This is a genomic window from Streptomyces zagrosensis (assembly GCF_014203645.1).
In the GTDB taxonomy this organism is placed as follows: domain Bacteria; phylum Actinomycetota; class Actinomycetes; order Streptomycetales; family Streptomycetaceae; genus Streptomyces; species Streptomyces zagrosensis.
This window is the reverse complement of the sequence record NZ_JACHJL010000022.1, coordinates 1-56521: the sequence shown is the minus strand read 5'-3', so window position 1 is coordinate 56521 and position 56521 is coordinate 1. Positions and strand designations below refer to the sequence as shown.

Genomic DNA, 56521 nt, shown 5'->3' with positions numbered 1-56521 from the left:
CGACTCTGTGGACAGAGGCCGCGCTCCCGGGAGTGGGCTATCGCCCGTGACGTCGGTCGCGGGTAGAGCGCTCAGCAGCCACATAGTCAAGGCGGAAGCGGACATCCATCGGCGCTGAGCGTCAGACCGCGGACAAGGGGCGGCTTCGCACGGTGGCCCTGGCCCGTGCGCCTCGCGTGTGCGGGCCGGACCTGTCACCGGTCCGGCCGCGACGGCTGGAAAAGCGCGAGGAAGGACGACCACCTCCCTCACCCCGCCGGCCCCGGCTGGCACCGCTGCGACAGCGAGCCCCACGGCGAGCCCCGCACCCAGTCCCACAGCTTCCAGCCGCCGACTGACGGTTGTTGCGGACCAGCTCCCCGATTCGGCTGCCGCGACCGGTTACAACTCCTCTTCTCCCCTGACGGATGTACCTGGGGAAGCGTCCCGGGGCCGGAAGACGGCGGCGAAGGCCGACACCGTCATCGCTGTCCACCAATCGCGGGCCGCCGACCACACTCCAGCCGGGGCTCTCGTGCCCGACGCGGTGGCGCTCCTGGCGACGGCTCCGGCGCGGTCGTGGAGATCGACCGCACCATGTCCTACGCCCGCCTCTCGCCACGCTGGAGCGATACGACGCGTACCGCAACACACCGCCGTCCGGCCGCGGGAACGCCCCCCGCGCCCCGCGCAACCACTGGCAGGAGATCTATGCCGGACCGCACCTGAACCAGCCTTCCCGCCGCTGCTGTTGGTCCTCGCTCCCGCCCCGCGCCGTGCTGCTCCGGATACGAGGGAGGTCGCCCTCCACGACCGCGCTAGCCGCCTCTCGCACGTGAACTACCGGAAGGCCGTGGCAGCGACGACTTCGCACCAACTCACCCATGACGGGGCCGACCGGTGTGGCGGGTCGTCGGACACGGCGAGGAGCGGCGGGCGCTGACTGTGCTGCCCAAGCCGCGGTGAGCACGGCGGGCCCGCCCTCCAGCAGGCCGGGCCCGCCGGTAACGACCAGCGCCTCATTGGCTGGCAGTCCACCTGCCGTTGGCAGAGTGAGGACGCGCTATCCGTCCTGGTGGCCGACTGCGGAGAACGGCAGGCGCGCCCGCCGGGGGAGCGGGCCGCCTACGGGCTGGGGTGCTAGGCCACCGATCCGCGTCGTGACGCGGACGAGCAGTTCGGGCATCCGCGGTTCAGCGCCGGCGAACTCGCTAACCGCATCGATGTCGTCGGCCTGGACGGCGCGGAGGTAGATGCAGGCGCTGATGGCCGCGTGCGGGGTCACCGGGGCGACCGGCGCGGTGTCGGGCATGACGACGGCTCCTCCCGGACGGGCCGCCCCGCTGCTCGCGGTGACCTTGGAACCAATGCTCGGGTCGCTGCTCTGTGCACAGAGGACGCACACTGATGGTGAACGACCTGGCCTGCGACCGCGCCGCGATTTCCCTCGACCGTGTACGCGAACTCGTTCGACCTCGTGTAACCAATCCGATGGGGCACCACGTCTAGCGGGGCTGCCGGAGCGTGGGGCACGCTCAGCGTGGAAAGCCTTCGGACGCGGGGGGAAGAGTCGGCCGCGCCAGTGTCGGATGGGCGAGCAAGTCCCATGCGTAGTGACCGCTGGACTCCGATGGATCGACAGAATCGCTTGGGGTGGGGAGAGCACGTTGCCACAGAACGGTGACCAGGTAGATCGGATCGAAGCGCCGGGTTTAGCGCGGGGCGCGGTCATCGCGCAGTCCTTGGACAACCAATGGGTCACTGCGGAGCTGACCAAGGAGATGATCGCGAAAGGGCGGTCGCTGCGTGACGTCGATGGTGCACGGAGCTTGGATGTCCGAGCCGAATACTTCCGCAGCCTCATCAATACCCGACAGGTCGTCGTGAATCGGGTCTACTTCTACAACAACTTGGCCGTAAGCTGCGACTTCCTCGAAGAGGGTACATCGCGTCGCGCCCATCAGGACCTTCTTTGCAAGGGCGCGCTCGTCCCTTTCCTGCTTCAAGAGAGGGAACCGACCGATCGCCCGCTCAACGTGGATATCGATGAGACAGCCTTTGAGTCCTGGCGCGAGACCATCGCGGGCCTTCCCGCCACGGCAAGACTGAAGTGTGTGCGGCTGTCGTGGGATGACGTACAGAACAGGCAGGGCACTCGGGCCGCGTTATTCAATCCCTTCGCCGCCCGCGTACAAGGCTTAACAGCGAAGGACATGCGATTACTTGCGACGCAAGTCGGAGTACCTCAAGACAGAGCACACGACTTCGCCAGGGCGGTGGGTCGGCTTGTGGAGTACAGCAACGAGCTAAGGGTCGATGATAAGCCGGTCACTCGCAACGTACTGTACCAGCGATTCATTTCGGTGCCCGGTTCTCCAGTCAGCGATGGTAGGTACGATAAGAACAAGCCGTTCTCCGGAGAGATCAAACAGCTCCTGGATCTGATTTACAACGTCAACCTCGCTGACGCCATGGGGATGTATCCGCTGACCCCGGCCGGAAGCCTACGACGCTTAGCGTTGCAGGAGTGGAGGGACGTCCGCGGACAGTCATCGGGCCAGACCATCACCGACCCGGAAGCGCTGGTGTCATACCTGAAACGGCAGGCATTTGACACCGTACAGGCCGGCCTTACTCCAGCCGCGATTGACTCTCTTGAACTGGCGGACATTGTGTCGCTACGCGACACAGATGAGTGGAACACCTATATAGATGCTTTCGATCTCATCATCTCCGACCCGACCGCATTCAACGACCACGTGAACTCGGTTTTTCGCCATTATGTTGACCTCAACCGTAAACTGTCCGACCTCGCGAGTAGACGTACTGGCGACGCGAAAGAGTGGGCGCCTGTCATCGAAATCGTCGTTAATGTCGGGGGTGCTGTCTTCACTGCGATAACCGGAGATGAGACATGGTCGTTGACCGGGGCCGTAGGAACTGCGGCAGCCAGTACCTACGGTGGTTCCGTGCAACTGGTCCTTCGCAATCGTATTGCCGGGCACCGTGAACAGAAGTTCGCTCGGGAACTGGCCAACGTCCGATTTGATACGAAAAATGAATGGGAACAGTTCCAGCGACTCGTCGAGCGACTTCCCGGGTACCGACAGATTGCCTCCCCTGTGACAGCTACCAGCGCTGCCACCATGCAGGACGATAACCTCCCTCCAGAGTACTGAACCCTAAAAAGAGAGGCGAAATGACCCCTTACGGCAAGCTGCGTGCAGCGCGCCCCGACTTGTTCGTCAATCTTCCCGACGGGATTGAGATCCTTTTTGGCGAGGACGAAACCGAGGCAGCGCAACGCAGTGTCGGGGCGGATGCGAGCGAACCGGTCGGGATTGTGTACGCGGACCAGTTCGTCACCATTATGCGCGACGCGGTGCGCTTCCCTGGGGGCGCCTTGGGAATGTACCTACGGCTAGTACACACCTCCGCAACGCCCGGTGTCGTAATCCTTCCCGTCGTCGAGCCCGGTCAGGTCGTACTCATCGAGCACTACCGGCACGCCACTCGTGCCTGGCACTGGGAAGTTCCACGAGGTATGGGTTCTCCAGACACCTCCGCGGCCACTGACGCCGCACGTGAGCTTAGAGAAGAGATCGGCGCGCAAGCCAAGGAACTGATTTCCCTGGGAGATCTGCATCCCGACAGTGGGCTCCTCAGCAGTCGGGTCGAGCTGTACGCGGCACGCATTGACCGCACAGGTGCCCTGGACACCGCGGAAGGGATTCGGCGGACACTAACGGTTCCCTGGACAACGGTGGAGGAGATGATCGCAACTGGGAGCATCACCGACGCATTCACCATCGCCGTCTTCACTCGCGCACGCTTGGCAGGCTTGTTCACCGAGAATGAGTGAGCATATTCAGCGCTGTTGCCCCAGGGCGAGGACGGCTTGGAGCCCCTGAAGAAATGATCTTCGAGGTGGTTGGATAACTCCTGGAACGTTGATCCGGAGATGTGAGGTGGCTCGGCCGAAGCCGTGGGATGTCGATGACGAGTTGTGGGCGGTGATCGAGCCGCTGCTGCCCAGGGTGGAACGCCGGGCCCGTCATCCGGGGCGCAAGGGGCATCCGGACCGGCTGGTGTTCCAGGGAATCCTCCACACGTCCCCGCCTTGCTCATATTTCCGGTTGCATGAGCGGCTCATCGGTCGCCTGGCGCACCTGCTTCAGACGGAATCCCATCTCTCGGCGACGAATTACGCGGTCCTGGTCAACCTGACGGACGTGCCAGATGGGTACAAGGGCATCTATTACGATGCCCTGCCCGCAGATGGCCCTGAGTACACGGAAGACACGGTGGCCGTCATCGGAGAAGGAGACACCGCCGGACGTGCGGTAGACACCTTCGCCTCATGCGGCGCCGCGAAGGTCCACCTGATTATCCGGAGCACCTTCGCGGACGCACCCATGCTCGAAGCCATCAAGAAACTGGTCATGGACCGCGAGGAAGCGCAGCGGTGCCGGATCTGGGAAGAAACCGAAGTCGAGCAGTACAAGGGGGACACGTACCTCGACCAGTTGGTGCTCGGAATTAACAAAAAGTCAGGCAAGCCAAAGACCGAAACCGTAGATGCGACGCCGCCTTCGTGCTGATCGGCGGCAAGTCAAACACCAAGTGGCTGAAAGACGAAGATCTCGGCTTGTATCTCGACAGCGATGGTTTCGTTCAAACGATGACCATGGCTTTCGATAAAACCCAGATGCCTTTGGCGACCAACCTATCCGGTGTCTTCGCCGCCGCTGACGTGCGCACGGGAGCCACCCGCCGGATCGCCGCCGCCGTCGGTGACGGCGGAGCAGCCGCCTTGTCGATCTACCAATACAGCAAACACCACCCCTGACACGCTGGCTGGAGATAGTCCGGCCATCGGCCGACATCACCCACGTCGCGCCATGCAGGTGCAGGTAGCGCGCAGGTCGCTGGTCAGCGGAGAGCATCCGCAGTATCTCTGGTGCCTGCGGCGGCTGAGTAGCTGCGGCGAAACGCCGGACTGTTCGTGGCCATCGACGGCCGGGGATTGGTCGGTGGCCACCGACCACCCCACACCCGGGGTCGTACGAGGAGGCCCGCGCCCGACAGGCCGCCGCCAAGACCCACAGCGCCGAAGCCGCGGGCCGCACAGCCGGCCGAGGACGTCCCGGCCACGACGGTGGCCCCGGCTGTGCTGCCCGAACTGCGCCCGGCCACCGCCGTCATCCCCCGCAGCGCGGACAGTAGTGCCGACCCAGGCGCCGACTGATCGGCGGTTGCCGGTCCGGGGCGGCGTGGCCGTGCGCGGGGGGTCAGCTGGTCTCGTCGTGCAGGAATTCGGTGAGCGCCTTGCCGGGGCGGAAGGCGGCGGTGCCGTTCTCGCCGTGGAAGCTTCCGAAGCTCCCGAGGGTGACCGTCTCACCCTCTTTGAGCGCGCCGGCGATGACCCCCGGGCGGTCCACGGTTCCGAACACGGTGTCGAGTACCCGCTCGACCTCTTCCACAGCGAGCCGCCGCCCGCCGTCGTCCCCGACCGTCTCGTCCGTGGTGGTCCTGACCAACTGGGACTTGTCCATCCGTGGCACCCGCTTCCGTTCCGTTGTGGCTGTATGCCTTGCGCTCCACGATCGTGGCCGACCGGCCGTCGCGCACCTTCGGCCGGGCGTGCGGTTGGGCGCCGGGGTCACGGACGACACCCGGGCCCGACGCGGACGGCCGCGGGCGTGCCGGGCACGGGCGGGGCCAATCAGCGGATGGCACGATGCAGGCTCTTCCCCGGTGTGCCCAAGGTGGTCGTGTGCCGCCGGGGGTCGGGCGGCCCGGTCGCGGAGCGTGGAGTGGGAGTCGCCGGTGACGAACGTGAGCCCCTTGCGGGGACGGCTGGCCGTGGTCACTGGCGCCGCGCGCGGCGTGGGGGCCGCCACCGCGCGCGCGTTGTCGCGGCGCGGCGCCCGGGTGGCGCTGCTGGGCCGCGAAGAGGCGACGCTGGCGGCGGTGGCCGAGCGGTTGCCGGGTGACGCGCGGTGCTGGGAGGTGGACGTCACCGACGACGACGCCATGGCGCGGGTCGCCCAGGACATCCGGGACCGGATGGGCTCGCCGTCGGTGGTGGTCGCCAACGCGGGGATCGCCGAGGGTGGACCGTTCGTGACCTCCGACCCGGTGACCTGGCGCCGCACGGTCGAGGTCAACCTCATCGGCAGCGCCGTCACCGCCCGCGTGTTCCTGCCCGCGCTGCTCGACACCCGCGGCTTCTTCCTCCAGATTGGCTCCCTGGCCTGCTTTGGCACCTCGCCCCTGATGAGCGCGTACTGCGCGTCCAAGGCCGGTGTGGAGGCCATGGCGCACGCGCTGCGCGCAGAACTCGCGCATCGCGGCGTCGACGTGGGCATCGCTTACCTGAACTGGACCGACACCGACATGATCCACGACGCGGACCGGCACGCCGTGCTGCGGGAACTCCGGGCGCACATGCCGCGCCCTGCCAGACGGGTCCATCCCGTTGAGGTGGTCGCCGCGCGGCTGGTGGTGCAGATCGAACGGCGGTCGGCCACCGTGTACATCCCCGCCTGGCTCCGGGCCGTGCAGATGGTGCGGGCCGGGCTGCCCCCCGTGGTCGCCTGGATCTCCCGGCGGGAGCTGCCCCGGCTGGAGCGAGAGTCAGACCTGGCGGCCACGGGCTTGCTGGGCCTCGGTGGACACGCGGCCCGCGAGCGTGGCAGTTCCCCGGCCCCGCGCGGGCCGGGCCCCTCACCCACTCCCTAGCCCACGCCGTGCAGTGCCTGGAATCCGGGACCCACCCGGATACGGCCCCATCACCTGGCCCGACCACACCCTCGCCGAACGCCTCCAGCAAGCCACCCCCGCCTTATTAGGCCGAGCGCGACGACGGGCTGGGCTAGGGCGTGCCTCTTTGGCGAGTTGTCCAGTTGAGTCCATATTCCTTCCGTTAGCACTGGCTTTTGCGACGGGGGTGTCCTGCGTACGGCCAAGCTCAGGATAGTTCGATAACCTTCGGGCGCAGTTCCTCCAGCCGCTGGAGTATCTCCTCAATGCCCGCCGTCCCCTTGCCGTTCACGAATGGGTAGCGCAGCGCCTCGTGCAATTGCGTTGCCAGTGATGAGTGCTCGGCCAAGACGGCGTCCTCTGCATAGGTGCGTGGTGAGGCCGCACTTTCGCCAGGGCGCTTTTTCCATCCCAGTTCATGTGATGCCATGCTACGACTGTTGGCCAGTTAGGCATACGGAAGGCTGTCTGTTTCGGCCTTGCGTCGTTATTTGCGGTGCCTCTTTCGTTTTTGGCGAAGATGCCCCATCCGAAATAGAGGCCGGCGCATGCGCGGGAATCCTGTCCGCCCAGTGATTCTTCTCGATCTTCACTTTTTTGTATCCGTCTTTAGTCTTGACGGCGATTTAATTCGTTGTGCTTTTCGTCCATTTCGCATGCCGCCTAGTTCGACCTTGGCGCCCTCACAGTCGAACAAAGCTTTCGCGTCCAGTCCCCATCGAAGGCTTCGTGTTTGGTCTTCTCGATGGTGGTCTCGTACGCGTACTCCCACTCCAGTTCGGCATACCCCTGCTGGTCATCAGTACAGCGGCAAAGCGGCGCAACCGCCATCAGCTTTCCAACAAAGACTGCCGCATCAGAAGATTTGTACTCTATTGCCGAAAGCGCACGGTCTTGCTGACTTTGGGGCCAGCCGGCGGAGACTGGGCCAACTTGGCCCAGTCGAAGTCACCGTGTCGCCGCGCTCTCGCCGAGGTGCGCCGATTCGGTGAGCCGGATACCACCGCCGAACTCGAAGCGCGCCTCGCGCGCCGCAAGGCCGCGCAGCGGTCGGCGACGTCCAGGAGGGTCAGGACCTCGATACGGGTGCGGTGCAGAGCGTTGAGCGCAAGGTCGTCCGGCATCACCCGGCGGTTCCGGTCCAGAACGCACACGGCCGTGCCGACCAGGGCGTCCCCGATCCGCAGCAGGTGCACGCTGCGCAGGAGACTGGCGCCGCTGCGGGCGGTGTCGTCCAGCAGAACGGTCCGTCGGCCCTCCAGGTCTGTGCCCTCGATCTGCTGCTACGTGCCGTGGTCCTTGGGCGTCGGGCGCAGGAACGCGGCGGGCAGACCAGTGTGCAGGGACACCGTCGTGACCAGCGGGGCACCGGCCATCGCCGGACCGGCCAGGGCCTCAGTGTCGGCGGGCAGTAGGTCCGCCAACGCGGCAGCGGTTTCCGTCAGCAGCCCCGGGCCACCGGCCAGCCGGTACGGGTCGAAGTACCTGCCGAGCGTGCCGCCGTCCGGCAGCCGGTAGGAGCCGGGCCGGTAGGCGACGATGGCGATCCTCTCCGCAAAAGCGGCGGTGGGCGCGGTCACCGCTCGGCGTCCAGGAGAGCCTTGAGATCGACGTCGAGCGCTTCGGCGTCGGGGAGTTCGCGCAAGAACCCCATGGGCCGGGTGGGGCTCTCGGTCAGCCACCCCTCGGTCCTCAGGAACGTGCGTAGGCGGCACGCGGTGGGCCCGAGCAGCCGTACGGGCACTGGGCGGATCGTGGTCGCGTAGTACAGGGCGGCGGTAAGTTCGTACAGCGTGCCGACCCCTCCGCCCATCGCCACGACCTGGTCGGCGTCGCCGAGATAGGCGTCCAGCCGGGCCCCCACCGTTGGGACGAACACGGTGGTGGTGACGTACGGGTTGACCGCTCCCCAGTCGTGACGGTCGGCCAGCGTGATCGCGGTGGCCGACCACCGCGGCGGGCGGCGCCGCGCGCGGCGGCCTCCATCAGCCCGTTGTAGCCGCCGTGCTTGAGGGCGTACCCGGCGCGGGCCAGCGCGGCCCCCGCCGCCTCCGCCAGTGGTTCCTCGCCCTCCGGCGGTACGAGTCCGGCGAACGGGGTCACCGTCAGGTCCGTGCGGTCGGTGCCGTTCATACGAGTCCCTCCTCGTGCTGCTGCTGGTAGGCGTGGTACGTGGCGATCTCGTCGGTCAGCGAGCCGACGGCGTACGGGGCGATCCACCGTGCGAGGCGCACGATGCGCTCCAGCGCCTCATCTGCCTGCGCCACGGTAGGCACCGGCGGGCTGGTCAGCGCATCCGTCAGCTCCGCCAGGCACCCCCGGCCGGTGGCGGTGCGGCCCACTTCGTCGGGCAGGTGATACCAGCCGTGACGCCGGGATTGTGACACCAGCGCGGTACGAGTGACGTCCCGGCAGGTGGCGTTCAGGTCGTGCAGGAGGCCGTAGGCGATGTACTGCTGCCCCCTGGCCGGGCACTTGCGGAGCATCGCGCGCAGCACCATCGCCTGAACCAACAGACTGCCGCAGTCCGCCGGCGCCTCCGCCGCGCGGGCCAGCTCCTGAGCCGTCTGCCGCCGGATGTCCTCGTCGGCCGCCTCCTCGGAGCCGGGACCCTGCCACAGCAGAGGGGGCCGATCCGGCGGCGCAGCGCCCCGACCACGCTGGTCGGGCACAGCTACAGATCCAATTGGAGCAGGTGGCCGTCGTGCGGCAGCAGGTAGACGCACCCGCCGCCGCCGAGGTTGCCGACGATGGTGTTCCGCCAGCCGGGCAGCAGGGTGCCGAAGGCGGTGGCCATCAGCGCGTCCAGGTTGCCCATCAGTGCGGGCAGCGTCTCGTCGCGGACGGCGACGACCAGGTCGCGTCGGAGAGCCGGTCCGCGGTGCCGGTGGCGAGCGAGCCCCGGACCAGCAGGTGCGTCACCGCCGTCGTGGCCGACAAGACTTGGGTCAGGTCGCCCAGGAAGGCGAGCCGTACCGGCCGGTGGGCGTGCGTCAACTCCTCGATCGCGGGCAGTTCGCTCGGCTCGGATACCGAGATGGACATGAGTGTCCTGCCTTTCGAGTGGCGGGGACCAGGGCCGGGGTCAATGGGCGAGCAGGTGCGCCTTCGCCTCGCGCCACCGCAGCACGTCGGCGTCCGCGCGGCGGCCCGCGTGCAGGTCGGCGATCAGGTCGTACGCGCCGCCCTCAGGCAGGGCATAGGTGTGGAAGGCGCGCAGCAGCCTCTGTTCGGCCGACTCGGTGAAGCCGAGATCCGCGAGCTGTCCGGCCTTCATGAGCAGTCCGGTCCGCCGCGGTCATCTCCGGCAGGTCCGCCGCGTCCCCTTCGCGCAGGTGCGGGCGTGCGGCCAGGGCCTCATAGGCGTCGTCCGTGTACACGTCGGTGATCAGGTGGAGCCGGTCCGGCCCGGTGGTGTTGCACACCCCGTGGGCCCGCGAGGGCGTCAGCCGTCACAGCGCCCCGGCCGCCATGTGGACCCGGGCGCCTGCGGTGACCAGGACGGCCGAGGGGTTGGTGACGAGCGGGATGTGCAGGGGGTGGCGACCGGTGACGCGCAGTTTGGCGTAGTCGCGGTGCGGTGATGGGCTCCCAGATGTCGCGGTGGCACAGCAAGCTGGCGGAGGCGACGCGGGCCGCCTTCTTGAGTAGGGCACTATGTCCCTCACACACCTGCACGGTCGAAGCCTCGGCGGTGGCTTCGAGCCGCCGCATCTGTGCCACAGCTCGATGTCGTAGAGGTGTACGGCCCCGTCGTCGGCCTTCTTGGCGACAGTCTGCACACACTGGCTGCCAGGCCGCCGACCGGAGCGCCCGCCGTAATTCAGCAGATGTCGCGTCACGCGACGAACGAGTACGACAAGCTCGGGATGACGTACGAGGCGCGGAGCTTGTCCACAGCGGAGGAGCGCGGCGCCGCGGCAACTTGGGCTCTGGGCGGGGGCTGCCGTGCGGTGGATTCGATCCGGGAGCCCCGATGCTCAGAGGATGGTCAGTGATGACAGCGAATGTGGTTAGCCGGCAGGTTGTTGAAATTCTGGTGGACTACAACGGATTCTGTCTGCAGGAGGAGGATGATGAGCAGGTACCCATCGCATATCCCGAAGGACGCGCTGAGTTAGGTACCGCTTTTCTGGTTTCGCATCAGTCGCGGGTTGATGTGGAGAGCGCCGGGCACACTCATTTTTCCCCGCTCACTGTGGAGGTCTGGGATGGAGAGCCACCTATCGACAGTTCGCAGGTGTGGGAGGAGAAAGGCGAGGTGACGCTCGCCTCGGCTACGGGACGACTTGCGGTGTGGGTGATCGCCGGGCCGGAGGAGGAGCGTATTGAGTTGGGCCGGGCTCAGGTGACATGGCATCTGAGGATGTACAGTGCGGGCCGCGAAGAGGTAGCACGCCTGGCTGAGTTTGAGGTCCCGGAGGGGGTGGAGAGGTATCTCGCTCATTTCTGGGAGGCTGAGTGAGATACGGGGCTGGGCAATGAAGCAGCCCAGCCCAGCCCCGCTCAATGTTCAGCGGGTGGTCTATATCACCGGCCTGGCGGTGCACCCGGCGTCGACTGCATACCGGGGTCAGGACAAAACGGATGAGAAGGATGCCTTCGTCATCGCCGACTAGGCCCGTATGCGCAAGGACCTTGGTCTCCTACGGCCCGGTGACGAGATAGCCGTCGATCTGCGCACCCTGACCGCACGTCGCACCGACCTGGTAAATGATCGCACCAGGCAGAGCAACCGGATCCGAGCTCAACTCCTTGAGATCTTCCCGGCGTTGGAACGGGCACTGAATTCGAGCAAGAAGGACCCGGTCGTCCTGTTGGCCGGCTATCGGACCTCGATGGTCTCGCTCCGCTCGGCGCAGCCAACAGTGCTGCCGCACTGCCCTGTCTGTAGAAGTGGAGCTTCGGCTTTACCTGCAGGGCGGTTTCAAAGTCCTGGTGCTCATGAATCTGTGCAGGTCGCGGCAGTACGACGCTGGCGTGCGTCCCGCCAGGTGGTGTAGGCCGTGAGAATCTACGCAGCGGCTCTGGCAAGGGCGAGGACCGCACGGCTCGATATAAGCGATCGCTACCCGGACCCTGATCGCGTTAGCTGTGGCGCATGCCTGAACTGCGCACCGATCGTCTCCTGCTCCGCCGGTGTCGGGAGTCCGACCTTGAGCCGTGGGCGGCGATGAACGCCGATCCCGAAGTCCGAGAACACCTGGGGGAACTGCTGACGCGGGAGCAAAGCGATGCCACGGTGGCAGTCATGCAGGCCGAGTTCGGCGACCGAGGATGTGGATGGTGGGCGCTGGAAGCAAGGGAGACCGGTGCGTTCATCGGCCGCGTCGGTCTGGACGAGGACATGCCCTTCGCGGGGGTGGATATCGGATGGCGGTTGATGCGTTCGGCGTGGGGCCACGGTCACGCCACCGAGGCCGCCCTGGCATGCCTTGCCTTCGGCTTCGAGACCCTCGGTCTGCCGGAGGTGGTTGCGTCGATGACCGTCAACAACCTTCGTTCCCAGGCGGTGATGCGACGGATCGGCATGACCCGGGACGCGGCGGACGACTTCGAGGATCCGAGCGTGCCCGAAGGGCCGCTACGCCAGTGTGTGCTGTACCGGACACCCGCAGAGATGCTCACGGCCTAGACCCCGCGGCGGGACACCTTCAGTACGACGGTGTATCGGTGACCGCCACGCACGCAACGAAGCTCCAGTTGAAGGGGTGACCTTACCGAGTCGCCCTGCCCAACCGGAGCTTTGATGCGCCGTCAGTCTGCCAGTGTCTGTCTGATCACGTCGCCTTAGCGTCAGCACCGCGGACTCGTCGGCTTGCCGACTCGGCTAGGGGCGCTGGTGGAGCCGCGATGCCGGCGGGGGAAGTTCACCCGTTCGTGAGTGTGCTGCTGGTGGCCTGCTCGGCCGTGGTGGCTGGTGCTCGGTCCTTCGCGGCGATCGGGCAGTGGGCGCGAAGTGCCCCACAGGCCGCCCTCGCCCGACTCGGCGCCCGCACCGTCTCGGTATTCGGCGTCCGTCTCGCGCCGAGTATGGCGACGATCGGCCGGTTCATCGACCAGGTCTGCCCCGGCGACCTGGCCGACCTGCTGGAATGTGCCCCGGTCGGGGCGGACACCCTCGCGGTGGACGGTCAAGAGCGTCCGCGGTCCGCGCCATGGCGACACTCCGGCCGCGCATCTGCTCGCGGCGATCACCGGCACCGGGATGACCGTCACCAGCTGCGAGTACCGGCCAAGACGAACGAGATCACCTGCTTTACCGCCCTGTTGGCCCCCTACGACCTGACCGGCGTGGTCGTCACCGCCGACGCCCTGCACACCCAGCGCGACCTCGCCCGTTTCCTCGTCGAGGACAAAAAGGCGCACTACGCCTTCACCGTCAAGGGCAACCAGAAGGGCCTGCACCACCAGCTCCGCGCCCTGCCCTGGACAAAGGCGAGTGCGAAGTTCCCCGACCGAACCAAAGGCCACGGACGGCTGGAAACCCAGGTAGTGCAAGCCCTGACCGTCAGCGGCCTCGGCATGGACTTCCCGCACGCCGCCCAGGTCGCGAAGATTACCCGGCATCGCACCAACAGCAAGCGCACCCGCGAGACCGTTTACGGCATCACCGACCTGACCAGCCGACAGGCATCCCCCGAACGCCTCGCGACGATCGCCCGCTCGCAGTGGACTATCGAGAACCGGCTGCACTTCGTCCGCGACACCACCTTCGCCGAGGACGCCTCCGAAATCCGAACCGAGCACGGCCCGAAGAACATGGCCACCCTGCGCAGCTTCGCCATCAACCTACTGCGAGCAGCCGGCCACACGAACGTCGCCGCCGCCCTCCGCGAGATGTCCTACGAGCCGTTCCGCCGCCCGCTGGACCTCCTCGGTATCAACTGACCAACGCCGATCCAAGAACAAAACACTTCGAAACCGCCCTGGCTTCACCTGCCAGTGAAGTAGGGCACCGAACGACAGGTGGGTACATGGTCGGTGCCGGCGGACTCCACCATCGTCCGGGCCCACCAGTACATGCCCCGGTTCGGCAGGGAAGTGTGGAGTTCAGCGAGGCGCTCCGCGAGATTGTGCGCGCGGTGGCGTCGGGGGGGCGAAGTCGGATGCGGCGTCGATGTACTGCGGCGCGGTCCACGCGCCGGCCCAGACGTGGTCACCGCCGTGGAACCTGCAGCCGCCGCAGTAGAGGAGGGGTAACCGGAAGGGGACCGCGCGTCCGGCGAGAACTCACTGGACGAAGGACCGCAGATCGGTGCTGGCCCCCGCCAGTGACCGTGACCGGCCGGGCACTCCCACCGGTCGTTGCAGCTCTCGACCTCGAAGCGTACGAGACCACCGGCGACCGTCCACCGGGCCTCGTCCTCGGTCGGCGGCCGAGCCTGCATGGAAGGTACTGCGCCGACCCAGGGTCGCGGCCGGGTGGCGACGCACACCCGTACGCCGTCCTTCGCAAAACGCGCGGTGCGCTCCGCGATCTCCTCGGCAGTGATCGCGGACAGCTGCGCCTTCCAGGCCATCCGCGCGGTGCCGTCTGGGGAGGAGGCCATCACGTCGGCCCGCCGGTCGCCGTCGTGGCCGCCGGACTTCGAGCTCGGCATGGTGCGCGGTGGCGCGTACGGCGGTGGCGAGCTCCAGCTTCAGCAGTTGGTGCTCCATCGACTTCCCTGCCAGAGCGCGGGTGGGTGAGGCGGGGTCGTGGGCGAAGAACCGCAGGCCGTGCGGGGAGACCTTGGCGTAGAGCGAGTGGACGCACTTCGGGCAGGTCATGGCCACGCGTGGCCGGCTGCGGTGGATCGCGGCCCACTTCCGGCCGCACCCCAGGTGGGCTGTGTCGCGTCGAGCCGTCCGCGGCCCTCGTGCTGTGCGGTGAATCCCACTGTCTCCCCTTCCTTCACGTTCGTGTGGCGTCGGTCGGATCAGCCGGGCTGCGCGAGCGCAGCGCGCCGGGTGTCGAGTGCGGCGGTCGTGGTGGCGGCGCCGAGCGTGATGCCGAACTCGTGCAGCCCGTCGTCTAGTACGTCGGTGGGGGTCGCTGCGAGGTCGCGCTGGAGGGCGAGTGCGACGGCGCCGTGCGCGAGGACCTGTTCCCGGTCGGCGGCTGCCGGGTCGGACAGCGCGGACAGCACGCTCCGCCACAGCGCGGTCATCTTCCCTACTCTGGCCCAATGGCTGAGCGAGTGAGAAAGAACTGGAAGTCCATCTGGATAATGGCAAGTTGCGCGATCCTGTTCGTCCTGACTGCCGTGATCGTGAACGGTTTACGGGACGACAAGGACTCCAAGTACGGAGAGGAGAACTGGCCGGCAGAAGACGATGTACACGTCGAAGAGACGGGCGAGCAGCGTGACGGGGTCGTGGAAGTGAAGGCTTTCATACGCAACCAGCTGGCCGGTGGGTGTCTCTACACCGTGACCATGCGGGCTTCCAAAAAGAGCGGAGAGGAAGTCGGTACCGGCACCATTGAGACCGTGAGCGTCGGGGCCAGATCTGAGGAGTACATCTTCGTTTCGGTCCCGCTTTCGGGGTCGACGGGTGTGGAAGGGCCGTTCGTTGCGGAACCGGTACGAGTGGAGCGCGCCTGCTGACGTCGCATGCCCTCTCCTGAGCTGGTCGCCCGCTCTCCACCGACTTCCTCGCCGAATCCCTCGGCTGGAACCTCGACCGCGTCAGTGACGCCAATGGACGCGCCTGGGCTTACCCCCACCTCGCGGGGCCGTACGCGCTGCGGCGCGCGGGCCCCGCCCACTTCACCCTCAGCCCACGCCTGGACGTCCTCAGTGCCTGACGCTGTCGGGGATTTCGGTATTCGAGGTTGTCGATCATGATGAAGATGCCGGGTAAGTGGTCTATCTCTGCTGTTCAAAGACCTATCGAAGAGGCTGGGGACTCGCTGGAGTACGCGGCAGCGACCTGGTGATTGTTGGGCGAACGCATCGTTCGGGCTCTGTGGGGTTGGGGTTTTTGTCGTGACTGGTGCGTCGATGGCGTTCACCCGTTTGTGGTAGCTGCTCCAGGAACCACGGCCCGCGTGATCCGGGCGGGTGGGGGCTTGTGGTAGCTGCTCCAGGAACCACGGCCTGCGTATTTCGGGCGGCGGGTGGGACGGTTGGCGCCCGCGATGTCGGAGGTCCGAGATGTGTGTTCGCTCCCGTATCGGCTGCGTGGTTCCCGAGTTGACGGTGTGGGTGGCGCGGGCGTGCGATCCGCGTGGCACCACGGCGATGGCGGTCCGTGACCATCTCAATGGTCTGTGGAGTGATGAGGACTTCAAGGAGTGGTACCCGCGCGACGGTAGGCCGGGCCTGTCGCCTGCCCAGTTGGCGACCGTGTCGGTCCTACAGTTCTTGCTGGAACTGTCCGACCGGCAGGCCGCCGAGTCCGTGCGCGACCGGATCGACTTCACATACGCCTTGGGTAGGGAGCTGGAAGACCCCGGCTTCCACCACAGCATGCTCACCAACATCCGCGAGCGCCTGACTGAGGAAGACCGGGCGACAGACTGCTCGACTTCGCACCGCTGCCCAATCAGGACCCCAAGTATTGACGCAGGGCCTCCCGCCCACCTGGAACGAAGCACCATTCATCAACGACTTCGCGTAGCTCGGCCACTGTCAGCCAGTCGTACCAGTCGGTCTCACGCGGGTCCGGGACCGGGGTCTCCGACACGACGGCCTCATGCACGCCGAGCCAGATGGGGCTGATCCCCTCCCGGAAAAGGAGCTTGAACAGGAAACGCACCGGCACACGAACGCCCAGTTCTTCAGCCAACTCGCGTACCGCCGCCTCCTCATATGACTCGCCCACGTCCACGGCCCCGCCAACCATCGCGTCGTAGTAGCCCGGGAACCGGGACAACGTCTCGGCCCGCCGCAGCACCAAGATCCGACCTTCGCAATCACGACAGATCGTCGCTGCAATGCGATGCAGCCACTTCTCACGCACCGCCTTATCCCGCTCGACGATCCCCAACACGCGGTCGTGCTCATCAACATGCTCAACCAGTTCGCTCACGGATGCACGATCTCAGCCCCCACTGACAACTCGGCCCCACGAGCCGCGGCGATGAGTGATTTGCACCACAGGAGATCCCGCAGAATGCAACACGCTCGACGATCTGGGTCGCGAATGCGGCCTTACTCTCTGGCCTGCTCAATCGCAACACGAAGCCATACGCACACGGCCACTGCGGAGGTTCGAATCCTTCCGGGACCACTGCCGGCATAGCTCAGGCAGGCAGCTTCACAGCCCACGCCGCCGGGCCCGTCAGCACCGGGTTCACATCGTGCTGGATCATTCCTCCGCGCTCGGGAATGGTGAGGACGATCGAGCCCGTGGCCTGTTGCCCGGGCTCGTACCTGGTGTCGAGATTGAGTTCGCCAGTCGGCGTAGCCACATCAACGTCCTGAGCGGGTGTAGTCGCGCTCGCCCACTGCATACATCCATATGCCATGAAGTCGCCCGGCACCTTGCCGACGTTCTTGATCGTCAGTTTTGCCTTGAGGTAGGTCTTGCCGGGCTTGATCGGATCGGCCTGTTCCTCGGTGATGTACTCCAGCCCGCCGACCGTTACTTGCATCGTGGCGGCGTTGCTGTCGTCATCGCTGTCGTCGTCGGGGTTGTACACCTTGAACGTCGCGCTCTGTCCCACGGCGAGTGTTGGCACAGGCCTGGGAGTTGGGGGCGGATCGTTTTCCACGTTGTCAGACTTCACCGGCGCACCGTCACTCGATACCGTCTCCGGCGCTGACCTGAACGACCCGCCATCACCTCCATCATCGGAACACCCCGCTAACCCGCCGAGAAGAGCCACAGATGCCGCGAGAGCGGCCGTACGACGTGCGTGCATGCATTCCCCCACCAGGTCCACGAGCAGCGTTTACAGCCGCATACGAGCGCACAGTATGCCCGAACCGCCCCGGGATGTAGTTCAGTTGGAAGAGCACCTGCTATGGGAGCGGGAGGCCGCAGTTCGATGCCTGCTATCCCGACCGGAAGACCTCCATCAGACGCTCGGCGCCATCGCTCTCACGGCCGCACCGCCCGTGCCGGTAGCGGGCCAGCCACCGCAGATTCGCCATGAACACCGGATCCGGAACACCGACGTGCGCGAACTCCCAACCCACCGCCGAACAGGCCCGCTCGGTCGCGGCGAACGCTTCCGCGGTCCGCTCGTCGGCATTGTCCTCGGCACGGACATCGACCACGCGGGCGCGTCCGTCGGCCAGCCGTACGAAGTAGTCAGGCGCGTGCCGCCGCTTCCCTTCCGCCTCGCGCCAGTGAAGCCAGAACGGCTGTGAGGCGATCCCCACCACATCCGGGGCGAAGTCCAGCAAGACTAGTCGGTCCCGCTCCAGCCACGACTCGTAGCCGACGTGGTCGCCGCGTAGTACCAGCCCGCGAAGCTGTGGTCGCCCTTGTTCCACCGGAACCCGCGTACAGGCGGTACGTGCTCGAACCGGACGTCCCACTCGGAGCCCAACGAGCTGCGGCGGCGCTGACCGTTGTCGAAGAAGTCCAGGTCGAAAGCGCTCAGCACAGGGTCGCCGTACGCGCGTACTCGCTTTGTCGGCCGACGCGGGATTGTCAGTGGTTGTGACATCACAGGCGTCAGTGGACCGTGCGGCCGGTGTCCGGGTCGGCGTTGTCGCTTTCGATCTTGTCGCCGTACGGCCCGAAGGGCGTAATTTTGGCGCTTCGTTCAGGGGCCGGCCGCTGTCGGTTCAAGGTTCGCTGAAGACGGAGTTGCCCGGAACGCTCGGTGTTCCGGGCGGCATGCTGGGTGGTGGCAGCGAAGCTGTGGGGGAGGTCCTGGCCGTCTTAGGCTGCGGTCGGTGGGTTCGCTGATTCCGCGGCGTGACGGTATTCGGTGTTGATGCGCTGGGCTTCTTCGAGCTGGTCTTCGAGGATGATGATGCGGCAGGCGGCCTCAATGGGGGGTCCCGTTATCGACGAGTTCCCGGGCGCGGGCGGCGACGCGCAGTTGGTAGCGGGAGTAGCGGCGGTGGCCGCCTGCGGAGCGCAGGGGGGTGATGAGGCGGGCTTCGCCGATGGCGCGCAAGAAGCCCTGGGTGGTGCCGAGCATCTCGGCGGCCCTGCCCATGGTGTAGGCGGGGTAGTCGTCGTCATCGAGACGGCCGAAGGAGTCGTCTGCTGTCATCGCACCTCTTTGTGGAACGCGTGGAGGGGCCCCGGTGCCTATGGCACCAGGGCCCCGAAGGAACTGCTACACCATCTGCCGGCCCTGGTACTGCGCCGGCCTTCTGTTTCCGCTGACCCGACGGGAATGCTGTCGGGGGTGCGGGGATCGCGGTTGCTTGACCGGAGACCACCTCACTATCGCGATGTCCTGCGGTACCCGGGCTCTAGACTTCCGCCCGGGCGATCCTGATGGCGCGGGGCTCCTCCGTTCTTCCCTCTGGGATCACTTACCTACTGCTGGTGATGCGAACTACTCGGTGACCTGAGTAAGCGCCACTCTTCGGCAGCCAGCCCCGTCGCCCGTCCTGCATCTGCTCTGGCTTAGAACCCCACTGCCGAACTTCCCGGTGCGCGCGCCCGCAGCCGACGCCTTCACCGAGGTGCTGCTCACTGACTTCGCTACTGGGTCATGCATCCTGCACTTGCGGATACTGCGGTACTGCTCACGGCGGCCCCTGATGACTGCGGGCCACCCGGTTCGGTCGCCAGTCCCGTCGCCGTCCTGCAACAATCCTGGCTTCGAAACTCCGCCACCGCACCGTGCTGCCAACTGCAACTACTAGTACTGCTGCCCGGCAGTTCGTCTCTGCCGAGCCCTGCTGACTTCCTGGGCTACGAGAGAAACCATAACCAGACCACAGTCCAATGTCTACTCCAGTCAGCATAGATTTTCGCGCGTGCGGTAGTGAGGAAACCGACCTCGAACGATGGCACCGCGGGGTTGACGGGCCACAGGTCGGGCACAAGCACTGCTCACACGGAACCGGGCATGACGATGCAGGGGCCAGGGGTGGTTCTGCTGGACACGATGAGCGTCACTGTCACACCCGCCCGCTCCGCAACATCCGTCGCCGATGTACGCGACAGCACCCGAACCCTCCTCGAAGGTCTCGTACATCCGATCCCAGCCGAGACCGCCGACACCGTGATCCTGGTCGTCTCGCAGCTCCTCACCAATGCCCTGCGCCACGGCGGCGGCACCTGCACCCTGTAGCTGACCGCTCACCCGAACAGCATCGAAGTGGCTGTGCGTGACCGCAGCCCGCAGGCACCACGCATGCACACCCCTGACCTCAACGGCGGTACCGGAGGCTTCGGCTGACCCATGGTCAACCACCTCGCCCGCGCCACCGCGGTTACCCCAGCCCCGTCCGGCGGCACGACCATCAGCGCCTTCCTCCCCCAAGCGGTGCGCCTGACGTGCTAGACGACCAAGATCAAAAACTTGACGCGCACCGCCGACACACTCGCCCACGCCGTGTCGCACAGCTCCTTCTTCCAGAGCGCCCGGTCGAGGTGGAGGATGCCCACGGTGTTCTTGTCGACGGTGCGGAGCAAGGTTCTGCCGTCGCGGGAGACCGCGAGGAACTCCTGTTCCTTCGCGAACACGTAGGACTCGCCGCACTCTGCCCGACGCCGGCCCGTCGCTGAGCCACCAGTGTGTTCCCGTCCGGCCCGAACCACACCCCGTCCACCGGGGGCGTCCGGCCGGGCAACTTCCGCTCCCGGCCCGTCGCCGGCTCTCGAACCCTCACGCGCCCGTTCGCCGACGTCACCACCTCGCGGGCATCCGGGGAGAGGTCCGCGAGGCAGAGGTACCCGGGGAACAATCCCCCCTCGTACCCGAACTCCGCGCCGCAGACGCTGTCTTCCGGGCCCAGCACCGCCGCCTCGTCCGTCCCCGAGCGGTCCACATCGTGCCAGAACAAGGTGCCTCCGTCGGACCGCGGCCAGGACGTGGGTGGAGTCGGTGCGCTGCCGGCCGCGCCCGCGGACCAGGCCGACGGCCCGGATGTTCTCCAGCGCCAAGCCGAGAAGTCTGTCCGCCCGGTCTTCCTCAGTCAGGCGCTCGCGGAAGTTGGTGAGCATGCTGTGGTGGAAGCCGGGGTCTTCCAGCTCCCTACCCAAGGCGTATGTGAAGTCGATCCGGCTGCGCACGGACTCGGCGGCCTGCCGGTCGGACAGTTCCAGCAAGAACTGTAGGACCGACACGGTCTCCAACTGGGCAGGCGACAGGCCCGGCCTACCGTCGCGCGGGTACCACTCCTTGAAGTCCTCATCACTCCACAGACCATTGTGATGGTCACGGATCGCCATCGCCGTGGTGCCATGCGGATCGCACGCCCGCGCCACCCGCACCGTCAACTCGGGAACCACGCAGCCGATAAGGGAGCGAACGCACATCTCGGACCTCCCAAATGGCGGGCGCCAACCGTCCCACCCGCTCGGAATACGAGGGCCGTGGTTCCTGGAGCAGCTACCACAAACGGGTGAACGCCATCGACGCACCAGTCACGACAAAAACCCCAACCCCACAGAGCCCGAACGATGCGTTCGCCCAACAATCACCAGGTCGCTGCCGCGTACTCCAGCGAGTCCCCAGCCTCTTCGATAGGTCTTTGAACAGCAGAGATAGACCACTTACCCGGCATCTTCATCATGATCGACAACCCCGGTTACCAAGATCCCCGACAGCGTCAGGCACTAATCGCCGCGGCTGATGGGGTTGTTGACGGCCGTGAGTTGGGTGAGAGGACAAGCCGAATCACCGTGTCGCTCTTGAAACCGTCGCCTGACCCACCCTGTTGAGCCGCTGCGGTCACAGCTCCGGTCGAGCCCAGTGAAGTGATCTGAGTCACAACCTGTCACAGCGACCGGCCGTGCGGTGACTTAAGGCCGAACACCTGGAACCGAAGGAGGCGCCATGACTGGGAACACGCATGTGCTCGTGATCGGTGGCGGATACGCGGGCGTGATGGCGGCGAACCGGCTGACGCTGCGCGACGACGTGACGGTGACGCTGATCAACCCGCGCCCGGACCTTGTCCACCGGGTTCGCCTGCACCAGTTGGTGGGCGGGTCCGACGACGCGGTCGTCGCGTACGAGGACGTCTTGGCCGAGCGGGTCCGGCTGGTGGTCGATTCCGTGACCCGGATCGAGGCGGCCGAGCGCAGCGTGACGCTGTCGGCTGGCGGCACGCTCGGCTACGACTACCTGATCTACGCGGTGGGCAGTGGCAGCGCCGAACCGAGCGTGCCGGGGGCGGCTGAATTCGCTTACCCGATCGCAACCCTGAAGGCGGCGCAGCGGTTGCGTGCGGTCACCGACGCCACGCCGGAGACGGCCCCCGTTACGGTGGTCGGCGCCGGTCCCACCGGCATGGAGACCGCCGCCGAGTTGGCGGAGGCCGGCCGTACGGTGACCCTGGTGTGTGGTGGCGTGCTCGGCCCGTACCTGCACACGCGGGGCCGGCGCTCGGTTGCGAGGCGGCTGGCCAAGCTCGGTGTGACGGTCATCGACGGCCCCGACGCGAAGGTGACGACGGTGACCCGCGATGCCGTGCGGCTCGCCGGCGGCCGTGAGTTGCCGAGCGAGGTCACCGTTTGGACCGTCGGTTTCGGCGTTCCGGACCTGGCCGCGCGCAGCGGGTTGAGCACTGACGCGGTGGGTCGCCTGCGTACGGACGAGACGCTGACGAGCGTGGACGATGCGCGCATCGTGGCGGCCGGGGACTCGGCGGCACCGTCCGGCCTGCCGCTGCGGATGAGCTGCCTCAACGCGTTGCCGCTGGGCGCGCGGGCCGCCGACACGGTGCTCAGCCGGCTCGCGGGTGAGGAGCCGGAGAAACTCCACCAGTCGATGTACGCCCAGTGCATCAGCCTGGGCCGAAGCGCGGGCATCTATCAGTTCGCCAACAGGTCCGACGTCGCGGTGTGGCTGCACATCGACGACGGCCTAGGCGCCCGGATCAAGGAAATGGTCTGCACGGGCATCCCCAAGCACCTGGCCGGGGAGGCGCACAAGCCCGGTTCGTTCAGGCTGCACCGCATGCCGGGAGGCGTCGCCAAGCGCAAGCAGATGCTGCGCGCCCACCGCGCCGGGACACCGACCACAGCCGACCGGGCAGCCTGATCGGGTGGGTGCTGTGGAGGGTCTTGCTGTGGACGCACGCGAACGCGGTCGGCCGCCACGCCCGACTGCGAAGGACGAGGAGAAGGGACGAGAGATAAGCGACGACGCCACTGACCCGGCGACCGACGCGTTCCTCGCCCACCGCAACCTGCTCTTCACCGTCGCCTACGAGGTACTCGGATCGGCGGCCGACGCCGAAGACGTCCTCCAGGAGACCTGGCTGCAATGGGTCAAGGCCGACCCGGGCCACGTACGCGACCAGCGCGCCTTCCTCGTCCGGATCACCACCCGCCAGGCGCTCAGCCGGCCGCGCACCATCAAGCGCCAGCGGGAGGCGTACGTCGGCTCCTGGCTGCCCGAGCCGCTGCTCACCGCGCCGGACGTGACCCAGGACATCGAGCTCACCGAGAGCGTGTCGATGGCGCTCATGCTCGTCCTTGAGGCGCTGGCACCGACCGAGCGTGCCGTCTTCTTGCTGCGTGAAGCCTTCGACATCGGCTACGACGAGATCGCGGCTGCCGTGGACAAGAGCCCCGCGGCCGTCCGCCAGATCGCCCACTGCGCCCGCCGACACGTCGTGCCCGCCGACCCCGCCGGGTGGTCTCCTCGAACGAGGGTCAGGCGGTCCTGGAATCGTTTCACCGCGCGATCGAAAGCGGGGACTCGCAGGCCCTCCTTGATGTGCTCGCCCCCGAGGTCGTCCTGATGAGCGACGGCGGCGGCATCAAACACGCCGCGCTGCGGCCGGTCACCGGCGCCGAGCGGGTGTCCCGGATGTTCGCCGGCGGCATCGGCAAGCTCGACAGCACGCTCACCACCGAACCGACCGTGGTCAACGGCAACCCGGCACTGCTCGTCCGCCTGGACGGTGAGATCGACGGCGTCATGGCGCTTCGTATCGAAGACGCCCGCATCACCGGCCTCTACTACGTCCGCAACCCGAGAAAATGTCCCACCTCACATCCGCGACCCCGCTCATCCTGCGCTGAACACCAACGGCCCCCGACCGCGGACGTCATTCCTTCCAACGCAGCGGACCTGGCCTACCGCGCCCTGGCCGCATGGCGTGGGGCCACCTCGGCCGTGAGTCCTTCACCAGCTGACCTGCCAGGGAGATAGCCCATGAGCCATTCAAGCGAGCGAAGAGGAGAAATCATGAAGGCAGTGCGTTACCACTCCTACGGCGGCAGCGACGTCCTCGTCTACGAGGAGGCAGACCGGCCGGTGCCAGATGTGGGCCAAGTCGTGGTGCAGGTGGCCGGCACCTCGTACAACGACGCGGACTCCGGCCTCCGTGCGGGATTGCGACAGGACATGCTCGCCCTGGCCTTTCCGCACATTCCCGGCCTCGACCTGGCTGGAGTCGTTACCGCGATCGGCGAGGGGGTGTCCGGCTGGAGGGTGGGAGACGCGGTGGTCGCGCTGCTGCCGGCGGACGCGCCCGGCGCCGCCGCCGAATACGTCGCCGTTTCCGCCGAGGCGCTGGCCTCCGCCCCCCGCACTGTCGAGCTGGCCGACGCCGCGGCCCTGCCTCTCGTCGGGCTGACGGCATGGCAGGCCCTGTTCGAACACGCCGACCTCAAGCCTGGGCAGAGCATCCTGATCAACGGCGCGGGCAGCGCAGTGGGCGGGTACGCCGTCCAGCTTGCCGCGCAGACTGGTGCCATCGTGACTGCGACCGCCGGTGCGCGCAGCCGCGACCGTGTCCGTTCCTACGGAGCTGACCGGATCGTCGACTATGCCGTGACCCCCGTTGTGCAGGCGCTGGCCGGGCGGCACTTCGATGTGGTGCTGCAGCTGGCTCCCGCCGGTCCTGAGGAAAACGCGCAGCTGGTGGACCTGGTTGCCGACGGCGGAGCCTTCGTCAGTGTCACCACTCCAGGCCCGCAGGATGCCGGACGGGGGGTGCGCGCGGTGCACGTGTTCGGGCGCAGCGACGTCACCCAACTCGCTGAACTGGTCGCCCGCGTCGAGGCCGGAGAGCTGGTGATCGAGGTGGCCGAGCGGCTGCCACTGGCCGACCTGGCCGCGGTTCACGCCCGTGCTGCCGGTCGGTTCGCCCGGATCGCCGAGTTGGCCGCCCAGGTCGAGGGCGGAGACCTGGCCGAGCGGCTGCGTGCCGACCCGGCCGCGCTCCGCGCCCCGGCTGCCGCCGGAGAGCTGGCCGGCAAGACCGTCCTGGCCCCCTGACCCGAGCGGCGCCGGCGCCGGCGCCGGTGACCGTGATGGCGTCCCTCTGAAATGGCCGGGTGATGCTCGCATCCTGCCCAGACATGCTCAGTGGAGCGGGCCATCGGAAAACTGAAGCAGTTCACAGCTGTGGCCACCCGCTGTGACAAGTGCGGATACGTCTACTTCGGCACTGTCACCGCCGCCGCTGGCGTTATCTGGCTGTGCTCATGATCGGCCGGAGCCCACACGGATAGGGCCGACGATGAGGTGTTCGAACCGGGGCGCACCACAAAGTTCGCCCGCCGTTCTATGCAAGGAGGACCTGTGCAACGTGGCGAAGTCTGGTGGGCGGATATCGACGAGCGGCGGCCGGTCGTACTGCTGTCAGGGGAAGCGTCCGAGTTCCGGGCGATGCAGGTCGTCGCTCCCGCCGGCATCGAACTCGGCGGGGTGGCCGCTGAGCTGGCAGTAGGTGCCTGCGAAGGACTTCCTCTTGAAGGCGTGCTGCGAGTCGCATTCCCCCGCCCCGGCCTCATCCCCTGCACATGGCTGGTCACCTTGACCCGGAAGGACCTGGTCGAGCAGGCGGGAGTCCTGTCGTCCGCGAAACTTGGTGATCTTCAGGAACTCCTCCACCTCGGTGGACTTGAGTAGGAGCCTGCACCGTGACCGCCAACGCACTCCTCGTCTGGCTCCGATCGTGCTCGAAGAGACAGACCCTATGGAGAAGGAGGTGTGCGCTTGTGGATCTGACTGGGCGCACAGTGGTAATCACCGAGGCCGGGCGTGAGTTCGGGCGAGCGTTGGCCCTGCTGGCAGGTCGGCTGGGTGCGCGCGTGTTCGTGTCCGCACGTGCTCTGGCTGCGGCACACAGGGTGGCCGATGAGGTGGCGACCGACAGCGGCGCGAGAGTCGCGCGTTCGCCTGCGATCTGGCCGACCCGGCCTCCATCCGGGCCTTCACGGAGAGGATCGCTGCCCACGCCGACCGCGTAAATGTGCTGATCAACGATGGTGCTCGCTACTTGGAAGGCACCGATCTGTGGGACGCCGACGCCGACGCCGACGCGATCACCGACACCATCGCCGCCGGAGCCACCGGCACACTGCTGACGGGCAAACACAACCTGCCGCTGCTGCGCGCCTCTGTTGGCGCGGACGTGGTTAACGTGGTCTCCTCCGCCGCGAAAGCCCGAAACCACCGCTCCCAGGCACACCCCGCGTTCTACGCGGCCAAGGCCGCCCAGGCAGGCTTCGCCGACGTCCTTTCCCATCGGCTCCGACCCGAGGGTATCCGTGTCATCTCGCGCTATCCGCCGGGCTTCGCGGACGGTGACCCGCTCCACTCCACCGGGGATCACGCTTCCCGAACCCAAGACGGTTCACTGACCGCCCAATCCGTGCGCGGCTGCGTCCTGTTCGCGATTGGCCAGCCGCGAGACTGCTTCATCCGGTCCTTTTACTTCGAGCAGATGTAGGCGCCCGCCCAGGGGTAGCCAGCGGGCTTGGGCGTCAGGCGGGCGCCGTGGCAGGTCGGGCAGGTGTGCGTGGTGGACCGTCAGCGGACGGGAAAGGCGCGGATGACTGAATGGGAGGCTGGGGCCTCGCGCAGTTGCCGGTTCTCCGACGCCAGTTGGTTGACCACGCGCACCAGTGCTTCCACATCGGTGCGTAGTTGGGCCAGCTCGGTCTTGTCCTTCTGCCGGAGCTCCTTGAGTCGTACGACCTGCAGGCGCAACCGGGCCTCGGCATCGGTCGGTTGCCCTCTTTCTTTGACCTGCGCGTGGAAATTGTTCTTGAGATCCAGATGGTGCTGTGTGAATGCGTTGCGCGGTACGCCCGCTTCTTGGGCCAGGGCGCCGGCCGTTAGCGCGCCGTTGGAGTGCTGCGGGGTGCCCTGCAGGAGCGGTCCATGGCCGCGCGGATACGGTCGCGTTCGTCGGGTGCGGGGCTCATGCCGTGCCGGTCTGGAGGGTGGTACGGGTGCGGTGGTGAGCGTCGGCGTTGTCGCGCAGGCGCTCGCCGGCGGGCTGGGAAGTTGGCCTGCCTGCTGGTCAAGCGCGGTGGCGCGGAGCCGGGGGCAGGCGGCGTGCTCATCGGTGCGGGTGATGTTCGCGCAGACGGGGACGCACTGGTCGAGGCTGGGGGCGTCCTTGAGGCCGCGGTGGCATAGAGCCTTGTCACGCTTGTATGCGCACATCACCGGTGTGTGGATTGTCGTAGACGGCCAGGTGGGGGTTGGCGAGTATCTGGCGGGCCTGCCGGGCGGGTGATGACGGTGCCGGTGTACGGGGGCGCGGTGGCGGCAGCGTTGATGGCCCGGCGGGCGGCTGGCCCGCAGATGCCGAGGCCGTCCTCAGCGCGGCATTCAGGTCGGCGACGGTGTTGATGGTGGCGCGGGCCGTCTCAACGTCGAGGAGGTTGTGGATGCCGTCCCTGCTGCGCGCGGCGTATCCGGCCGCTACGCAAGTGCGCAGATGGCCGTACTGATCGCGAGCGCGACCAGGCCGCCGGGGCTGCGGGCGATGTGCCAGGCCAGGCTCCGGCGAAACCGTTCGGTGCCGATCCTGCCGTTCGGGTCCGGCGGGATGGCCTCGTGGGCCAGCCTGCGGACTGCTGCCTTCTGGTTGGCCCAGGTGATGAAGGTTCTCCACCCGGACGCCCAGACTGTGCACGGTGAGCGAGCCGGCGCCGGTCCTGGTGCCACGCAGGTCGTGGGCGTGGCGATCCAACAGCAGCTTGCCTTGGGGCACCATGCGTTCCAGGACCTGGATGGCGTTCACGACGGGGGCGATGGTCACCCAAGGAACTTCGCGAATCTCGTCTTCGGAGCGGTGGTTTCCGTCCTCGTCACGGGCCGTCTTGTACACAGTGCTGGTGATCAAATGCCGCCCTGTGTGCCCCGCGCTGTCCGGTTGCGGGTCGGGGCAGCAGCCGCTGCGCAGCCCGGCCACTACTGGCGGGAGGGGGTTATTCCGACTGTGCGCTATTCCCCCTCCGGCCAGTGGTCCGTGGCTCTTGGCAGCCTCTCAGGCGATGGTCGCCGGGGCGTCCCGCAGGGTGACGTTGGCGTGGCTCTCCTGGAAGCTCTGGTCGGAGACCAGGGTCAGCCGGGCGGTGGACTGGAATTCCGGAAGAGTGGCGGAGCCGCAGGACACCATCGTGGTCTTGAGTTTGGCGATAGTCAGGGCGAGCCCTTCGTTGAGGTCACCGGCGTAGGGGACGTAGCCGTCGACGCCTTCCTCGAAGATCAGGCCCTGGGCGCCCTGGCCGTAGCGCTGCCAATTGCGGGCCCGGTTCGAGCCTTCGCCCCAGTACTCCTTCACGAAGCCGTCGCGAGTCGGGAGCTTCGCGCCGGCGGCCTGGTCGAAGCGGGCGAAGTAGCGGCCCATCATGACGAAGTCGGCGCCCATGGCCAGTGCCACGGCCACGTGGTAGTCGTGCACCAGTCCGCCGTCGGAGCAGATCGGCACGTACTCGCCGGTGCGATCGCGGAAGGCGTCGCGGGCGGCGGCGACGTCCAGCACGGCGCTGGCCTGGCCGCGGCCGATGCCCTTCTGGTCGCGGGTGATGCAGATGGAGCCGCCGCCCACGCCGACCTTGACGAAGTCCGCGCCGGCCTCGGCGAGGAAGGTGAACGCTTCCCCGTCGACCACGTTGCCGCCGCCGGTCGGGATCTCCGGGTAGTGCTTCTTCACCCAGGTCAGGGCTTGTGCCTGCCAGTCGCTGTAGCCGTCGGAGGAGTCGAAGCACAGCGCGTCCGCGCCCGCCTCCAGCAGGGCGGGGACGCGCTCTTGGTAGTCGTGGGTGTTGATGCCCGCGCCCACGCGCAGGCGCTTGGCAGGGTCCACGGCTTGGTTCGGGAACCGCTTGTTGTCCGCGTAGTCGGACCGGAACACCAGATACTGCAGGTGGCCCTCGGTGTCCAGCACAGGGAGGCAGTCCAGCCGCTGGTCCCACAGCCGTGCGTTGGCCTCGGAGAGCGTGGTGTCGGCGCTGGCGTGGGGCAGGTCGGCGATGGCGGTCATCCGACTGCTCACCGGTCCGTCGAGGTCGTGGCGCTGGGGATGGAAGTCGCGGGAGGTCACCAGGCCGAGTAGGCGGCCGGCGGCGGTGCCGTCGTGGGTGACCACGGCGGTGCTGTGACCCGTGCGTTGCATGACGGCGACCAGGTGGCAAAGGCTGTCGTCCGGGCGGACGTTGGTGTCACTGGTGACGAACCCGGCCTTGAAGTTCTTCACCTGGCGGACGGCTGCGGCCTGGTCCTGGATCGACTGGTTGTGGTGCAGGAAGCTCAGTCCGCCGTTGCGCGCGAGCGCGATCGCGAGTTCCGGTGTGCTCACAGCCTGCATGATCGCGGAGGTGAACGGGGAGCCGAGCTCGATCGCCGGCTGCTGGCCCACGACGTGCCGAACCAGGGGTGTGGACAGGCCGACCGTTGCGGGCGAGCAGTCGGTCCGGGTTCGGTTCGGCAAGAGCAGAAACTCGTTGAACGTCCTTGAGACCTCGGCGATGATCTGTGCCACTCGTTCCTCCTGACCCGTCGGCCGGGTCCCGACTGCCCAGCCGTGAAGATCGCCCCAAGGCCCGGACATGCAGGTGTCGGCATGGCAGCTGTGGAGGTGCCGCGAACTGCGGCAGAGCCCCGACCAGCCCGTGTCGAACCGGGTGCGGTCGTGACCTGGCACCCTATCGACTGCTCTGCCGCTGCACGAATCGACTCCTCTTCACTGGCGATCGCCGGTCGAGGGTGGCTCTTTCCGGTCCTCGGCGCGTGCTGGAGGGCCTGCGCCTGTACTACCCCGGTGGCGAGGTCGAGCACGTCACCGAACGGGTCCGTGCCGCGATCACCACGAGCCTGGAGCGGGACTGGCCGTCCTACATCCAGGGTCTCATCGACCGCGGCGCCTTCCAGGCCCAGTAGCGGCGCCGCTCCCGCGTAGGGCACGGCTACTCAGGCCGGGCCCGACGCCGTCTTACGCCTCTCGTTGTCGGTGCCGGCTGGAAGGCTTGTCGGATGAACGGTGACGAGTAGCTGCTGAACGGCCGGGTCTACGGCGCGGAGCACGACGACCCCCACCCCGGCTCGCTCTCAAACCGGACTTACGCCGAACTGGTCGGCGGCCCGCTGGGCGGTCTGCTGTTGGATCAACGGGTGGTGGACCGAGGAAGGCGACGACGGCGTCGCGCTGACCACCGAGCTCTCCCGATGGCCCGGAGGCCGCGCCCTGTACGACCCGCGCCCCGGTTGGCGTGGGCGCCGAGCCCGCCAGTGGCTGACCGTCCTCCCCGAACGCTCCCGACGCGGCACGGCCTCACGAGCCGGTGAGCATGTCGTGGGTGCCTATGCGGTTGGCACCGCGCCGGTACCGGATTCTTCACCGGGGGTTCACGGCGAAGGACTACGGCCAGGTGGTGCACGTCGTCGTGACCACCCTGGAGCAGTTCCAGGAGCACGGCGCGGACGCGGCGCTGTGGCGGCGGCTGGGCCGCAGGGGCCAGCAGACGCTGACGGACGCTATGGACAACCCCTACGGCGGCGTCCTCTTCCGCGACCAGGAGGCCCGCGCCGACGCGGAGGAGGAGCGGCGCCGTGCCGCTGAGCGGGAGGCGCAGCGTCCGGTGTGTAAGCGGTGCGGGGGGAAGTGCATCGACCAGCGTCGAAGAGAGACCACCGTGCACCGGACGGCCTGGAACGGCGGGGACGTGTTCGTGTGCGGCACCTGCCACGTCGCCGGCACCGCCCGCGAGAAAGCCGCGCCGGCACCGCCCGCCAGGACGCCGCACCGCCGGAGCCTGAGGACGATCTAAAGGGGCGCTGTGGGGGTGGCCCGCCGTACGCCGGACCACGCGCGTCGCGTATAGCGGTTGCGGAGACGCACCGCGTCTCCCGCAGGAGTAGACCGCTGGTCGTCAGGTCAGCGTGGCCGGTGGTGAGCCGAGACCGCAGTCCCTATGCCTCTCGCTTACGATCCCGAGCCCGCGCCTGAAATTCTGGGACCCTTCACCGGTTCGTCCTACGAGAGGCCCACGTTGCAGACGCTCTGGAAACGTCACGGCTTGGTGATAGCCGCAGGCGCCGCGTGCATCCTCGTGAACAACAAGGGCTTCGGGCCGTTATGGCTCACTGGGCTCGCCCTGCTGGTGGCCGGCATGTTAATGCGACGGGCGATGACCCGCGCGCAGCGCCCGCCGCATGACGAGGCCGTGCCGCTGACACTCGATGTCCCCGTGAACGGTCGCTGGATGGCACGCAATGGGCCCGCCACCAAGGTGCCTAGCCATACGCACAACCTCGCGCAGACCTACGCCATCGACCTGGCTCGCCGCCCGGCGCCCGACCCCGTGTGGCTCTGGCCGATGGCGCGTCACCCCCGGTCCTACCCCTCCTTCGGCGAGGTGTTGCTCGCCCCGGCAGAGGGCCGGGTGGTGACCGCCACGGACGGGCAGCGGGACCACCTGTCGCGTTCCTCGCTGGCCGGTGTCCTCTACACCCTGGTGGAGGGTTTCGTGCGATCCCTCGGTCATCCCCGCCACCTGCTGGGCAATCACCTCGTCCTCGACCTAGGCGACGGGGTGTACGCGGTGTTCGCGCACCTCAGGCGCCGCTCGCTGAAGGTTGTCGTGGGCGATCGAGTGGCAGCCGGCCAGCCGCTGGCCGAGTGCGGCAACTCCGGGAACTCCTCGGAGCCCCACCTGCACTTCCAGCTCATGGACGGCCCGGATATCACGTCCGCCCGAGGCCTGCGCTTCGCTTGGCGGTACCAGGACGACGACGGCAAGGAGCACGCAGGCGTGCCCGCCGACAACACATGCATCGTCCCCGTCCGGGCCGCCACGACCGGCCAGTCGGACCTTTACACCGCGCCATAGCCGGATTCGAGCGGGAACATGTTTCTCGGCGACGCCCACTTCCACCACGGCCCGCTCGGCCTGGCCAGCACCACCACCGGCGACGCCGCCGACACCGGATTAATCCGTGAACCGGCGGGCACCCTCAACTCCATGACACGGGGCGGTCACCAGTTCTGCTACCTGACCGACGCCACCGGCTCGGTCATCGGACTGATCGATGAAAAAGGGCCAGTTGACTTACTCCTACGCCTACGGCCCCACCGGCCTGCCCCGGGCCACTCCCACCGAGCGAACACCTCAGCCCTGCCAGTACGCCGGCACCTACAAAGAGCCCACCGGCCTCTACACGATGGGCGCCCGCTACTACGACCCCCACCTCGCGCGCTTCCCAACCCGGCCCTTCAGGCCAGGAAACCACCCCCTACCTCTACGCCACCGCCGACCCCATCAACGACATCGGCCCGCGAGGACTCTTCGGCGTGTCTGGGATTGCGAATGAAGCGGAAGGCGCAATCGACAAGACCACTAAGGCATATTCCCTGTCGAATACGATCGGTTCCGGCGGAGAAGCCCTAAGTACCGTTATGGGAGGCGACTGGAAAAAGGCTACGAGTATCGGTTTCGGTATGGCGACAGGCGCTGGGGCCGGCTCTGTTAGGGGATGTAGTCACCGGCTGGTCCGGACCGCCGCAGGGGAACACCGTCGAGCTGCTCGCAGACCAGCTGCGCCGTCTGCTTCGCGCGCGCGAGCGGGCCATGGTGGATCGCGCCGTGAGAGGAGCCCCGCGGAGCCGCTCCCCGAGCAGGACGGCCTGACGGCGGCCGTTGTCCGGCAGCGCGCTCTCGTCCGCTGAGGCATCACCGTGCCGCGTGAGGTACAGGTAGCGCGGGCAGTTGTTGCCGTCATGGGCAAGTCCTCCGTCAGGGTTCATGATCTTGCGAACGTCTGGACGGACGTTGACATGCGCCATGTGGTTCCGCAGCCGACGGCTGCATCAGCTTTCGAGGCCCGCCGACCCGACCACCCTCCCTGCGTCACCCTGCGGTCCCTGGCGCGCGCGGGAAACAGAACAATTGACCTGTGAGCCGCGCACCTTCGGTGAGTGGAATCAAGTCTTCTCCCGCAGGAAGATCAGAGAGTATGCCGATTCTCGCGGCGCGACGCCCCGGTATCCGCTCTCGTGGGCCCGCTCACCGCCCGCGACATCCGCGCAGCCCTCCCCACGCCCGGCCGACGCCGAGTTGTCTGCAGCCTTGCGATGTGAGCCGGTGTGCCGGAAAGGGACGGTCCCTCTAAATGAGACCGTGGCTAGGGTTGTTGCTATGAGCATGTCGCAGATTGATGGTGGCCTAGGGTGGCTGGGGCGGTATGCCTCTTACCAGGATCGAGCAGGCCAGGACGTATCTGGTATGCGTGCCGGGATTTCCCTGACAGCGATACGCGGTCCTGCCCTGGAGGATTGGCTGTTACGTCTTGGCGCGGATCGGAGCACCATCGGCCAAAGGGTGCCCTACCGGCAGTTCGCACATCCTGCTTTACCGGACCCCGCGTCGATTGGCATGTTCGGCACCTGTGGGGAGTGGACGTTCATCTTGGAGGATAGCCTTGCCGCCACCTGGTTCCTCGCCCACTTCAGCGAACCCGCGGCCGTGCCCCGCGAGGACGAGGCATTGGTGTGTGTGACGCTCAACCACCACGACGCGCCCAGCGCGATCGCCTACTCACCGCCAGGGACAGATGTCGTATGGACGACCGAGTTCGGCGTAGGCATGCTGGAGGATCGGCTCACCACCCCCGAAGACCCGGCAAGAGAACTGGCGTCCTTCGACGAGACTCTGGCGCGCGCCGGCGCCCTACATTCCAAGCTCAACCCTCCTCGGCCATGGCGGGAGATCCGGGATAACGAGTGGGCGACTGCTGTTTACCGGGCGGTCGGTGACCACTTCGGCATCTCCATCAGCCGCACCGACGTGGAGGAGGGGCTGCTGCCCGCGGTGGCGTTGCCGCTGCGGTAGGGGATGTTGTGTGCGCCCGGGGGGTGGTCCGCCATCCGGCGTACCACCCCCCGGGCTCTACCAGGGCAGTAGGTCGCCTACCTGTTGATGCTCATCGTGCATTTGAACCCGCCGTCCTTGTCCTGGCAGTCGCCTCTCATGTTGGTCTCGCGCCAGTAGGGGTCCCGGTCCATCAGCCGCATATTTTTAGCGAACCCGCCGAAACCAGCCATCGAGCCCTGATTGTGCTTTCCCGATATAGCGGAACGGCCGCAGATCTCCTTCCAGGTGGGCACATGCCCATCGATGTCGTAGAGGTGTACGGTCCCGTCGTCGGCCTTCTTGGCGTAGGTCTGCACACACTGGCTGCCGGAACCGACCGGGTTCAGGCCATCCTCAGCCTTGGGCATGCCCCCACCGTTGTAGGTGGAGTTGAACGCGAACTCGTCGCAGTTGGCTTGGTCCCCGGCACCGTCCATGGCGCTCGTGTCGCCGTTCTTCGCGGTCCAGCCTCTTTCATCGCAGATGATGTCCCGGTTTTTCGTGCCGTCTGCGCACTTGCCACCGGGTAGGTAATACAGCGGGGTTTGCGTAGTCCGTTCACCCATCGTGTTGGGCAGCTTCTCCCGGAGCAGCCAGGCGTGTGCGGCGGCTTGCGGGTATTTAACGGCGTTGAAACTTTAGCTCGGTGCGACATTGACGAACACGCAACCACTATTGCCATACTCTGTTTTGGTGTCGCAGCGAATCATCTGCAGCTCAGACGGGTCGTCCATGCCCCACTGGTAGCCGGTCTGCAGGCCCGCGTCGGGCACGTTACCGCCGATCAGCAAGCCGTCGATACGGAAGCCGGTTTCGAAATCGTACGTTGCATCCTTCTGTGATTCGTCCCAGGTCCAGGTCGTCTTCAAGTTGGCGTCGTGCGTGGCGGTGGTGCACTGCCAGATTGGCTTTCCGTCCCAGTCGGCCAACTCGGCTTCACCTGAGTCCTCGCACTGCGTGTGGCCGGTGCAGAACTGATCGGCCATGACCATCTCGATCGCGCGAAAGACGGGCGGGATGAGGATGGGGTGGATATTGACGCACCGAGTAAATTTGTTAGACCCATCCAGGTTCAGCTCGCGCGTCAAGGTGAAGTACGCCGTGCCAAGGGGCTTCCCGTCCAGCTTCAAGATCGCGGGGGAGGGATTTGGCCTCGCACTCGACCGTGCGGGTCGCTAAAGCCCCGGACGTGTTGCTGGCGCACCAGTCAACCATTCCGCCCTTGTCGTCCCCCGCCACGGCGGCGGCGCGCTGCTGCTGCTTGAGCGTGGTCTCGACCTCCTGGGGAAGTTGGTCAATCGCAGGACCCAAACACGCCTGGTAGCCGTTCTTATCCACCGGACCGCACTGCTCCCGAGCTTTGGGAGCCAGGCCCGGGGCGGCCGACGTCTTCAACGGCCGTGTCACATCGCCCGTGGCGTCCTGCTTCTTTTGGTCCGGGTTGAGGCTATCGAGGTCGGGAACAGGTAGTTTGAGATCGACCGTGTGCTTCCCACTGTCGTTGCCAGTGCCGTTACCGGAGAACCGGATGGGCACAATGGCGGAGGCACCCCCGTCGTTTGCCGTTCGCACGTCCAGGACGTGGTCCGCTGCAACTCGGGCGGATTTCACGGCTGCCCGCAGACCCGTGTCGACGATCACCGAGGTCTTCCCCGCGGCGTCCATGCGTCCCCACGCAGTCGCATCGAGCTGCCACTCCACCCACTTTGCCGTGTGGCGGCGGGCAGCGATACGGTGAACTCCCCGGGCTTACCGTTGTTCACCACAGTCGAGGGTTTCGCAGGCTTTGCCGGAGCGGGCACGTTGACCTTGAACGTGGACCATGGCGACCAACCCGTCTCATACAGCGACCCGTCATACGCGGAGGTATGGAAGACGTAGGTCACGCCCTTCACCAACTTACCCGTAGGCACGGTGACCTGGGCTTTGGAACCAGAGGCAACGAATGGGGAGACGAGGACGCCGTACTCGTTCGCGTCGGTCAACTTGACCCGGCTTTTGGCCTTGCCGCTGGCGTCGGTGGTCCACACCTCAAAGGTGAGGTTGCTCTTCTCTCCGTCCCGGAAGCCAGATCCGCGCACCGGACGCCGAGGACGCCTCGATACCCGCGACGCTCCATTCCCGGCCGCCGTACCGCACGACAGTGCCGGGCTTGAGCAGGGGCCGGCTCACGGCCCGTCCTCCGTGCATGCCACCGCGACGGTCCGTTCGTGCAGCGGGCGCTGAAGCGGCACGCATAGCACGCCCACCCACAGTGCATGGAACACCGACGGCCACATCGCGATCGGATCACCCAGCAACCGCACCCCCTCGGCCAGCGCTGTCGGTGTCCGGAAACACTCGGCCACCTCCGGCAACCGGTCCTGCGCATACCGCGGATGCCAGTAGCCGGCAAGCCAGCGCACGTTGGCCTCCACCACGGGCTGCGGCAGTCCGATCAGACGGTAGTGCCAGCCTGCCGCGGCCGCAGCACCCTCCAGGTGGGCGGCCCGCCAAACCAGTCGCCGCCCCGCCCCGAACCGGCTCGCACAGTCCACCAGCGATCCGCCGCCGTCCGCCAGACGTGCCATCAGGTGCGGCGCGTGCGACACCGTCCTGCCGCCCCGGCCGTGCCACGACAGCTCCACCGGCCGGCAGGCCAGAGCCGTCACCACCGGATCGTGGTCCAGCATCATGAGCTGCGTGCGCATGGCCTTGAACCCGTGGTGCACCAGGCACCTGTCGGTCGCGGACCAGTACCAGCCCGGCGCCGAGCGCCGCCCCTTGCAGACGGGGAACCGCCGCACCGGCAGACACTCCTCCAGCCGCTGTTCTCCAGCCGCCTCCAGCCAGGGCAGTTCGTGCTCGGTGCCGTCAGGGCGGATGAACCGCGCGGGCATGCGTGCCGGATCAGCGAAGCGACGGCCGATGTTCAGCGGCGGTGGGGGATCAGCCTGCTGGTGTGCTTCGAAAGACAGAGGGATCACGAACAACTCTCATGTATGCAGGGAAAACGGGATGAAAGGCGCTGCTTGGAGGGCAGAACAGGCGTCTGGACACATGCCGTGGAGACGCCAGTCGGGCCCACGACGGCGAGCCGTGGCTCGCACACAGCGCTCACACCAACAAGGCGCGCGGCTACAAGGAGCGCAAGCAGAGCGGCTCCAGCGCCATCACCGATGAGAGCGCTGTCGTCGCCCGGAACACGGGCAGGATTCCCATCTGAGCGCCTGCAGGGCCGCGCCCGGCGGCTTTACTCGCAAGCGGGGCCTTCCTGCAGCCGCATACCGGCCGCGGACTTGCCCGCCAAGGCATTCAGCTCTCGTGTAGTTCTTCGCCCTGGACCGGGTGCCCGGCAGATCCTGTCGCGCAGCGGCCGTCGGCATGAGTGTTCACGAGAGGCAGGCAAGAGCCATTCCACTCGCTGCCCTTTGCGCTTGTCGGCTGCCGTAGGGCCAGCTGGAGTAGCCGCAGTGGATCAGGACAGGTCGCCAAAGAGGGCGCCCTGGACCGGGGGTGCGTTGCGCGGGCGGGGGAGTGGGCGGCGCTGGACCTCCGGCGGCGGGGGTGTGCCGGCCGCGCCGTCGGTCAGCGCGTACCGGCAGGCGGCGCGCAGGTCGGGCAGCTCGAGCTGCGCGCCCATGAAGCCAAGGAAGTCCGCGACGTTCCAGTCGATGAGGGCGCCCTGGCGGGACAGATACAGCCCCACGGAGTCGATGGAGTAGCTGTCGCTGTAGTCCAGCAGAAGGTAGCCAGCGAGCTGGTAGAGCTCAGCGCGGCCCATCCGCTCGGGGCGGATAGTGGCTTTACAGTCGATCAACTGGCCGCGGAGGATGAAGTCGGCGTCGGCTCCTCCTACATGGAGGCTGCCGTCGAAGACGGGCCCACAGACGCGCTGCGCGGCGGGCAGCTGCCGTAGGCCGTCGAAGGGGCCGGGATGTGCGGCCAACCTCATCTGCTGGCGGATGTCGTCGACGATGTAGGGCGGTACGGCATCGACGATTTCATCCAGCGTTGCGCCTGGCCGGCTGGAGCCCAGGCTGTTGCTGCGTATCCATCCCACGTGGCGGAAGATCGCTTCGAAGCTCGAGGCGACGTGGCACAGCCGCACCAGACGGTCCTCCGTCTCGGAGTCGCACGCCAGCGGCTGGCCTTCGCTGCTTTCGTACTGGTCCAGTTCTTTCAGTAACACCGGACCCGCTGCCTGCACCGTGCTGATGACGTCAGGAGCCGGCCAGCCGCCGTCGTCGATAGCCGCCCGCACGATCCCTTCTTTGATCGGCTGGCCGGTGGGCGCTCCGAGACTGATCCGCAGCCGGTGGTCGATCGTGTGACCCAGCATCCGGTACTCCGGTCGCTGCCCCAAGCCGGCGGCGGGGCTCACCGGCGCCGGATAACGGACCAGGCGCCTGCGGTAGTCAGATAACAGATCATCGACGCCCGGCAGATGCTCGGTGAGGAACTGCGACATCGCTGACGTCGGTTCCTTGAGGGACGAGGTGAGACTCATAGGCGCATCCTGGCGCACCCTTCCGGCAGCACATGCAGCGTCTGGTTGCGGTACCGGGCGGTAGCCGAAACTTCGCGCCATATCCGCCGCACCGGTCGCACCGACGCATTGTCAGACCCTGCCTCTACAGTGCCCCTCTCATGCGCAAGGAAGCAAATCAGAGCTCCCACTCTTGCCCGTCAAAAGTGCGCTCTAACCTGCGCTGATGACATTTCGAACGTCAAGGTGAGGCGGAATATCCTGCCGGTGGCCAGCAACGAGCCGGACTTCCAGCCAGGGCCCGTCGACTACAGACAGACGGCGGACCATCGCGTGCTACACGCGTTGAATCCGGGCAACGCATAGGAACAAATGACCGAAAGGATCACGTCGCACTGCGAGCCCGCTCTAGGTTCGAGACGTGTCCCCATCCGTGCCAGGTACACATCAGGTTCGTACACCGTTTGCGTGCCTGCCCTGTTGGTGCCAATGCCGCTACCGCGGCCCCGCACATATGCGCACGCGCCCGCTTATCGCCGGTGACAGGCTCACCCTGCCAGCACTGTGCACCACGGGCAGCAATGCGATGAGCCATTACTGATGATCTCGACGTCATGTTGCCGGACGGGTGACGGGATTCCCAGATCAGAGGCTCCGTCGTCGCGCGACATCACGGCCGGAATCTCAGTAGAAGCCGGCGAGGCGGGTCACCTCCCGGGGCCTATCACCACCTACCCCGCCCCTGGCTGCCGCGCCCGCCTACCGCGCCTCATGTAAGCCCTCGGCAAGCGCCTCTTGCCCCGACATTGACCCGGCCTCGTGGACCAGCAACGCCGACGAGCCCTGGCGCGCGGCGCTGGCAAGAGTCTCCGGCTCACGGACCGGAGAGAGGGGCAGCACCGCCCACGCCACTAGCACCTGCCGCTTCCTCTCATTTCCCGCCTCCCGCCATATCGAGAAAGAACAGACGATGAGCAGATACCCCGCGATCGACGACCTCCTCGCCACGCGCCCTCCTCTGCCCGCGCCCGCCGAACGCAGCCGTCTGCGTACCAGTCTCGCCCTCACCGCTGATGCAGTAGCCCACGCGATCGGCATCAGCCCCGCCACACTCCACGCATGGGAAGAGGGATACGCCGAGCCGCAAGGACCCGTCCGCGCCGCCTACGCCTATTTCCTCACGCACGCCTGCACCTGCGCCGCCGAGGATCCCAACCTCGCCCTCAATCAACCGGCGCCCGACACGTCCACCGAACTCTTGCCACAACACACCTTCTGCGTGCTGTGCGGAAACCCGGCCAGCCAGCAAGTGGACGGCTATCCGCAACGCCTCACCGCTGCCGAGTGCGCCGAGGCAGCCACCCCCTTGCCGGCCCTCAGCCTTCCCAAGCCTGATGAGACACCACAGCCCCGGATCCCACACCCCCGCTCCGGTGCCTCACACCGCTCCAACACCACCCAGGACTTGATCGGGGAGACCGTCGCCGCAGCCCTGGCCGCCCACGACGGCGATCAGCGCCAAGCCATCGCAGCACTCACCGCACGCACAATCCCCGACGCCCTGCGGCTGCTCGACGCGTGTCGAATCGGTGCCCGGTACGACATCGTCCGCCACCCCGCACTGCCCGAGACACTCCGCAAGCCGTCCCCGCACGCGCCTGACCGCGTCTGGGAGGCGCGTCCCGACTGGCAGCGCCCACAGGCACCAGACCAGACGGACCCAGTGGCGGCGCTCAACATCAACGGTGCCTACTTAGCCGCTTTGAAGACCCATCTTCCCCTCGGCCAGCTCCAGCCCACTGCCCCTCACCTGCATGACCGCGTCGCGCTGGCATCCATCTCGTCACCCCCACAGCCTGGGAACACGGCGCCTACCTGCCCAACCCTCTCGGGCCGGGCCTTGAACCTGGACCTGTCTGGATTACCGAGTCCACTCTGCGGCTCCTGCTGCGGCTATCGAGCTCCAAGTACGCACTGTGTGACCCACCGGTCATCCACGAGTCCTACACGTCCGGATCCACCGAGAACCTGCTTGAGAAGTTCCGTGCCACTTTGCGTGACGCACGGGCCCGCGCCCTCGACGAGGACGACGCGGTCACGCTGGAGTACGTGAAAGCCTTGTACTCCGATTTCGTCTCCACCATGGAGGAGACGAAATCCAACAGGGATCTGCGCCGTCCCGACTGGATGCACATCATCCGCTCACAAGCCTTCGCCAACCTATGGTCCAAGGCCTACAAGGCATACGACGAAGGCCTGACCCTCGTGAAGGTATGCGGCGCTGACGAACTGCACCTGTAAGGAGAGTGGTGACGAGTCTTCCAAGAAGGCCGGGACCTCACGCAGGTCAAGCTGAAGGACACCTACCAAGTCGCAACGCTGTACCCCGAGGCCGAGCCGGAACAGCAAAAGAGGTGCAACGACCCATATGTCGAGAAGCGGCGCTACGAGTACGCGGGCGGGTGCTACGTTGGCTGTCGCAGCTGCGGGGGAGACCTGTGCACCTCGTGCCGGGTCGTCCATCTTGCTCTGGCTGACGTTCCATACGAGGACAACGACGACAACCTGTGTCCGGTGTGCCGATAGACGGGTCGGTGGCAACTGTCGTGGGGGGTGACCACCGACGCCGTACAGGAAGGGATGGCGTGGCGGGCCCACCGCTAGAGGCCCGGTGGTCTGCCGCGGGATCAGACCGACGGGTTGGCCACCTCGTCCGTATTCGCTACCCCCAGGTGATTGTTCGCTCTCATCTGCGCGGGATCAATGGCCTGACCGGCTGCTTCGTTCGCCTCCGTCATGGAGCCGACGGTGGGCAGGAGGGCTGAGCTTGATGGGTGGGGTCCGGCCGCATGGTCTTTGACGGGTCCTCAGGACTCCGTTAATCTTCATGCCTAATCAGATATCAGAGTTTGCATGGAGGAGGTGGGTGGGATGCTGCTGACGACCGGACAGGCTGCACAAGAACTCGGCTGCGCTATCACCACCTTCCGCCGTCTCGTGCACGCCGGACTGCTGCCGGGCCTGTCCCGCCGTGGTGTGCGTGTCATGGTTCCGCTTGATGTGGTCCGGGCACTCGGTCAGCGTCGGCATGCCCCGCTGGATCGGCTGGATGCTCAAGAGATCGCTGTCTTGCGGGTCGACGCGGCCAAGCAGGTGCAGGAGCCGGACCGGAACTGGATCGGCTTTGCGGCTTCCCTCGCTCCCGAGGATCTCCTCAAGGCGCTGCGTGGCTGGTGGCGGTGCGATGCGCCGAGCGTGGCGGCTGCCGGAGTCCTGCCGGTGACCCTGTCGGGTTACGTGGTGGCAGTGCTGACCGGCCTGGAGGCCTGGGAGAAGAACGCTCAGGGCCGCTATGTCTTCCCTCACGCGCGGCTGGCGGGCCACGTCACCGACCTGGCCACGCCCGTCCATCACGTGACTGCCTCTTCACAGGCCGACCGGATGCTCGCTGATGTGCTGCTGGGCAGCCGGCTTGTCTCTCACTCGGGCGGGGCGATCGCCTACGTCCCCGCACCCGCCGCCCGCCGTCCGGACAAGGAAGCCTGATGGACGCACAGCGCTACACCGCAGCCCTCGCCGAACTGCGCACCGTACGGGACGAGATCAAAAAGGCCCGGGCCGCCCTGGCGAAGCTGGAGGCCGAGCGGGACCGGCAGATCACACAGCTGGCCGGGTACGGGAAGGCGAAGGCGGAACGGATCGCCCCGGCGGCCGGACTGAGCCTGGCGGATGTCGTCGCCCTGGCCTCCGCGCTGGCCCCCGACCGCCTCACCACGGCCGAGACTGGCCCGGCCCACTCCGAGCCGGACGTCCCAGCTGCTGACGGCACGAAGAGCTCACCCCATCCCCCCGCCCCTGCAGGAGCGGTGGCGCCCGCGATGGCCGCCGCCCCGCCGGCACCGCCCGCCGCTGTCCCGCCTTCGGTTGCTCCTGCCAAGGACCCTGCCTTCGCGAAGCCTCAAGCCTCGGACGCGCCGCGTGCCCTCCCGTCGATCCCCGAGGGAGCAGCGGGCAACAGTTGGTTCACCCACACCCCGAACCTGCTCTCCACGCCGCCGAACTTCACCCAGCAGGCCCGCTCCACCGTCTTCTTGGACACGGACACGGGCGTGCTGGTGCACCGCAGCCAGACCTACCGCCTCGATCTGGCCGACACCTCGGTCGCCGCCATTCTGACCGCCGTCTTCCATACCCTGCCCGAAGGCACGGAGCGCATCTACATCACCGCCGGTGACCCCTGGCACCGTGACGCCGACCGCTATCCGTATCTGCGGGATGCGGTCGCGGCCTGGCTGAATGCCCCCACGCCGGGTTGGCGCACCGACACCGGCCGAGGCAAGGACCGGATGGCCGGGCACTTCGTCCACGCCCGCCATCCCGTCGGCCGCTACCAGCGCGACAACGGCGACAGCCACGTCGAAATCCGCTCGGTGGGGGAGTGGTTCGACACCGGCGACGACCCGGCCACCGTCCGGGACGCGTTCGTACTGCTGTGGCAGGCACTGCGCCGCCACTGGAGCGACGCCGTCATCATGGGCTCCCCGTCGCAGACCGGCCGTGACCTGTGGACCCGCACCATCCCCACCCGCGGCCAGCACGCCGAAGGCTTCCCCGTCCTGTCCGAGGAACTACGCGGCCTGCTGCACGCCACCGCCGGCCAGGGACGCAACGAACTCATCCTCCCGCCCCGCGTGCCCGAACAACTGCCCCAACTCATCGAGTACGACCGCACCTTCGCCTACGCCAAACACACCTGGAAGTCCCCGGTCGGCACCCCCCGCCGCATCACGGCCGCCACCTTCGCCTCCTGGAGCGAGAAGGAACAGACCCGGGCCCTGTACGGCTGCGGCCACTGGCAGGTGCGGGCCACCGTCCCCGACACCTGGAACCACGTCGGCATCCTGCCCGCCCCCGCCCCCGGCGAGCGCGCCTGGCACTACCCCGCCGCGCCCAACGCCACCTTCACCACCTGGGCCGGCGGCCCCGAAATCCACACCGCCCTGACCAACCCCATCGCACCGTGGAAGATCGAAATCCTCGACGGCATCCTGTGGGAGGACGGCAAACCCCTCGACGACTGGGCCAAGAAACTCAAAGAGACCTGGACCAACCTCTCCGCCCAGGCCCACTTCCACGGCGACGCCCAACAAGCCCGCGCCGCCCACCTCGCCTCTCGCGCCGTGCGCGCCATCCTCCTGTACGGCATCGGCTCCTTCGCCCAGCGCCCCCGCATGGTCACCGGCACCACCCCCCGCACCCTGGAGCGCGACATCCCGCCGGACGCCGAAATCATCGGCTTCGACGACGAACAGATCGCCTGGCGGAAGCTCACCGGCTTCAGCCGGGATTCCAATGCTCACCCTGAATGGGCCGCCGCGATCTGGTCTGGCGCCCGCGCTGCCCTGCTTTCCCAGCGCCACCGCGATGACAACACCTACGCCGGAGCCCTGCACACTGAGCCCGGCAGTGTCGTTGCCTTCCGCACCGACGCCCTCTACCTCACCCAGCCGCAGGCCTGGCCGCATCACCATCGGCCCGGCGACTACCTGCTCAAGGGACACCTCACCGGTCTTGTGGCCGCACCCACCACCGAGGCAGAACTCCTCACCCTGCGGGACGCCGGACGCGCCGCCCTCACCCCCAGCGCAGGAGAGGCCTGATGCCACCGCGTCCCCGCCGCAACCGTCCCACCGGGCAACGCGAGTCGAACGAGGCCGCCCGGCTGGCTGACCAACTGCAGACGGCCGGCTACTCCAAGCGCGACATCGCCCGCATCATCAACCGTGATGCCTCTTTGGTGTCCCAGTTCTACACAAAGAACAAAGGCGCTGCCTTCGTCCCCGCCCTGCGCGAGGTCCTGGCCGCCGTCCAGACAGGCGGCATCACCGACCTCCCCGACCTGGCCTCCATCGCGAGCCGGCACATCACCCGCCGCACCACCGCCTCCGGTGCCACAGCTCGGGTGCGCAGCAAAGCCGTTTTGATCACCCCCACTGGCACCGGCACCGGGCGCGTCGGCGCCCAGGCGATCGCTTCCGGCTCCTCCCGCCTGCGCCCCCTGATCGCCGAAGCCGCCCGCCGCGGCCTGCGTCTGGCCTTTACCGTCCGTCTGGCCAAGACCGGCTACGTGCACCCCTCCGGCAGCCGCACCGACTCACCCGGCATCCGCCGTGACGTCATCCAGCGTGCTGATCACACCGAGGAGCGCTCTTACGGCTCCGCCCAGACCGGCGGGCACGACGCCGCCGGCTTCGCCCAACGTGTCGACGCCGCAGGCGGAGACGTCACCGCAGCTGTCCACCAATGGCTGGTGGACACCGGCCGCATCCGCTCGGATGCGCACATCACTCACCTGGAGATCCGCACCTGGCGCCCGCGCTGATGCGTCTGGGTGGTATCGCTGAGATCGCAGGTGCCTACATCCCGCCGCCGCTGGGTGACTGTCCGCCCCGCGACTGCCCGCCTGGCCACAGCGGTACGGAGAATACGGGTCAGGACCCCAGGCAATGCCTGTCTCCCGACTGCTCGTACTGTCTGCTGCGTACTGCGGCACGCCGGTTGTGCCCCGCCTGGGGCATTCGGTGTCGGGGCCACCGGGTTGCGGGACGGAGGAGTGCGCGGCGGCAGGAGGATGCTCAGCCGGCCGCTGCCTCCGGCTGTGGCTGCGGTTCGACCGCAGTGGGCTCCGGGGCGGACGCGGCGGTATAGAACACGGATGAGCCCTGCTTGGCGCGGTGAGCGTGATTCTTGGCAACGAGTCCTTCGAGGGTGGTGCGCACGACGGTGGTCTTGATGTTGCGCTCGGGATGGGCCTGTCCCAGCGCGGAGGAGGTCTTTGCAGTGGAGCGAGGCTCGTCCTGCTCCACCAGGTGAGTACGGATCAGTTCGACGAGAGTCGGTGCGGAGGCTGCCGCAGGCGAGGCTTTGGCTGCGGGCTTCTTGGCGGCAGTCTTTTCGGGTGGGCAGGGACGAGCTCTGCGAGCCACCGCTCAGTGGTGTCGGACAGGCTATAGTCGCTCCTCGCCCATGAGTTGGAGCATCATGGTGATGAACGTCTTGGTAAGGCTTCCGGCGTGGAGGCGGTCGTCGGCATGAGGAACATCGTGCAGGCCGAGCCGGCAGCCGTTGCCCCTGTGCAGAAGTCCGGCCAGACCCTCGACGTCTGCGAGGCAATCGGTCAACTTATCGTGGACACGGGCGTCAGGCCGGTGTTCTCCGGCAGCTTCGACGAGGTCGCTTTCCGTCGGCTGTGCAGTGACCTGCCGGTGGCCACAAGCAGTGTCGGCGTGCGCCGCGGCGCCGACTTGTCCTCCTGCTCTTGCGGGTTCACTGCCCCATGGCGCTCGAGCCAGGGAATGCTGTCGCGCCTGGACGCTCCAGCCTGCCTCGATTTCGCTCCGTTATCGGCAAAACCTCCTGCAGCAGGCATCCCATTCGTTACGGTCTTCGCTTACAGAAGCGTCCGACAGTCCGGCGCCCCGATAAGCGGTGTCCACTGCCCAGTCGGCAGTGCCCGGCACGGTAAGACCGAGACAGGGAACGGCCCCGATGACCGACACCGGCTCTGAACTCCCCAGCGTTGACGGCACTGTATTCGGCCGTGCTTTTGCACCCGCGGCCAGCTGGCAGCCGTTTGCCGGCTCCCTCACCAGCGGCGGCGCTGAAGACGAGGTGGGAAAGGTGGCAGGCACGGAAGCCTGCACGCCGTTGAAGTTCCACGTCGCCCTTTCCTCGGACGCCTATCTGCAGCTCGACGATGTCGTCAGCACCCGCCGGATGATTCCCGGGCGCGGCATGATCGTGACTTCCGGCGTGGTGACCGATGTGGTTGCCCGTCACGAAGGCGCCGCGTTCGGCTCAGATGTCTTCCTCATCGCCGACGGAATTCTGCCGGCGAACGTGCAAGAGATCGCCGAGGTCACGACCACCCGTGTCGACCCTGAGTGTTATGTCCCGCCGCGCCCCGGCGAAGTCGCCATCCGGGCCGCAGGCATTGTGCGGGATGCCGCGCTGTACTTCGACCGGATGGACGCACGCGTGCCCGCTGGCATCGGCCGGGACGGCGAACCGATCTATCTCAACCTCGAGTTCCTTGACGGCACCCGCGGCGCCCACGTATCGATTTCGGGTATCTCAGGGGTGGCGACCAAGACCAGCTTCGCGCTGTTCTTGATGCATTCGCTGTTCACCTCGGGTGCCCTGGGCGCCCGCGCGGTCAACGCCAAGGCCTTGATCTTCTCGGTCAAGGGCGAGGACCTGTTGTTCATCGACAAGTCCAATGCCCGCCTCGACGACACGCTGCGCGCCGCGTACGCCCAACTCGGCTTGCCCGCCCGCCCCTTCGTCTCGGCTGGCTTCTACGCCCCGCCGCTGCCAGGTGACACCACCGGCCGCCCCCACGTCACCGGCAGGACCAGCGGCGTCACCGCGTTTTGGTGGACCTTGGCCGAGTTGTGCGAACGCGAGCTGCTCCCGTACGTGTTCGCCGACACCGAAGACGAGAAGAACCAGTACACGATCGTCGTGCACCAGGTCACCAGCCGGCTGCGCCGCGAAGCCCAGGCCGCCGGGAACGACGGCGCGGTCGTCATCGACGGAACCATCCTGCGAACCTGGGCGGAGATGGTCGACTTCATCTGCGCCCAGGTCACCGACGACGTCACCCGACCGGGCTGGGCGGGCCCGGCCATCGGCCTGGGCACGGTGAACGCGTTCGTGCGGCGGCTGCGGTCGTCCCAGAGGTCGCTTACGCCCTTGCTGCGCGGAGACCTGAGCGCGAGCACCGACCGCTCGGGCGCGCACTCCATCGACACCTCGCAGCAACAGGTCACCGTGGTGGACCTGCACAACCTGCCGGAACGGGCCCAGCGGTTCGTAGTGGGCGTCGTGCTGGCTGCGGAGACCGATCGCAAGGAGCAAGCTGGCCCGGGCGGGCTGCTGTTCACCATGGTCGACGAGCTCAACAAGTACGCCCCCCGCGAGGGCTCCTCCCCGATCAAGGACGTACTGCTGGACATCGCCGAACGCGGCCGCTCGCTCGGCATCATCCTCATCGGTGCCCAGCAGACAGCCTCCGAGGTGGAACGACGCATCGTGTCGAACTCCTCGATCAAAATCGTTGGCCGGCTCGACGCTGCCGAGGCCGGCCGCCCCGAGTACGGCTTTTTGCCCCCTTCACAGCGCCAGCGCGCCACGCTCGCCAGGCCCGGCACCATGTTCGTCTCCCAGCCCGAGATCCCGGTGCCCCTGGCCGTCGAATTCCCCTTCCCCGCCTGGGCCACCCGGCTTTCCGAGGTCGCCGACCCCACCTTCGCTACCCCCACAGCCGGCCAGGTCACCGGCAGTACGACGCGACCGGACCCCTTCAGCACGCTGCCCCAGCCCGAGAACCATCCGTGGCCCCAGGACACCGACGACGGCGCCATCGACGAGCCGCCCTACTGACACCTGCCACATCGCTCCCCGGCGCACCGACGCGACACGCTGCTCCGCTTCAGCCACCCGCAAAGGACCCGCCCGTGAAGTTCCTTCACACCTCCGACTGGCACATCGGCAAAACCCTCAAGAGCCGCAACCGGCTCGAGGAGCAGGCCGGCGTCCTGCGGGAGATCACCCAGATCGCCGTCGACAACGACGTCGACGCCGTCCTCGTAGCCGGCGACATCTACGAAAACGTCGCACCGACCGCAGACGCACACAGACTCGTCGTGCGTACCCTGCTCCACCTGGCCAGGCAGAACATCGAGGTCGTCCTCATCGCCGGCAACCACGACCACGGCGCCACATTCGAGGCCTACAAGCCACTGATGGACGTCGCCGGCATCCACGTCTACGGCCAGGCCAGATCAGCCGCAAAGGGCGGCGTGCACACCTTCCGCGCCAAGTCCACCAACGAGCACGTCAACATCGCCGTCCTGCCGTTCCTCTCCCAGCGCTACGCCGTCCGCGCCGCCGAGATCATCGCTAACACCCCCTCGCAGAACGTCGGCGCCTACGACCAGCTCGTCCGCGATGTCCTAACCAATCTCACGGGCACCTTCACCCCGGACGCCGTCAACATCATCATGGCCCACCTGACGTGCACAGGCGGCAAGTTCGGTGGCGGCGAGCGGCCCGCCCAGTCGATCATGGAGTACCACGTGCCCGCCGCGATCTTCCCCGTCGAGGCGCACTACGTTGCCCTGGGGCACCTGCACCGCAGGCAGCAGATCCCGGCTGCCTGCCCAGTGCACTACAGCGGCTCTCCCTACGCCATCGATTTCGGAGAACAGAACAACACCCACGTCGTCTGCCTCGTCGAAGCATCCCCGGGTACCCCCGCACACATCACCGACATTCCCGTCACCGCCGGCCGCAGTCTGCGCACCGTCCACGGGACTGTCGCGCAGCTCACCGCCGATCCCGCTGGCTACGGCAAGGACTACCTCAGGCTCGTGGTCACCCAGCCCGGCTACGCCGGCATGCGCGAGGACCTGTACGAAGCCCTCCCCAACGCCCTGCAGATCCTGATCCACCCCGATCATGCGGGTACCGCAGTCACGGCAGGGATCAGCGTAGACCAGCCCGTCAGGACGCCGGCGCAGCTGTTTGCCGACTACTGCCACAGCGTCGGCGTCAGCGACGACCGGGTCGCGGCTTTGTTCAACCAGCTCCACGACGACCTGACCCGCTCGACCACCCGTCCCTGAAACCCAGGCCTGCACTCCGTCCAAAGGATCCTCAGATGCGTCCCGTTCGCCTGGAGCTCAACGGCTTCGCCGGATTCCGTGCCCCCACCGTGGTCGACTTCACCGACAGCGACTACTTCGCCCTCATCGGCCCCACCGGATCAGGCAAGTCCACCATCCTCGACGCGCTGACCTTCGCCCTGTACGGGTCGGCCTACCGGTGGGGACGCAGCAACGCCATCTCCTACGCACTCGCCCCCACGAGCAACCGCTGCACGGTCTCGCTCACCTTCGACGTCGGGGCGCAGCGCTACCAGGTCGCCCGCGAGGTCCGACGCGTCGGGCAACAGATCCAGCAAAAGTCCGTCAGCCTGGTGCAGTTCACCGACTCCACCGCCGTCGTGGTCGAGGCAGACGGGCCGCAGCCGGAGGTCTTGGCCGGGGAGATCAAGGAACTCAACCCCGCCATCGAGAAGTTGCTCGGGCTGTCCTTCGACGACTTCTGCCAGTGCGTCGTTTTGCCCCAGGGCGACTTCGCCCGGTTCCTGTCCGCCAACGCCAGCGCCCGGCAGCAGATCCTCCTCAAACTCCTCGGCGCTGCCCAGCACGAAGGCATCGGCAAGCGCGCCGGCGCTCAGGCAGACGAAGCAGCCAAGGAGATCGAGGTCCTCAACGACCAGCTGGGCCGGCACACCGACGCCACCCCCGAAGCCGAGGCCGCCGCGCAGACCAGGGTCTCCGCACTTCGACAGCTGGCCGTCACCGTCGACCAACTCGTGCCCGGCATCAACGAGGCACGCACCCGCGCACACGATGCCGCCGCCCATGCCGACAAACTGCGCAGCGAGACTGAACTGCTGACCTCCATCCGCACGCCCGACGACACCGAAGAGCTGCAGCTCCAAGCCACACAAGCCCAGACGGCTGCCCAACAGGCCCGCGACGCCGCCGACACGGCCGCTGAAACGCTCTCCGGGGCCACCAAAGCGGCCCAGTTGGGCCCGCAGCGCGCCGACCTGGCCGTCGCCCGCGACCGGTACCTCGAAAGAGCCGACCTGGCCGGGCGCCGCGACGGTGTTGTCGCCGCTGCCGAGCGCGCCAAAGACGAGCTGGCGCTGTGCGAGGACCAGCTGAAGGTGTTGGAGGACGCCGTCGCCCAGGCCCGCCGCAATACCGAGAAAACCCGTGAACACCGCGACCAGGCCCGGCAGACGCACGAGAAATTGCAGCGCCGCCAACAACTGCTGGCTGCCGTCCGCACCCCCGACGGCGCCACCGACCTGACCAGCCGAGCAGCAGCTCACTCCGACGAGATCGAAGCCGCCGCCGGGCAACTGGCCGAGGCCCGTGACCAACACGAACGGGCTTGCCACGCGCTTACCACCGCTGGCGACGGTAGCCGGCTCACCGAAGCACACCAGACGCTCGACCAACTCCTCGACGCCATCGGCCTGCTTCCTGATGCCGCCAAAGAGCTGGACAACTGGGTCGAGACGGCCAACCAGGCTGCGGCTGCAGCAACCGACGCGCAAGAACGCCTGAACGCGGCCACCTCCGCGCTCGAGGAGGCCCGAGCCCTCGCCGGTGCCGCACAGTTGCGTCCTCAGCTTCAGGTGGGCCACGCCTGCCTGGTCTGCGAGCAGAGCGTCACCACCCTCCCGCCGCCGCTGTCCGATCCGGCCCTCGACACGGCCGAGGCGGCGCAGGCCACAGCAGTAGCCGAACAACAGGACCTGCTGGCCCGATACGAGGACGCCAAGGCTAGGGTCGCCGACAAACAGCGGGCGGTTGACAGGCTGACCACACAGCACACCCTGCTCGACACAAGGCTGAGCACGCTGCTGCCCGACCGCCCCGCCGGCCCCGACCGCCACTGCGGCACCGACCGCGCCCACCTCGACGAACTCACCGCATCCCGCGACCAGCTGGCTACTGATGAGCAGAAGGCACGCGACGCAGTACAGAAAGCCAAAACGGCCCACGACTCCGCCACATCGGCCACCGCCACGCTGCAACGAGAACGCGACCAGGCCCGCAACACCCTGCATTCGACGCTTGGCACGCTGACCGCTCTTGACCCGCCGGCCCTCGACACCGACGACCTGACCGCGGCCTGGGCCGACCTGGAGACCTGGGCCCGCACCCGCACCGCCACCGTAGAACGCGACCTCGAGGCCGCCGCAACCGCAACCGCCGACGCCGAAAAGACCTACTCGGACGCGGCCACCGCACTGGCTGCAGCCGACAGTGCGCACAACGACGCCCGGAGCGCCCACACCGCAGTCGTCCGGGACGCCGCAACGGCCGGCCGCGAGCAGACCACCTTGACCGACCGCCTGAGTGAACTAGACACACTCCTGGGCCAGGCGCCGCCGGAAGACGGACTACCGACCCTCTTTGAGGAATGCACCCGCCTCGAAGAAGCCGTTCAGACAGCCACCGCTGACGCCGGCCGCACACGCGAAACAGCCAAGCAAGCCACGAGCGAGCAAAAACAGTGCCAACAGCGCACCGCAACTGCCCGATCCGCATTGACGGCCACCCGGGATGCAGTCGCGGCACTCAATCCACCGAGCCTCGACCTCGATGACCTAGCCACCGCCTGGGCCACCCTCACCGCCTGGGCCGACCGCGGGGCCAGCGACCGACAGCACGACACCGCGCGCGCCCACACCGACGCCCAAAGCGCCCACGACGAAGCCGAACAACTCCTGGGCCGACTGGAAGCTCTCCTGCGCGATGACGACCTGGATCCCCACGACCTCAAAGACGGCCCAGATCGCGCCGCACAGGCCCCGCGAGTGGTGGCTGTCGCCGCCGAACGCGCCCGCGGCCAGGTCGAAATGATCCAACGCAGCCTCGCCGATGCCGCCTCAATACGAGAAAAGATCGACACCGCCCACACCCGGCAACAGGTGGCCGCCGAACTGGCCCGGCTGATGCGGTCCAACAAGTTCCCCCAGTGGCTCGCCAACTCAGCCCTCGACACACTGGTCGCCGGCGCCTCCCAGTCACTGCGCCAACTGTCGGACGACCGCTTCGACCTCAGCCACCAAAAAGGCGACTTCTACGTCATCGACCACTTCGACGCCGACTCCTCACGCTCGGTGCGCACCCTGTCCGGCGGCGAAACCTTCCAGGCCAGCCTGGCCCTCGCACTGGCCCTTTCCGACCAACTGGCAGGCCTGGGCAGTGCCACGAAACTGGAGTCCATCTTCCTCGACGAAGGCTTCGGCACCCTCGACACCGATTCGCTTCAGACCGTCGCCGACACTTTGCAAAACCTCTCCCAGGGAGAGCGGATGGTCGGAGTGATCACCCACGTCACCGCACTTGCCGAACAGATCCCTGTCCAGTTCCACGTCCAGCGCGACAGCCACACCTCCACCGTCACCCGGCAGGGCACATGACCAGCACAGCACAGGCTCCCCGCATGCGGTTCCACGTCGACGGCTGGGACCCCACCTACGGCTCCAGCGTCGCCAATGCCGAGAACGGCATTGGCGACTCCACAGCCAAAGTCACCCCCCACCTCGAACTCGCCCCGGCCGACTGGAAGCCCATCTCGCCCTCCCAGGTATCCGCCCCGGGCGCCGTCCTGTTCGTCGACGGCGTGCGCCGCGTCGAGGCCCGCATCTGGATCGAACAACCCCCATCCGCCGAACCAGCCATACGCCCCAGCAACACAGCCAGGCACGCTCTGATGGCCCTGTGCGCCTCGTACGCAGCAGGCACCGTCTGCTGCTGCCCCGACCGCGGCGCCCATCTGCTGACCGTCGACTACCGGCGCGGCCTGTTCACCACCGCCACCAACGCCGCCGACGCGCCCACCACGGCCGGAACCTACAAAGCCCACATCACCCCCGACGACCAGGACCAGAACCTCGCAGTGCTCCTCTCCACGGCACTACAACGCCAGCTCACCGACCTCGAGGTCCTCGTCGCCACCCACGCCCGCACCGCCCTGACCGGCCACGGCGTTCGCGAAGACTCGGACCTCCTGGTCGTGGACGGCCCCCTGCGCGGCCGTACCCACCTGCCGCGCGCACTGGGATTCATCAAGTCCCACCGCACCGCCTACCTGCCACCCGACCTGCACGCCATGATCGCCGCCCTGGCCTCCAGCGAACGCACCCCCGTGTTCTTGATGGGCACCTCCTGGGACCGCCACGCCTGGTACCTGCGCCTCCCGTGCACACCCGGCGCCCCATGGGCTGGGATCGTGCGGCTGGAGTGCGCCGCCGACATTCCCGTGTCCGAGGCGATCGAACTGGCAAATCTTTCCCAGGCCCTCCTGCCGCGGTACGCCAGCATCGAGTACAAAGACACCCGGGCCCCGCAGAATCTGGTGCCGGTCGCCGGACTGGAGAGGGAACTACGCCGACGCATGGGCAACCCTGTCCTGCTCAGCCGGGCCCTACGCGTGGCAGCAGCAGGCTGAACCCGCATTCCCAGCTGGCTCCGCGTCCGCAAGACCCACCAACTCCACCCTGCACTTGGTTGTCACGCACCGCCGAGTAGCCCCTTCCCTCGATGCCACAATGACCGCCTCACCAACTCACGTCCCGGAGCGGCGTCCACCCCATGGCCACAACACCCCTCGAACTGCGCCCTCACCAAAAGGACGCCGTCGCGGCCGCCACCCGCACACTGGGTCAGCACCCGCGCGCGAGTGTGATCGCCGCGTGCGGCACCGGCAAGACCCTGATCGCTGCCCGCACTGCCGCCCGCATCGCCCCGCGGGGACGGGTTTTGGTGCTGCTGCCGACCCTGGATCTGCTGTCCCAGACGATACGGTCCTGGAGCCTGGCCGGACGCGACGGCACCGCCATCGCCGTGTGCTCCCAACGCCAGGCCCTCGACCACCGACCGCTCGGTGCCGACGTTCCCCTCACCACCGAGCCCGCCGAATTAGCCTCCTTGGTCGGACAGGCCAGTCCCGGTCCGGTCACCGTCTACGTCACCTACGCCTCCCTGCCCGCCGTCATCGCCGCCCACCGTGACCACCACCTGCCTTCCTGGGACCTGGTGGTCGTCGACGAAGCGCACCGTACGGCCGGCCGCCTGGGCAAGGCCTGGGCCGCCGTCCACCACGACGACCAGGTACCGGCCGCCCGCCGCCTCTACCTGACCGCCACCCCCCGCATCTGGGACCCCGACGACGCCCCGGACGGCGACGGAACAGAGACGGTGGCCTCCATGGACGACGAAGACCTCTTCGGTCCCGTCGCCTACCACCTCAACCTCTCCGACGCCATCGATCTCGGGCTGCTCGCCGACTACCAGATCCTCGTCCCCGTCGTCACCGACGCGGACCTGCGCGATTGGCTGGCCACCGGAGCCGGCGCGGGTGTCGACGGACTGCACCTGGCCGGCCGTCAGGTCGCCGTCCTGCGCGCCATCCACGACCACAAGCTGCGCCGCATCCTGACCTTCCATCACCGGGTCGCCAACGCCCGCGCCTTCGCCACCACCCTGGCGGAGACGGCCGCCGCTCTTCCCGCACCCCTGCGCCCCCAGGGGCTGTGGGCGGACTGGGTCAGCGGCAGCCACACCCCGCAGATCCGCCGCCGCCTCCTGCTCGAATTCACCTCCCACACCAACCCCGACACACCGGCCGTCCTGTCCAACGCCCGTGTGCTGGGGGAGGGCATCGACGTGCCCGACATCGACGCGGTGGTCTTCGTCGACCCCAAGAACAGCCCCGTCGACACTGTCCAGGCCGTCGGCCGCGCCCTGCGCCAGCACCCCGGCGCCGGCAAGAAGGCCACCCTTGTCGTACCCGTCTACCTCACCCCCGAAGAAGACCCCGACGACCTCCTTGGCGCGGATGCCTACACTCCGCTGTGGCGCACCATCCAGGCCCTGCGCTCCCACGACGACCGCCTCGACGCCCGCCTGTCCGACCCGCGCACCCACCGCCCCACCATGCCCCCCGAGGACCCCGAAGCCTGGCTGCATTTCGACCGCCCCACTCAGGCCGACGAGATCGCCCTCGCCTTGTCCCTGCGCGTCCTGGCCCCCAAGAGCGCCGAATGGCGCCGCGGCCTCACCGCAGCCCGCCGCTACCGCCACACTCACCAGCACCTCGACGTCCCCCAGACCTACGAGGACTCCACCGGCTACCCCCTGGGACGCTGGCTGACCTGGCAACGCCATCTGCACACCAAGGGCACACTCGACGCCGTACGCGTCCAGGCCCTCGAACGCCTCGGCATCATCTGGGACCCCCGCCAGCAGGCCTTCGACCGTGCGCTGGCCCACGCCGCCGCATACGCCGCCCGTCACGGCCACCTCGCCGCACCTGTCGACGAGATCCACGACGGTTTTCCCCTCGGCCGCTGGCTGGCCACCCAGCGCACCCGCGCCGAGACCCTCTCCGACCAGCGCATCGCCGCCCTCACTGCCCTAGACCGGTGGTGGAACCCGCGCTGGTCGATCACCTGGCAGCGGTCCTACCACACCGCCCGCCAGAGCCTGGCAGACAACGACACAGCCTCCCAGGCACAGGCGTGGCTCGAAGCCCAGCGCGCGCGCTTCGACCGCCTGCAGTCAGAACAAAGAGCCCTACTCAAGGAGTTGGGACTTCTCGAACTGCCCGACGCGCCCGCTGAATCGGCAACGGAGAACCACCTGCCGGCGCGCGAGCGTGCCTTCCAACGCGGGTTGGCCGCCGCCCGGAGGTTCCGCGAACGAGAAGGCCATCTCGATGTTCCCCAGCGGCACATCGAGGAGGTGGAAGGACAACAAGTGCGCCTGGGACAGTGGCTGAGTAACCTGCGACGACGCCGTTCCATCCTCACCCCGCAGCGCCAGGCCGCCCTGGCCGAACTTGGCCTGTGAGCAGGCGAGGGCGATCTTGTCGAGCACGGGCTGACGGCTGGAGCCGGGCAGGGGCCGAGAGGTTCAAGCCAATGGCCTGACTACACCCTGGCGGGGCCGCTCGGCACGCCCACACTGCACGACAGGGAGGAATTATCCCGGCCGGTGCAAGAGGGGGCGGAAAGGGCGGCCAAACGTAAGGGCAAGGCGGTGCGCAGACGACGCACCACCCGGAACAAAGCAGTAGCAGGAGTGCTTGCCGCGCTGGTCCTGCTCGGTCTGCTGCAGCCGATGCTGTTGCTATACCTTGGCGCCCTGCTTGCCGCTGCAGGAATCGGCTGGATGGTGTGGCGGCTCTGGCGTACCGACCGACTGCTGCGAAGCAAGGACGACGCTTGGAGACGACAGGAGGAGATCGCCGCCGGACAGCGGACGCTGGCTGCCATCGACGTGGTGACCGGCACCGAGTTCGAGGAAGCGGTTGCCCAGTTATGCCGCCGTGACGGCTGCACGCAGATGCGCCGAGTGGGCGGGACCTGAGGTTTCCCCGTTGCTCGGGAGGTGCTGATCAGCTGGTCAGAGAGGTGACGGGTTTTCAGGTTGGCTCTTTTGGCCGCTGCCTGATCGGAGTAGTGCTTCT

General features: G+C 67.4%; 56 protein-coding genes and 9 pseudogenes. 35 read left to right on the top strand and 30 right to left on the bottom strand.

The features are described 5' to 3' along the window. Nucleotides 1-1042 precede the first annotated feature (1042 nt). Entirely contained in the window at nucleotides 1043-1291 is a 249-nt protein-coding gene (locus FHS42_RS38825) for a hypothetical protein (RefSeq protein WP_184578262.1), read from the bottom strand. A 355-nt stretch (nucleotides 1292-1646) separates the two neighbouring features. Between FHS42_RS38825 and FHS42_RS30290 the strand changes: the two genes are divergently transcribed. From FHS42_RS30290 to FHS42_RS30275, 5 genes and pseudogenes are all read left to right on the top strand, one after another. Further along, on the top strand, nucleotides 1647-3158 hold the full coding sequence (locus tag FHS42_RS30290; RefSeq protein ID WP_184578030.1) for a hypothetical protein: 1512 nt from the start codon (nucleotides 1647-1649) through the stop codon (nucleotides 3156-3158). Nucleotides 3159-3178: 20 nt separating this feature from the next. After that, nucleotides 3179-3841, top strand: a complete 663-nt coding sequence (locus FHS42_RS30285) for an NUDIX hydrolase (RefSeq protein WP_184578027.1) — start codon at nucleotides 3179-3181, stop codon at nucleotides 3839-3841. 106 nt (nucleotides 3842-3947) lie between these two features. Next, nucleotides 3948-4085: pseudogene (locus tag FHS42_RS38820) on the top strand (IS5/IS1182 family transposase); the annotation flags it as partial. Continuing rightward, nucleotides 4068-4580 (top strand): NAD(P)/FAD-dependent oxidoreductase, encoded by a 513-nt coding sequence (locus tag FHS42_RS36385; RefSeq protein WP_312867108.1) that lies wholly within the window; start codon nucleotides 4068-4070, stop codon nucleotides 4578-4580. The pseudogene FHS42_RS38820 and the gene FHS42_RS36385, both read left to right, overlap by 18 nt. Beyond that, on the top strand, nucleotides 4574-4828 hold the full coding sequence (locus FHS42_RS30275; protein ID WP_184578024.1) for a hypothetical protein: 255 nt from the start codon (nucleotides 4574-4576) through the stop codon (nucleotides 4826-4828). Before FHS42_RS36385 ends, FHS42_RS30275 begins: the two co-directional genes overlap by 7 nt. A 442-nt stretch (nucleotides 4829-5270) precedes the next feature. Here FHS42_RS30275 and FHS42_RS30270 read toward each other — a convergent pair whose 3' ends face one another. After that, nucleotides 5271-5534 (bottom strand): HU family DNA-binding protein, encoded by a 264-nt coding sequence (locus tag FHS42_RS30270; protein ID WP_184578021.1) that lies wholly within the window; start codon nucleotides 5532-5534, stop codon nucleotides 5271-5273. 274 nt (nucleotides 5535-5808) lie between these two features. Here FHS42_RS30270 and FHS42_RS30265 point away from each other — a divergent pair, with 274 nt between their 5' ends. Beyond that, complete coding sequence (locus tag FHS42_RS30265; protein WP_184578018.1) at nucleotides 5809-6723, top strand: SDR family oxidoreductase; 915 nt, start codon at nucleotides 5809-5811, stop codon at nucleotides 6721-6723. Between the two features lie 229 nt (nucleotides 6724-6952). Here FHS42_RS30265 and FHS42_RS30260 read toward each other — a convergent pair whose 3' ends face one another. The 9 genes and pseudogenes from FHS42_RS30260 to FHS42_RS30225 form a co-directional block, all read right to left on the bottom strand. After that, nucleotides 6953-7174, bottom strand: a complete 222-nt coding sequence (locus FHS42_RS30260; RefSeq protein ID WP_184578015.1) for a hypothetical protein — start codon at nucleotides 7172-7174, stop codon at nucleotides 6953-6955. Nucleotides 7175-7616: 442 nt separating this feature from the next. Next, nucleotides 7617-7940, bottom strand: a complete 324-nt coding sequence (locus tag FHS42_RS30255) for a hypothetical protein (RefSeq protein ID WP_184578013.1) — start codon at nucleotides 7938-7940, stop codon at nucleotides 7617-7619. A gap of 87 nt (nucleotides 7941-8027) precedes the next feature. Next, on the bottom strand, nucleotides 8028-8324 hold the full coding sequence (locus tag FHS42_RS30250; RefSeq protein WP_184578010.1) for a hypothetical protein: 297 nt from the start codon (nucleotides 8322-8324) through the stop codon (nucleotides 8028-8030). After that, nucleotides 8321-8623, bottom strand: a complete 303-nt coding sequence (locus FHS42_RS37735) for a hypothetical protein (RefSeq protein ID WP_312867099.1) — start codon at nucleotides 8621-8623, stop codon at nucleotides 8321-8323. Before FHS42_RS37735 ends, FHS42_RS30250 begins: the two co-directional genes overlap by 4 nt. 122 nt (nucleotides 8624-8745) lie before the next feature. Beyond that, nucleotides 8746-8877 (bottom strand): annotated as a pseudogene (locus FHS42_RS37730) (LOG family protein); the annotation flags it as partial. After that, nucleotides 8874-9416, bottom strand: a complete 543-nt coding sequence (locus FHS42_RS30240) for a hypothetical protein (RefSeq protein ID WP_184578007.1) — start codon at nucleotides 9414-9416, stop codon at nucleotides 8874-8876. The gene FHS42_RS30240 and the pseudogene FHS42_RS37730, both read right to left, overlap by 4 nt. Before the next feature lie 2 nt (nucleotides 9417-9418). Next, nucleotides 9419-9562: a hypothetical protein gene (locus tag FHS42_RS30235; protein ID WP_184578004.1), complete on the bottom strand. Its 144-nt coding sequence runs from the start codon at nucleotides 9560-9562 to the stop codon at nucleotides 9419-9421. Beyond that, the gene (locus FHS42_RS30230; RefSeq protein ID WP_184578001.1) at nucleotides 9562-9789 is read right to left on the bottom strand and encodes a hypothetical protein; all 228 of its coding nucleotides are present in this window, start codon (nucleotides 9787-9789) and stop codon (nucleotides 9562-9564) included. The genes FHS42_RS30235 and FHS42_RS30230 overlap by 1 nt, the downstream gene beginning before the upstream one ends. Before the next feature lie 40 nt (nucleotides 9790-9829). Beyond that, a complete protein-coding gene (locus FHS42_RS30225; RefSeq protein WP_184577998.1) occupies nucleotides 9830-10021 on the bottom strand; it encodes a hypothetical protein in 192 nt (63 codons plus the stop codon). A gap of 720 nt (nucleotides 10022-10741) precedes the next feature. On the opposite strand from FHS42_RS30225, the gene FHS42_RS30220 reads away from it, so the two are divergent. The 5 genes and pseudogenes from FHS42_RS30220 to FHS42_RS30200 all read left to right on the top strand — a co-directional run bounded on the left by FHS42_RS30220 (nucleotide 10742) and on the right by FHS42_RS30200 (nucleotide 14436). Then, complete coding sequence (locus FHS42_RS30220; protein WP_184577993.1) at nucleotides 10742-11209, top strand: hypothetical protein; 468 nt, start codon at nucleotides 10742-10744, stop codon at nucleotides 11207-11209. 49 nt (nucleotides 11210-11258) lie between these two features. Next, a pseudogene (locus tag FHS42_RS30215) lies at nucleotides 11259-11579 on the top strand (IS110 family transposase); the annotation flags it as partial. A gap of 266 nt (nucleotides 11580-11845) precedes the next feature. After that, nucleotides 11846-12379 (top strand): GNAT family N-acetyltransferase, encoded by a 534-nt coding sequence (locus tag FHS42_RS30210; protein WP_184577990.1) that lies wholly within the window; start codon nucleotides 11846-11848, stop codon nucleotides 12377-12379. 218 nt (nucleotides 12380-12597) lie between these two features. After that, nucleotides 12598-13635 (top strand): ISAs1 family transposase, encoded by a 1038-nt coding sequence (locus FHS42_RS30205; RefSeq protein ID WP_246495632.1) that lies wholly within the window; start codon nucleotides 12598-12600, stop codon nucleotides 13633-13635. A gap of 534 nt (nucleotides 13636-14169) precedes the next feature. Beyond that, nucleotides 14170-14436 carry a hypothetical protein gene (locus FHS42_RS30200; RefSeq protein ID WP_184577987.1) on the top strand — a complete coding sequence of 89 codons (267 nt, stop codon included), beginning with the start codon at nucleotides 14170-14172 and terminating at the stop codon, nucleotides 14434-14436. A 230-nt stretch (nucleotides 14437-14666) separates the two neighbouring features. Here the strand turns inward: FHS42_RS30200 and FHS42_RS30195 are convergent, their stop codons facing one another. Beyond that, entirely contained in the window at nucleotides 14667-14897 is a 231-nt protein-coding gene (locus FHS42_RS30195; protein ID WP_184577984.1) for a hypothetical protein, read from the bottom strand. 18 nt (nucleotides 14898-14915) lie between these two features. Between FHS42_RS30195 and FHS42_RS30190 the strand changes: the two genes are divergently transcribed. Together FHS42_RS30190 and FHS42_RS37725 are read left to right on the top strand one after the other, a co-directional pair. After that, on the top strand, nucleotides 14916-15335 hold the full coding sequence (locus tag FHS42_RS30190; RefSeq protein WP_184577980.1) for a hypothetical protein: 420 nt from the start codon (nucleotides 14916-14918) through the stop codon (nucleotides 15333-15335). A gap of 549 nt (nucleotides 15336-15884) precedes the next feature. Further along, nucleotides 15885-16211: pseudogene (locus FHS42_RS37725) on the top strand (transposase); the annotation flags it as partial. Between the two features lie 64 nt (nucleotides 16212-16275). On the opposite strand, the gene FHS42_RS30180 reads toward FHS42_RS37725, so the two are convergent. The 5 genes and pseudogenes from FHS42_RS30180 to FHS42_RS30165 form a co-directional block, all read right to left on the bottom strand. After that, nucleotides 16276-16761 (bottom strand): NUDIX hydrolase, encoded by a 486-nt coding sequence (locus tag FHS42_RS30180; RefSeq protein ID WP_184577976.1) that lies wholly within the window; start codon nucleotides 16759-16761, stop codon nucleotides 16276-16278. Nucleotides 16762-16975: 214 nt separating this feature from the next. Then, nucleotides 16976-17461, bottom strand: a complete 486-nt coding sequence (locus tag FHS42_RS30175; RefSeq protein ID WP_184577973.1) for a DUF4352 domain-containing protein — start codon at nucleotides 17459-17461, stop codon at nucleotides 16976-16978. A gap of 268 nt (nucleotides 17462-17729) precedes the next feature. Further along, nucleotides 17730-18083, bottom strand: coding sequence for a TnsA-like heteromeric transposase endonuclease subunit (locus FHS42_RS39275; protein ID WP_376772749.1), 354 nt, complete (start codon nucleotides 18081-18083; stop codon nucleotides 17730-17732). Nucleotides 18084-18085: 2 nt separating this feature from the next. Then, entirely contained in the window at nucleotides 18086-18286 is a 201-nt protein-coding gene (locus tag FHS42_RS39270) for a hypothetical protein (protein WP_376772748.1), read from the bottom strand. Between the two features lie 281 nt (nucleotides 18287-18567). Continuing rightward, a pseudogene (locus FHS42_RS30165) lies at nucleotides 18568-18907 on the bottom strand (MerR family transcriptional regulator). 840 nt (nucleotides 18908-19747) lie between these two features. Between FHS42_RS30165 and FHS42_RS30160 the strand changes: the two are divergent. Continuing rightward, a pseudogene (locus FHS42_RS30160) lies at nucleotides 19748-20155 on the top strand (ATP-binding protein). On the opposite strand, the gene FHS42_RS39525 reads toward FHS42_RS30160, so the two are convergent. Next, the gene (locus FHS42_RS39525; protein ID WP_246495639.1) at nucleotides 20152-21045 is read right to left on the bottom strand and encodes a transposase; all 894 of its coding nucleotides are present in this window, start codon (nucleotides 21043-21045) and stop codon (nucleotides 20152-20154) included. The pseudogene FHS42_RS30160 and the gene FHS42_RS39525 sit on opposite strands and share 4 nt — an antisense overlap. Before the next feature lie 607 nt (nucleotides 21046-21652). Here FHS42_RS39525 and FHS42_RS30145 point away from each other — a divergent pair. The 5 genes and pseudogenes from FHS42_RS30145 (at nucleotide 21653) to FHS42_RS30125 (ending at nucleotide 26510) form a co-directional block, all read left to right on the top strand. Continuing rightward, nucleotides 21653-22861 (top strand): NAD(P)/FAD-dependent oxidoreductase, encoded by a 1209-nt coding sequence (locus FHS42_RS30145; protein WP_184577969.1) that lies wholly within the window; start codon nucleotides 21653-21655, stop codon nucleotides 22859-22861. Between the two features lie 94 nt (nucleotides 22862-22955). Further along, a pseudogene (locus FHS42_RS30140) lies at nucleotides 22956-23850 on the top strand (RNA polymerase sigma-70 factor). Between the two features lie 166 nt (nucleotides 23851-24016). Beyond that, nucleotides 24017-25051, top strand: a complete 1035-nt coding sequence (locus FHS42_RS30135) for an NADP-dependent oxidoreductase (RefSeq protein ID WP_184577966.1) — start codon at nucleotides 24017-24019, stop codon at nucleotides 25049-25051. A 306-nt stretch (nucleotides 25052-25357) separates the two neighbouring features. After that, on the top strand, nucleotides 25358-25687 hold the full coding sequence (locus tag FHS42_RS30130) for a type II toxin-antitoxin system PemK/MazF family toxin (protein WP_184577963.1): 330 nt from the start codon (nucleotides 25358-25360) through the stop codon (nucleotides 25685-25687). A gap of 277 nt (nucleotides 25688-25964) precedes the next feature. Next, the gene (locus tag FHS42_RS30125; protein WP_246495638.1) at nucleotides 25965-26510 is read left to right on the top strand and encodes an SDR family NAD(P)-dependent oxidoreductase; all 546 of its coding nucleotides are present in this window, start codon (nucleotides 25965-25967) and stop codon (nucleotides 26508-26510) included. Between the two features lie 80 nt (nucleotides 26511-26590). Here FHS42_RS30125 and FHS42_RS36380 read toward each other — a convergent pair whose 3' ends face one another. The 3 genes from FHS42_RS36380 to FHS42_RS30110 form a co-directional block, all read right to left on the bottom strand. Next, nucleotides 26591-27232, bottom strand: a complete 642-nt coding sequence (locus FHS42_RS36380; protein WP_221477008.1) for a hypothetical protein — start codon at nucleotides 27230-27232, stop codon at nucleotides 26591-26593. Further along, the gene (locus tag FHS42_RS30115; protein ID WP_184577960.1) at nucleotides 27213-27917 is read right to left on the bottom strand and encodes a hypothetical protein; all 705 of its coding nucleotides are present in this window, start codon (nucleotides 27915-27917) and stop codon (nucleotides 27213-27215) included. The genes FHS42_RS36380 and FHS42_RS30115 overlap by 20 nt, the downstream gene beginning before the upstream one ends. Nucleotides 27918-28061: 144 nt before the next feature. Next, entirely contained in the window at nucleotides 28062-29558 is a 1497-nt protein-coding gene (locus tag FHS42_RS30110) for an IMP dehydrogenase (RefSeq protein ID WP_184577957.1), read from the bottom strand. A gap of 248 nt (nucleotides 29559-29806) precedes the next feature. On the opposite strand from FHS42_RS30110, the gene FHS42_RS30105 reads away from it, so the two are divergent. The 5 genes and pseudogenes from FHS42_RS30105 to FHS42_RS37705 all read left to right on the top strand — a co-directional run bounded on the left by FHS42_RS30105 (nucleotide 29807) and on the right by FHS42_RS37705 (nucleotide 32386). After that, entirely contained in the window at nucleotides 29807-29956 is a 150-nt protein-coding gene (locus FHS42_RS30105; protein ID WP_184577954.1) for a hypothetical protein, read from the top strand. Between the two features lie 111 nt (nucleotides 29957-30067). Continuing rightward, a pseudogene (locus FHS42_RS37710) lies at nucleotides 30068-30281 on the top strand (hypothetical protein); the annotation flags it as partial. An 82-nt stretch (nucleotides 30282-30363) separates the two neighbouring features. Beyond that, nucleotides 30364-30843 carry a hypothetical protein gene (locus tag FHS42_RS36375; protein ID WP_246495631.1) on the top strand — a complete coding sequence of 160 codons (480 nt, stop codon included), beginning with the start codon at nucleotides 30364-30366 and terminating at the stop codon, nucleotides 30841-30843. Nucleotides 30844-31095: 252 nt separating this feature from the next. Then, the gene (locus tag FHS42_RS30090) at nucleotides 31096-31905 is read left to right on the top strand and encodes a peptidoglycan DD-metalloendopeptidase family protein (RefSeq protein WP_376772754.1); all 810 of its coding nucleotides are present in this window, start codon (nucleotides 31096-31098) and stop codon (nucleotides 31903-31905) included. Between the two features lie 199 nt (nucleotides 31906-32104). Then, complete coding sequence (locus FHS42_RS37705; protein ID WP_246495627.1) at nucleotides 32105-32386, top strand: RHS repeat-associated core domain-containing protein; 282 nt, start codon at nucleotides 32105-32107, stop codon at nucleotides 32384-32386. Nucleotides 32387-32544: 158 nt separating this feature from the next. Here the strand turns inward: FHS42_RS37705 and FHS42_RS37700 are convergent. Then, nucleotides 32545-32794 (bottom strand): annotated as a pseudogene (locus FHS42_RS37700) (histidine phosphatase family protein); the annotation flags it as partial. Nucleotides 32795-33210: 416 nt separating this feature from the next. Between FHS42_RS37700 and FHS42_RS30080 the strand changes: the two are divergent. After that, nucleotides 33211-33903, top strand: a complete 693-nt coding sequence (locus FHS42_RS30080; RefSeq protein WP_184577948.1) for a hypothetical protein — start codon at nucleotides 33211-33213, stop codon at nucleotides 33901-33903. 77 nt (nucleotides 33904-33980) lie between these two features. On the opposite strand, the gene FHS42_RS30075 is transcribed toward FHS42_RS30080, so the two are convergent. The 6 genes from FHS42_RS30075 to FHS42_RS30050 all read right to left on the bottom strand — a co-directional run bounded on the left by FHS42_RS30075 (nucleotide 33981) and on the right by FHS42_RS30050 (nucleotide 38374). After that, complete coding sequence (locus tag FHS42_RS30075; RefSeq protein ID WP_184577945.1) at nucleotides 33981-34490, bottom strand: hypothetical protein; 510 nt, start codon at nucleotides 34488-34490, stop codon at nucleotides 33981-33983. Nucleotides 34491-34562: 72 nt separating this feature from the next. Next, nucleotides 34563-34910, bottom strand: a complete 348-nt coding sequence (locus tag FHS42_RS30070) for a hypothetical protein (protein ID WP_184577942.1) — start codon at nucleotides 34908-34910, stop codon at nucleotides 34563-34565. A gap of 70 nt (nucleotides 34911-34980) precedes the next feature. Then, a complete protein-coding gene (locus FHS42_RS30065; RefSeq protein ID WP_184577940.1) occupies nucleotides 34981-35565 on the bottom strand; it encodes a hypothetical protein in 585 nt (194 codons plus the stop codon). Beyond that, on the bottom strand, nucleotides 35562-36005 hold the full coding sequence (locus FHS42_RS30060) for a hypothetical protein (RefSeq protein ID WP_184577937.1): 444 nt from the start codon (nucleotides 36003-36005) through the stop codon (nucleotides 35562-35564). Before FHS42_RS30060 ends, FHS42_RS30065 begins: the two co-directional genes overlap by 4 nt. Before the next feature lie 87 nt (nucleotides 36006-36092). After that, complete coding sequence (locus tag FHS42_RS30055; RefSeq protein WP_312867098.1) at nucleotides 36093-36890, bottom strand: TnsA-like heteromeric transposase endonuclease subunit; 798 nt, start codon at nucleotides 36888-36890, stop codon at nucleotides 36093-36095. A 491-nt stretch (nucleotides 36891-37381) separates the two neighbouring features. After that, nucleotides 37382-38374, bottom strand: coding sequence for a hypothetical protein (locus tag FHS42_RS30050; RefSeq protein WP_184577934.1), 993 nt, complete (start codon nucleotides 38372-38374; stop codon nucleotides 37382-37384). 2070 nt (nucleotides 38375-40444) lie between these two features. Between FHS42_RS30050 and FHS42_RS38800 the strand changes: the two genes are divergently transcribed. From FHS42_RS38800 to FHS42_RS30030, 4 genes are all read left to right on the top strand, one after another. After that, nucleotides 40445-40693: a hypothetical protein gene (locus FHS42_RS38800; RefSeq protein ID WP_312867097.1), complete on the top strand. Its 249-nt coding sequence runs from the start codon at nucleotides 40445-40447 to the stop codon at nucleotides 40691-40693. A gap of 612 nt (nucleotides 40694-41305) precedes the next feature. Then, nucleotides 41306-41938: a helix-turn-helix domain-containing protein gene (locus FHS42_RS30040; protein ID WP_246495626.1), complete on the top strand. Its 633-nt coding sequence runs from the start codon at nucleotides 41306-41308 to the stop codon at nucleotides 41936-41938. Further along, nucleotides 41938-44052: a hypothetical protein gene (locus FHS42_RS30035; RefSeq protein ID WP_184577931.1), complete on the top strand. Its 2115-nt coding sequence runs from the start codon at nucleotides 41938-41940 to the stop codon at nucleotides 44050-44052. Before FHS42_RS30040 ends, FHS42_RS30035 begins: the two co-directional genes overlap by 1 nt. Further along, nucleotides 44052-44774 (top strand): helix-turn-helix domain containing protein, encoded by a 723-nt coding sequence (locus FHS42_RS30030; protein WP_184577928.1) that lies wholly within the window; start codon nucleotides 44052-44054, stop codon nucleotides 44772-44774. The genes FHS42_RS30035 and FHS42_RS30030 overlap by 1 nt, the downstream gene beginning before the upstream one ends. Before the next feature lie 253 nt (nucleotides 44775-45027). Here FHS42_RS30030 and FHS42_RS30025 read toward each other — a convergent pair whose 3' ends face one another. Together FHS42_RS30025 and FHS42_RS30020 are read right to left on the bottom strand one after the other, a co-directional pair. After that, nucleotides 45028-45378, bottom strand: coding sequence for a hypothetical protein (locus FHS42_RS30025; RefSeq protein ID WP_184577925.1), 351 nt, complete (start codon nucleotides 45376-45378; stop codon nucleotides 45028-45030). Nucleotides 45379-45399: 21 nt separating this feature from the next. After that, nucleotides 45400-45573 (bottom strand): hypothetical protein, encoded by a 174-nt coding sequence (locus FHS42_RS30020; RefSeq protein WP_184577922.1) that lies wholly within the window; start codon nucleotides 45571-45573, stop codon nucleotides 45400-45402. A gap of 367 nt (nucleotides 45574-45940) precedes the next feature. Here FHS42_RS30020 and FHS42_RS30015 point away from each other — a divergent pair, with 367 nt between their 5' ends. The 6 genes from FHS42_RS30015 (at nucleotide 45941) to FHS42_RS29990 (ending at nucleotide 56421) form a co-directional block, all read left to right on the top strand. Then, nucleotides 45941-47836, top strand: coding sequence for an ATP-binding protein (locus FHS42_RS30015; protein WP_221477007.1), 1896 nt, complete (start codon nucleotides 45941-45943; stop codon nucleotides 47834-47836). Between the two features lie 74 nt (nucleotides 47837-47910). Next, nucleotides 47911-49080 carry a metallophosphoesterase family protein gene (locus FHS42_RS30010; protein WP_184577919.1) on the top strand — a complete coding sequence of 390 codons (1170 nt, stop codon included), beginning with the start codon at nucleotides 47911-47913 and terminating at the stop codon, nucleotides 49078-49080. 35 nt (nucleotides 49081-49115) lie between these two features. Then, complete coding sequence (locus FHS42_RS30005) at nucleotides 49116-52469, top strand: AAA family ATPase (RefSeq protein ID WP_184577916.1); 3354 nt, start codon at nucleotides 49116-49118, stop codon at nucleotides 52467-52469. 23 nt (nucleotides 52470-52492) lie between these two features. Continuing rightward, on the top strand, nucleotides 52493-53500 hold the full coding sequence (locus tag FHS42_RS30000; RefSeq protein WP_184577913.1) for a hypothetical protein: 1008 nt from the start codon (nucleotides 52493-52495) through the stop codon (nucleotides 53498-53500). A gap of 143 nt (nucleotides 53501-53643) precedes the next feature. Continuing rightward, the gene (locus FHS42_RS29995; RefSeq protein ID WP_184577909.1) at nucleotides 53644-55902 is read left to right on the top strand and encodes a DEAD/DEAH box helicase; all 2259 of its coding nucleotides are present in this window, start codon (nucleotides 53644-53646) and stop codon (nucleotides 55900-55902) included. A gap of 189 nt (nucleotides 55903-56091) precedes the next feature. Continuing rightward, nucleotides 56092-56421, top strand: coding sequence for a hypothetical protein (locus tag FHS42_RS29990; protein WP_184577905.1), 330 nt, complete (start codon nucleotides 56092-56094; stop codon nucleotides 56419-56421). The last annotated feature ends 100 nt before the right edge of the window (nucleotides 56422-56521 follow it).

Coding starts and splice junctions, on each gene's coding strand:
- FHS42_RS38825 (WP_184578262.1), bottom strand. CDS start 1,291: ATGCCCGACACCGCGCCGGTCGCCCCGGTGACCCCGCACGCGGCCATC.
- FHS42_RS30285 (WP_184578027.1), top strand. CDS start 3,179: ATGACCCCTTACGGCAAGCTGCGTGCAGCGCGCCCCGACTTGTTCGTC.
- FHS42_RS30270 (WP_184578021.1), bottom strand. CDS start 5,534: ATGGACAAGTCCCAGTTGGTCAGGACCACCACGGACGAGACGGTCGGG.
- FHS42_RS30260 (WP_184578015.1), bottom strand. CDS start 7,174: ATGGCATCACATGAACTGGGATGGAAAAAGCGCCCTGGCGAAAGTGCG.
- FHS42_RS30235 (WP_184578004.1), bottom strand. CDS start 9,562: ATGGGCAACCTGGACGCGCTGATGGCCACCGCCTTCGGCACCCTGCTG.
- FHS42_RS30230 (WP_184578001.1), bottom strand. CDS start 9,789: ATGTCCATCTCGGTATCCGAGCCGAGCGAACTGCCCGCGATCGAGGAG.
- FHS42_RS30225 (WP_184577998.1), bottom strand. CDS start 10,021: ATGAAGGCCGGACAGCTCGCGGATCTCGGCTTCACCGAGTCGGCCGAA.
- FHS42_RS30220 (WP_184577993.1), top strand. CDS start 10,742: ATGACAGCGAATGTGGTTAGCCGGCAGGTTGTTGAAATTCTGGTGGAC.
- FHS42_RS30210 (WP_184577990.1), top strand. CDS start 11,846: ATGCCTGAACTGCGCACCGATCGTCTCCTGCTCCGCCGGTGTCGGGAG.
- FHS42_RS30205 (WP_246495632.1), top strand. CDS start 12,598: ATGCCGGCGGGGGAAGTTCACCCGTTCGTGAGTGTGCTGCTGGTGGCC.
- FHS42_RS30195 (WP_184577984.1), bottom strand. CDS start 14,897: ATGACCGCGCTGTGGCGGAGCGTGCTGTCCGCGCTGTCCGACCCGGCA.
- FHS42_RS30190 (WP_184577980.1), top strand. CDS start 14,916: ATGGCTGAGCGAGTGAGAAAGAACTGGAAGTCCATCTGGATAATGGCA.
- FHS42_RS39525 (WP_246495639.1), bottom strand. CDS start 21,045: ATGGCGATCCGTGACCATCACAATGGTCTGTGGAGTGATGAGGACTTC.
- FHS42_RS30145 (WP_184577969.1), top strand. CDS start 21,653: ATGACTGGGAACACGCATGTGCTCGTGATCGGTGGCGGATACGCGGGC.
- FHS42_RS30135 (WP_184577966.1), top strand. CDS start 24,017: ATGAAGGCAGTGCGTTACCACTCCTACGGCGGCAGCGACGTCCTCGTC.
- FHS42_RS36380 (WP_221477008.1), bottom strand. CDS start 27,232: ATGTGCGCATACAAGCGTGACAAGGCTCTATGCCACCGCGGCCTCAAG.
- FHS42_RS36375 (WP_246495631.1), top strand. CDS start 30,364: ATGTCGTGGGTGCCTATGCGGTTGGCACCGCGCCGGTACCGGATTCTT.
- FHS42_RS37705 (WP_246495627.1), top strand. CDS start 32,105: ATGAAAAAGGGCCAGTTGACTTACTCCTACGCCTACGGCCCCACCGGC.
- FHS42_RS30080 (WP_184577948.1), top strand. CDS start 33,211: ATGAGCATGTCGCAGATTGATGGTGGCCTAGGGTGGCTGGGGCGGTAT.
- FHS42_RS30075 (WP_184577945.1), bottom strand. CDS start 34,490: ATGGGTGAACGGACTACGCAAACCCCGCTGTATTACCTACCCGGTGGC.
- FHS42_RS30070 (WP_184577942.1), bottom strand. CDS start 34,910: ATGGCCGATCAGTTCTGCACCGGCCACACGCAGTGCGAGGACTCAGGT.
- FHS42_RS30050 (WP_184577934.1), bottom strand. CDS start 38,374: ATGTCGCAGTTCCTCACCGAGCATCTGCCGGGCGTCGATGATCTGTTA.
- FHS42_RS30040 (WP_246495626.1), top strand. CDS start 41,306: ATGGAGGAGGTGGGTGGGATGCTGCTGACGACCGGACAGGCTGCACAA.
- FHS42_RS30035 (WP_184577931.1), top strand. CDS start 41,938: ATGGACGCACAGCGCTACACCGCAGCCCTCGCCGAACTGCGCACCGTA.
- FHS42_RS30030 (WP_184577928.1), top strand. CDS start 44,052: ATGCCACCGCGTCCCCGCCGCAACCGTCCCACCGGGCAACGCGAGTCG.
- FHS42_RS30015 (WP_221477007.1), top strand. CDS start 45,941: ATGACCGACACCGGCTCTGAACTCCCCAGCGTTGACGGCACTGTATTC.
- FHS42_RS30005 (WP_184577916.1), top strand. CDS start 49,116: ATGCGTCCCGTTCGCCTGGAGCTCAACGGCTTCGCCGGATTCCGTGCC.
- FHS42_RS30000 (WP_184577913.1), top strand. CDS start 52,493: ATGCGGTTCCACGTCGACGGCTGGGACCCCACCTACGGCTCCAGCGTC.
- FHS42_RS29995 (WP_184577909.1), top strand. CDS start 53,644: ATGGCCACAACACCCCTCGAACTGCGCCCTCACCAAAAGGACGCCGTC.